Genomic DNA, 56,484 nt, shown 5'->3' on the forward strand with positions numbered 1-56,484 from the left:
CGGATCAAGTCCGGGACAGCGCGAAGATTGCAGCTGTTCAACCCTTCGAGCGGCCTTTCGAGCATAGCTCTCAAGGCGTTCCTTCGCTTCCAAAGGTCCACCGGACCTTTGGATCAGGCGTCGCCCGACCGCTCCTCACTCTCAGGGTGTTCGGGCGCTGCCAAGGCTCCACCGGAGCCTTGGCTTGGGCTTTGCCCAACCGCTTCTCACTCCCTCGCGCCGGCAGGCTGGACCGAGCATGACGAGAGTGGCGAGGCGACGTTCATCTCAATCCACAACCATCTTCCGTAGAGCGGAGTATCGCACCGGCGTCCTCAATCAATCGCTTGATGGAGAAGGTGTGCGGCGGTACAAGGGAACAGAAGCGATTGATTGACGAGGTGGATTGACCGGCTGGGCACCAGATTTCTCAGGGCACAGCCTGGCCAGGGACGGTCCGAGAGAGCGGCAAGCCTGGCGCTTTGCCCGGCCCTCTGCCTGGTCCTTTCCCTCGGTGCTCGGGCCGCCGTCATCGATCGCCATTTGGTTTGGCAAGGGCAGGGCGGATCCAGTCTCCCCGCCGGTCCTTGCACATCGCGCGGATGGACCCGCCGGCAAGAGGTTTGCCGGTCCCCTGCCGGCACCGCCGCGGGCCCATCCGGACCTTGCCAGCCCGATGCCTGGCTGCAACGCTCAACACGCTGGATCACCCATGTCGGATATCGCGGCTCCCGTTGGACCGAAACGCCTTTCGAGCAAAGACCGCCGCAAGGAAATCGCCGAGGCCGCCCGTGCGCTCATCACCGAACACGGTTTTGAAGGGCTCAAGACCCGCGCCATTGCCGAACGCGTCGGGATCAATATCGCCACGCTTCACTATCACGTCTCCACCAAGGCCGAATTGCTGACCCTGGTTGCCCAGTCCCTGCGCGAGGAATTCGTGGCCCAGCGGTTGGCGCGGCCGCGTGATCTCGCCGATCCCGTCGACGCGCTCAGGGCCGAGTTCGAGGATTACCGCGAAAAATACGCGGAACGCCCGCAGACCATGGCGTTGCTCGACCGCATGCACGCCAAGGCCATGCGAGACCCCGCGGTCGATGCGATCATGGCCCCGCTGGTCGAGAACTGGTACGGCGCGGTGCGCGAAGTATTGGAAAAGGGCGTCGAGACCGGCGCCTTCCGTGCCGATCTGGATATTGAGGCCGCTGCCCGCATGATCGTTGGTGCGCTGCTGGGCTTTCGCCGCCTGCCGGGCGCCAATCCCGACATGCTCGATCGCGTGGAGGCTGAGATATGGCGCTCCATCCGGCCCGTTTCCGCCGACTGATCATTTGCTTGAAGAATTGCCGAATACGGATTTGAGATGACCGATACCGCCGCAAAACCGATCACCCCGCGCGGCAATCGCTGGGTCGCGCTGGCGATCCTGCTGATCGCCTCCTTCATGAACCTCATCGATGTCACCATCGTCAACGTCGCCCTGCCCGCCATGCAGGAGGGGTTCGATGCGACAAGCGCCGCGATCCAGTGGGTTGTCGCCGGCTATATTTTTGCCTTTGCCCTGGGCCTCTTGCCCTTCGGCCGGCTGGGCGACCGCTTCGGGCGGCGCAAATTTTTCGTGTTCGGCATTGCCGGCTTCACCTTTGCCTCGGCGCTGTGCGGTGTCGCTCCGAATATGGAAGTGCTGATCGGCGCCCGGCTGACGCAGGGGCTGTTCGCCGCCATGATGATGCCCCAGGTGATGGCCCTGATGCAGGTCATGTATGCCCCCCATGAGCGCGGCATGGCCTTTGGCATGTTCGGGACGGTGGTGGGGCTGGCCGCGGTCACGGGACCCGTGATCGGTGGCATCCTGGTCAGCGCCGATCTGTTCGGCCTGTCCTGGCGGCCCGTCTTCCTGATCAACATTCCGATCGGTATCACCGGCGCGATCCTGGGCTGGAAGATCCTGGCGAGCACCGGCGGCAACCCGGCGATGAAGGTCGATATCGCCGGGATCGCCCTTTCCATGCTGGCGCTGTTCCTGATCATCTTTCCGCTGATCGAGGGCAGGGAGATGGGCTGGCCGCTCTGGTCCTTCGTGATGCTCGGGCTCTCACCCTTAGGCTTTGCGGCGCTGCTTTACTGGACCCATCTGCGCCACAAGGCGGGGCGCTCTCAGCTCTTGCCGCATATCCTGGTTTCGAGCCGGGGGTTCCAGGTCGGCACCATCTTGTCGCTGGTCTTCTTCTCGATCATCCCGGGCTTTTTCATGATCATGGCCCTGTTCCTGCAATCGGGCTTCGGGCTCTCCCCGCTCGCCTCGGGGCTGACCAATATCCCGTTTCCCATCGGATTGATGATCGCCTCGACACTTCAGGGGCAGCTCGGCGACCGCTGGCTGCGTCAACGCCTGGTCGTCGGCATCGGCGTGATGTTCGTGGGCGTGATCCTTTTGCAAATGAGCATTGCCGGCATCGGGGACACCATCCCCGAACATGCGATCCTCGTGCCGCTGCTGATCATGGGTCTCGGATCGGGCACCTCGATCGGGGTGATGTTCCAGACCATCCTGACCACGGTGCCGGCAGAAGATGCCGGGGCCGCCTCCGGCACGCTGCAGGCCATGCAGCAGGTCGGCGGGGCGCTTGGTGTCGCCATGCTGGGGCAGATCTTCTTCTCGATCCTCGGGGATGCCGGCCCGGGCGAACACGCCATCTATGTCGAGGCGGCAACCGCTTCGATTACCTATCAGCTGGTGGCGCTGGTGGTCGTGGCGCTCCTGGTGCTGGCGCTGCCCCGCGCCCGGCGAAACCATGCCGCAAAGGGAGCGGCGGCCCGGGCGGAGGCCGCCGGCTAACCTAGTCTTTAACCTGGGGGCAGCATCCAGACCCGGGCGGCGTCAGACGGAAATGCCGAACGGATCCTGGCTCTGGTTCTATCGCGTTTCCGAGCGGTGAACCGGCATCCGTCTCAGCTGGCAGCGCGTTAAGCGCTGTCGTGACGGATCAGCGTGCCCGCGCCATGCTCGGTGAACAATTCGATCAACACCGAATGGGCGACCTTGCCATTGAGGATGACGACGGCCTGCACGCCACGCTTGAGGGCGGCGATGCAGGTCTCGACCTTGGGGATCATGCCGCCTGAAACGGTGCCGTCCCTGATCAGTGCCTCGGCCTCCGAAATCGTGAGCTCGGGAATGAGATTGCCCGATTTGTCGAGTACCCCCGGCACATCGGTCAGGAACAGCAGCCGCCGCGCGCTGAGCGAACCCGCGATGGCCCCGGCAAAGGTGTCGGCATTGATATTGTAGGTGTGTCCGTCGCGCCCCGGCGCCACCGGCGCGATCACCGGGATCATTTCGGACTTGGCCAGCAGGTCGAGGAGAGTGCGGTCGATCTCGACCGGCTCGCCGACATAGCCGAGATCGAGAATGCGCTCGATATTGCTGTCGGGATCCATGACGGTTTTGCGGGCCTTTTCCGCAAACACCATGTTCCCGTCCTTGCCGCACAAGCCGATGGCCCATTCGCCCTCGGCATTGATCATCGCCACGATTTCCTTGTTGATCGAGCCGGCCAGCACCATTTCGACGATCTCGACGGTCTTGGCATCGGTCACCCGGAGCCCGCCCTCGAACTTGGATTCGATCCCCATCTTTTCGAGCATCTGCCCGATCTGCGGCCCGCCGCCATGCACGACCACCGGGTTGACTCCCGACTGCTTCAAAAGCGCGACGTCCTGGGCAAAGGCGCGGCCGAGCTCGGGATCGCCCATGGCATGTCCGCCATACTTGATCACGATGGTCTTGTGCTCATAGCGCTGCATATAAGGCAGGGCCTGGGCGAGGATCGCGGCCTGGTTGGACTTGTCGTCATTATCGAGATTGGAGGGGTCAGACATGGCGGGCTCCGGCATTATTCATTGGAACTGATAGCGAAATCGGGCACCAAAGTCTCGCCTTGCAATGATTGCGCAAATCCGTTTTCCCCGCTCGCCCGTAAAATCCCGTTGAAGGGGTAGTTTGGACAGACGCAGCACATGGCCGATCGCCATGCGGTTGTGCTGTCGCTGCCTCCATGTCAGCATGACCACGGCAAGAGGGGCGCGGCAGAATATGTCCACCGAAGAGATTTCCGACCTCATTAAACGGGTGTCGCTGCGCGACCGCCGCGCCTTTTCCGCGCTTTATGACCGCACGAGCGCGAAACTCTTTGGCGTCTGTCTCCGTATTTTACGCAGTAGAGCCGAGGCGGAAGAAGCCATGCAGGAAGTTTACATCAAGATCTGGCAGCGCGCCGACCGCTATGTCCCCGGCCGCAACAGCCCGATCTCCTGGCTGGCCGCCATCGCCCGCAACCACGCGATCGACGTGGTGAGGGCCAGAAAGCCGGTCGCCGACGGCATCGATGCCGCGGTGGACCTGCCCGACGACGGTCCCGGCCCCGAACAGGCCGCGATCATGAGCGGCGAGGCCGGCAGACTGGGCGATTGCCTTGGCAAGCTCGATCAAAACAAGGCGGAGGCGGTCGTCTCTGCCTATATGGAAGGATATAGTTATCAGGAACTGGCGGACCGCCATGCCATCCCGCTCAACACCATGCGGACCTGGCTGCGGCGCTCCCTGATCCAGCTACGGGAATGTCTCGAACGATGAACGGCGACGAAAACACCAAGGCGGGCAAAGGCGAAGACGACAACTTCGCGGCGGCCGAGCATGTGCTCGGTCTGGCCGATGCCGAGACCCGTGCGGCGTTTGCCCGCCGGCTCGAGACCGACCGGGCGCTTGCCGAGGAAGTGGCCGGCTGGGAAACCCGGCTTTCGCCGCTCGACGGCGGCTATGAACCGGTGACCCCGCCCCCCGCGCTCAAGGCCGCGATCGAGGAGCGCCTGTTCGGTGCCGCCCCGGAAGAGACGACCGGCCTGGCGCGGCTGTGGAACTCTCTCGCCATCTGGCGTGGGCTGGCCGCCGCTACCTCCGCCGCGGCGCTGGTTGCGGTTTATCTGGCCGTCTTCCCCGCCACCACCCCGGCGCCGACCACGGTGCAGCTCGTCGCCTCCCTTGAGGCCGAGGGCGCCGCCACCCAGTTGCTCGCCCTGTTTGACCCGGGCACGGGCCAGTTGAGGGTCACACCCTTGAGCGTGCAGCCGGTCGAGGACCGTGATTTCGAAGTGTGGTTCATCGAGGCGGATTCAGCGCCGATCTCCGTCGGCGTGATCTCCCAGCACGAACACAACACGGTCGATATCTCCGAGGCGCTGCAGCGTGCCATCCATGAAGGCACCACGATTGCCATCTCGCTCGAACCGCTGGGCGGTTCGCCCACCGGGCAGCCGACCGGGCCTGTGGTGGCCGCGGGTCAGGCTAACCTGATCTGATCGAGCTCATCTTTTTTGCATCGTTGCGGGCGGTTTCGGAAAAAATCTGAAACCGCCCGAAACTTTTCTGAACCCGGCTCCGTAGCTCCAGCTGCATACCCGGAAACAGACCGGGAAAGCATTCAGAGACGCAAACAGAGACAAAGAACCAAGGAGCCCCCATCATGTTCATTCGTACTCTTGCGATCGCCTCCACCCTGGCCGTTGGCGCCACTGCCGGTGCCGCCTATGCCCAGGACAATCCCATGGTCGGCGGCGCGCCGATGTATGCGGACAAGAACATCATCGAAAACGCCGTGAACTCGGCCGACCACACCACCCTGGTTGCCGCCGTCAAGGCTGCCGGCCTGGTCGAGACCCTTTCCGGCGAAGGCCCCTTCACCGTTTTCGCGCCGACCAATGCGGCCTTCGAAAAGCTGCCGGAAGGCACTGTCGAGAGCCTGCTGCAGCCTGAAAACAAGGATCAGCTGGTCAAGATCCTGACCTGCCACGTGGTTGCTGCCGACGCCATGTCGGATGCCATTCGCGGCATGATTGACGATGATGGCGGCGCCCATCCGGTCCCCACCGTCGGTGGTTGTGAACTGACCGCCACCTATTCGGGTGACGACATCATGATCGAAGACGAGCAGGGCAATGTCGCCAATGTCACCATTGCCGACGTCGACCAGTCCAACGGCGTGATCCACGTGATCGACACCGTGCTGCTGCCGGCTGCCGACGACGCGATGTAATCGGGTCGAATTCGAACCGACCGGCCGGGCGGTAACGCCCGGCCAACGCGACGGTGGGCCCGAGTACCCGCTTGTCGGACCCGCCGCAAAGGTCCCGTGTGCCCGCATTTCAACTGCCCCTCTGCCTGAAGACGGGGACACGGGGCCGCCCCTCAACACCAGATTCGATCACGAAACCGCTCGCGCCCTCGTGTTTTTCTGTTCATCGCCGTCTTTGCTAGAGCATTGAACGAGCAATCCTACGGGAGACAGTTATGAAACGCCGAAATCTACTCCTCGCTGGCAGCGCGTTCGCGACCCTGGGCATTGCCGGGCTTGGCCTGCGCATCGGGTCCTCCGGCGAAGCGCTTGCCGAGGAATTCGAGATCACCAAGACCCCCGAGGAATGGCGCGCCATCCTCACCGACTTCGAATATCGCGTGCTGCGCGAAGAGGCCACCGAGCGCCCCTACACCTCGGACCTGTTGAAGGAAAAGCGTGAAGGCACCTTCACCTGCGCCGGCTGCGACCTGCCGCTTTATGCCTCGAGCACCAAATATGACAGCGGCACCGGCTGGCCGAGCTTCTGGGAAGCACTCCCCAATGCCGTCGGCACCAAGGTCGACAACAAGCTCTTCATGACCCGCACCGAGGTGCATTGCCGCCGCTGCGGCGGACACCTGGGCCACATCTTCGACGATGGTCCCGAGCCGACCGGCAAACGCCACTGCATCAACGGCGTGTCGCTCGACTTCGTGGCGGCCTGATCCGGATCAACCCTCCTCCTCCCTGACCCTCCACGACGTCGAAAGCGGGTGGCATCGCGCCACCCGCTTGGTTACATAGCGCTCTGGCACTCTCAGCCACAGGGCAGACATGAAACTCACAATTCTTGAAACCGGCCATGTGCCCGAACCGCTCTTTTCCCGGTTCGGCGCCTATCCGAAAATGTTCGAAACCATGTTCGAACGGGCCGGCCAATCCTTCGATATCGAGACTGTGCGCGTGATCGACGGCGCGCCGTTCCCCGAGCCCGATGAGGCCGGCGCCGTGATGCTGACCGGTTCGCCCGCCGGGGTCTATGAAGATCACCCCTGGCTGCCGCCATTGCGAGAATTCATCCGCAAGGCCTATGCCGGACGGACCCCCATGGTCGGCATTTGTTTCGGCCACCAGATCATCGCCGATGCGCTGGGCGGGGATGTCCGCAAGTCGAAAAAGGGCTGGGGCATGGGCCGCCATGTCTATCGGCGGCGCGCCAGTCCCACCGCGCTGGGTGAACTGCCGGAAACGCTCGCCATCGCCGCCAGCCATCAGGACCAGGTTCTGACCCCGCCCGCGGAAGCGACCGTGATTTATGGATCCGACTTCGCGCCCAATGCCTGCCTTTTCTATGCCAATGGCCAGGTCCTGAGCCTGCAGCCGCACCCCGAATTCACCCCTGAATTCGCCATCGGCCTCGCCGAATTCCGGCGTGGCACGGTGGTGTCCGAGGAAATTGCCGACAAGGCCATCGCCTCATTCAGCGAGCCTCTCGACAATTCATGGGCAGCGAAGTGGATCGGCCGCTTCCTGAGCGAACGCGCCTGACGTCAGGCTAGCCCATCTCGGCGATGGTGGCGCGCAGCTCTTCGAGCCCGTCGCCTTTCTCCGCGGAGGTGACAATCAGGCCGGGAAAGGCCGCAGGACGCTTTGACAGCGTCGCATCGGTCCGGGCGATGACGGTCTCGAGTTCGCCGGTCTTGAGCTTGTCGGCCTTGGTGAGAACGCCCTGATAGCTGACGGCGGCGCTGTCGAGCTCGTTCATGACGGTCGCGTCATTGGCCTTGATGCCATGGCGCGCATCGATCAGCACGAACACCCGGCGCAGCGAGGGGCGGCCCTTGAGGTAGGCGTGGATCAGCTTGTTCCACGCCGTAACTGCAGGCTGTGGCGCCTTGGCAAAGCCGTAACCGGGCATGTCGACGATCCGGAACGGTCCGCCTTCGGCCTCAAAGATATTGAGTTCCTGGGTGCGCCCCGGCGTATTCGATGTCCGCGCCAGGCCGGACTGGCCTGTCAGCGCGTTGATCAGCGAGGATTTGCCGACATTCGAACGCCCGGCAAAGGCCACTTCCACCCGGTCGGCGGGCGGCAGGTCCTTGACCGACACGCAGCCCTTCACGAACACCCAGGGCCGGGCGAACAGCAATCGCCCGGTCTCAACCGTTTCAGGATCTTTCGGGGTGTCGTTCATGCGAACCGGCCTTGGAGAGAGGGCGCTCAGACCCTCAGCTCTTGGCACCACCCTCGTCAGGCTTCTTGCGCTTGAACGCGGAGGCGATGTTCCCCAGAAGGTTCACCTCGACACCGTGCCGGCGCATGATCACATATTGCTGGATCACCGACAGGAAGTTGTTCCACGCCCAATAGATGACCAGACCCGCGGGGAAGCCGGCCAGCATGAAGGTGAACACCACCGGCATCCAGGTGAAGATCAGCTGCTGGGTTTCGGCATTCGGGCCACTCGGCGGCGGGTTAAGCCGCATCTGCACGAACATGGTGATACCCATGATCAGCGGCCATACGCCCAGCGACAGGAAGCCGCCAATGACCGGCACAACGCTCGGATCATAGGGCAGCAGCCCGGCCAGGTTGAAGATCGAAGTCGGATCGGGCGCCGCCAGATCCTGAATCCAGCCGAAGAACGGAGCGTGCCTCATCTCGATGGTGATGAACAGGGTCTTGTAAAGTGCAAAGAACACCGGAATCTGGATGAGGATCGGCCAGCAGCCGGCCAGCGGGTTGATCTTCTCCCGCTTGTAGAGCTCCATCATCGCCTTTTGCTGCTCGGCCCGGTCGTCCTTGAAGCGCTCCTGGATCGACTTCATCTCCGGCTGCACCTTCTTCATCGACGCCATCGAGGCGTAGGACTTGTTGGCGAACCAGAAGAACAGGATCTTGATGATGACGGTCACGGCCAGGATCGACAGGCCGAAATTGCCAAGCACGCCGTAGAGCGCCTTGATCAGGTAGAACATCGGCTTGGTGATGAAGTGCAGCCAGCCCCAGTCGATCAGCAGTTCGAGCCGGTCGACACCGATCTCCTGCTGGTACTGGTCGAGAATTTCCTCGACCTTCGCCCCGGCGAACACGTAGCCAACCGATTTGGCTTCGCCGCCACCCGGCACAACCACAGGCGAACGACCGACATAGCTGGTCTGGTAATTGTCGCGCGCCCCGGTACCCGAATAGGAAAAACGTGCATTGATCGCGGATTCGGGGTCGGGAAACACGGCGGTCGCCCAGTATTTATCGGTAATCCCGAGCCAGCCGCCCGTGGCCTCGACATCGATCTGGCTGTCATCCTTGACGTTGCCATAGGTCAACTCCATCAGGTTCTTGTCGCCAAGAACGCCGATGGGGCCTTCATGCAGGATGAAGAAGCCGGAGGTGCGCGGCGTTTCCTGCCGCATGACCAGCGAATAAGGGAACAGGGCGACATCGCCCCCGGTCGAATTCGCGACCGATTGCTCGATGGTGAACAGATAGTCCTCATCGACAGAAATCGTGCGCGAAAAGGTCAGCCCCTCGCCATTGTCCCAGGTCAGGGTCACCGGCGAAGAAGTGGTCAGCGTATCATTGCCCGAAACCGACCAGACCGTATCCGCGCCGGGCAGGCCGTCGCGCTTGCCGCCCGCACCGATCCAGCCCTGTTCGGCATAATAGCCATGCGGGGACCCGGCCGGCGACAGCAGCGTCACGGTCGGGCTGTCGTCCTCGATGGTCTGGCGGTACTTCTTGAGTTCGAGGTCGTCGATCCGTCCGCCGGTCAGATTGATCGAGCCGGACAGCGACGGCGTGTCGATCTTTACCCGGTCGCTCGCCGCGATCAATTCTTCGCGCGTGCCGGCGACAGCACTGACCGCACCCGGCTGGGCCGTGGTGGTGGCGTTGGACTGAGTGGACCCGTCAGGCGTCGGTAGAACAGATTCCCCGTTTGCCGCCGCTTCAGCCTCCGCCTGCGCCTGTTGCTGCTCGGCCTGCTGTTGCGCGCGCTCGAGCTGCGGGCCCGAAATGAAGAACTGCCATCCCAGAAGGACCGCCAGAGACAGGGCGAAGGCGAGGATGTAGTTGCGGGTTTCGTTCATGATCTGCCTGTCGGTTTACCGGATTTCCGGTTGGCGCGCGGCGCCGTGATCTCTGTGAGAGCGCCTGCAAGACCGTCAACCAGCCGCTCGAAGGGTTCATGTAGCGTTTCCCGCCGGCCGATCAACACGAACTCGAAACCCTTGGGAAAATGGAGCGCATTGGCCGCAGCCGCTGCGCGAAGGCGCCTTTTGACCCGATTGCGTTGCGGCGCGTTGCCGACCCGCTTGGAAGCGGTGAAGCCGAGCCCGGGCTCGATTTCGGCGCTCTCTGCTGCCGGCAATCTGACCGCCTGCAAGACAAAGCCGCGCCGGACGATTTTCCGTCCACGCGCGGCTCGAAGAAATTGTGCTCTGGCGGTCAGGCGGCGCATCGGCGTGTCTCCTCTGAGGAGCACCGGCCCGCTCGCTGCCAGGCCTTAAGCGGAGAGCCGCTTGCGGCCGCGCCGGCGGCGGGCATTGAGGACCTTGCGGCCATTCTTGGTGGCCATGCGGGCCCGGAAACCGTGACGCCGGCTGCGCACCAGGCGGCTGGGCTGGAACGTACGCTTCATCGTAAACCTTTCGCCGCCTCGATTGCGGCGCCTCTTAGAAATCTCAAAGGCGGTGGAGCCCGGCGACGGCACAATTCATGCACGCCTGGTGACCGGAGCCGTGCCAAGTTGGGCGGCTTATAGGCAATCGCGCATTTCAAGTCAACGCGTCCGGCGCCTCCGATCGCGGAATTTGCATCGGATTTCACGCCGCGTCACAACTGGGCGAGAGGGATATCGGATGCGCGGTCAGCCGACTATCGTTCTGCCGCAACATATTAACCGCGATCCGGACCTTTCATGATCGAGAACGAAACCGTCAGCCAGCCCGATACCGGCACGCAAAAAGCCGGCCGGACGCCGCTTTGGAAGCGGCTTTTGCCTCTTGGCGTGCTGGTTGCCATTGTCGCTGTGGCGTTCTCGCTGGGCCTGCATCGCTACCTCTCGGTCGATGCACTGATCTCGAACTATCTCGATATCCGTGCCTTCGTCGCCGAACAGGGATTTGTCGCGCTCTTGATCTTCGGTGCCGTCTACGCCGTGGCCACGGCGTTGAGCTTCCCCGCCGGCTGGCTGCTCACGGTGATGGCGGGGCTGTTGTTTGGTTGGGTCGCCGGTACGCTGACGGTGATGGTGGGGGCGACGATCGGCGCCTGCGCCATCTATTGGGTGGCGCGCACCGCGCTGTCGGACTTCTTTCGCGCCCGGGCGGGCAAGACCCTCAACCGCCTGCGCGAAGGCTTCAAGGCGGACGAAGTCAGCTATATGCTGTTCTTGCGCCTTGTCGCTGCCTTTCCTTTTTCGGTCGTCAATTTCGCGCCGGGCGTGCTGGGTGTCAGTTTCTCGACCTATGCCTGGACGACATTTGTCGGCATCGCGCCGGGCACTGCCGCCTATGCCTTTGCCGGCGAAGGCCTGGCAAGCGTCATCGAGGCCCAGGCGCGCGCCAATGAAGGGTGTTTCGACCTCGGGCAATCGAGCTGCGATTTCTCGCTCGATCCCTCGAGCATCGTCACCCCGCAAATCCTGATTGCCTTCGCCGCGCTCGGGGTGGTGGCGCTGATCCCGGTTGCCATCAAGCGCCTGCGTGGGGCAGGAAAATAACCGGGATCGAAACCGACCGTTTCAACCAACCGCGACCAAAATGGAGCCTGCCGGCATGGCCGACCCCCTGACACCTGATATCTGCGTCATCGGCGGCGGGTCCGCCGGGTTGACCGTGGCGGCTGCGGCAAGCCAGCTCGGCGCCGATGTGGTGCTCGTTGAAAAGGCCAAGATGGGCGGCGATTGCCTCAATTATGGCTGCGTCCCCTCCAAGGCGCTGATCGCAGCGGCCAAGCATGCCCATACCTTCACGGCTTCCGAGGCCTTCGGCATCAAGTCCATGACCCCCGAAATCGATTTCGAGGCGGTCAATGCTCATATCAAGGGCGTCATCGGCCACATCGCGCCGCACGATTCCGTCGAGCGTTTCGAGGGGCTGGGCGTGACGGTCATCGAGGACGAAGCGGTTTTCACAGGCAAGACGACATTGATGGCCGGGGAGACCGAGATTCATGCCCGCCGCTATGTGATCGCGACGGGGTCGCGTCCGGTCGTGCCGCCCATCGAGGGGCTGGGTGATGCGCCCTATCTCACCAACGAGACAATCTTCGATCTGACCGAAAAGCCCGAACACCTGGTGATCATCGGGGGCGGGCCGATCGGCATGGAAATGGCCCAGGCCTATCGCCGGCTCGGCTCGAAAGTAACGGTGCTCGAGGCCGAGAAGGCGCTCAGTCGGGAAGATCCTGAATTGCGCTCGATCGCCATCGACCGGGTGCTGGCCGAAGACATCGATCTGCGCGAGGGCGTCAAGGCGACCCGCGTTGCCCGCAAGGATGGCGGCATTGCCGTCACCATTGCCGGGCTGGATACCGAGGAAACGGTGACCGGCAGCCATTTGCTGGTCGCGGTGGGCCGCGCGCCCAATGTCGAGGGGCTGGGACTCGAGGCGGCAAAGGTGAAGACCACCAAGGCCGGCATCAAGGTGAGCAGCGGTCTCAAGACCTCCAACCGCCGCATTTATGCGGTCGGCGACGTCAATGGCGGTCCGCAATTCACCCATTCGGCGGGCTATGAAGGCGGGCTCGTGGTGCGCAACGCGCTCTATCGCCTGCCGATCAGGCGCAATCCCGTGATCATTCCGCGCGCGACCTACACCGACCCCGAAATTGCCTGGGTCGGGCTCGACGAGGCCGCAGCCCGCCGCAAATACAACAATCGCTTCAAGGTGCTGCGCTGGGACTATGGCGACAATGACCGCGCCGCTGCCGAACGGCGAACGGACGGACTTTTGAAGGTGTTGACCGACAGGGGTGGCACCATCATCGGCGCCGGAGCTGTGGGCCCGCTGGCCGGGGAGATGATTGCGCTCTATGCGCTGGCCGTGGCCAACCGCCTCAAGGTCGGGGCCTTTACCAGGATGGTCGCGCCCTATCCCACGATCACCGAGGCGGCCAAGCGCATTGCGGTCGAATTCTACCGGGACAAGCTCGACAATCCCTGGCTGCTGCGGCTTCTCAAGCTTAACCGTTTGTTGGGCTGAGCATTTCCGGCTAACACTAGCCCCATGGATGAGAGAGCCGCGGTCACCGAGACTTTGCCGGCCGACGCGCCTGTGGCGCGGCGTGGCTTTGGCCTGTCCGTCAAGCTGATCGCCATGATCATCGTCACCATCCTGGCGGTGGAAGTGCTCATCTATCTGCCGTCGGCCGCCAATTTCCGCGCCAACTGGCTCGATGACAAGATCCGCGTGGCCGGGGTCGCCGCCCGCGTGCTCGACATCGTGCCCGACGCCATGGACGTGCCCGAGGAACTGGCCGACGGGCTGCTGGCTTCCGCCGGGGCGGCGGCGTTGATCGTCAGGCGCGACGGACAGAGCCAGCTTGTCGAAAAGACCGACATGCCCATGCCCAAGACAGCGGTCGAGGCGGATATGCGCGATGCCGGGCCGATGAACCTGATCGGCGGCGCGCTGGACACGCTTTTCCGCGGCGGCGACCGCACCTTGCGCATCATCGGCACCCCGCCCGAAGACGCCGACGCCATTGTCGAGATCCTGGTGCCCGAAGCGCCGCTGCGCGCCGAACTGCTCGACTATTCGCGCAACATCTTTCTTTTGTCGCTGATCGTCGCCGCCTTTACCGCGATCGCGATCTTCCTGTTCCTCAACCGGCTGCTCGTGCGCCCGATCGGGCGCATGACCCAGAACATGGTCGCCTTCCGCCGCACCCCGGAAAATGCGACCCGCATCATCACGCCGTCATCCCGCAAGGACGAGATCGGCATTGCCGAACGCGAGTTGGCGGCCCTCGAGACCGATCTGTTCGAGATGCTGCACCAGCGCAAGCATCTGGCGGATCTGGGCCTGGCGGTGGCCAAGATCAATCACGATCTCAGGAACACGCTGACCTCGGCCCAGCTCCTCTCCGACCAGGTGGCAACGCTCGACGATCCCAAGGTGCAGCGGCTTGCACCGCGGCTGGTGCAGACCCTCGACAAGGCGATCAACTTCGCCCAGTCGGTGCTCGATTATGGCCGCACCGCCACCGCCGCGCCCAAGCCCCAACCGGTCGATATGCGGGCGCTGATCATCGAGGCCGCTGCGGAGGCGGGCCTGTTCGGCCATCCCGAGATCACCTTCGAGAACACGGTGCCCGACGATCTGATTCTCAGCCTCGACCCGGATCAGACGGCCCGCATCTTCGTCAACCTGATCAAGAACGCCCGCGAAGCGCTCGAAACCCGTCATGGCGAGGAGCCGGCCCGGATTGCCATCCGCCATCACGAGGCAGGGGATTGGGTCACGATCGAGATTGCGGACAATGGTCCCGGCCTGCCGCCGCGCGCCCGCGACAATCTGTTCCGCGCCTTTGAAGGCTCGGGCCGGGCAGGGGGCACGGGGCTAGGGCTCGTCATCGCCCGCGAACTGACAGAGGCGCATGGCGGGCGCCTGCGGCTTGTGGATACCGAAAAGGGCACGTGTTTCGCCATCGACCTGCCCGCTGACCGGCTGGTCTGAGGCCTCGTCCGGCCCTGGGCAAAAATCCTTCAGCCTCGCCCCTTGCATTCACCGCGCTGCCGGTATAAGCCTCATCGCCGCGAACCGGACCCGCACCCTTTCGGGCGTCAAACGGTCCATCGCACTGCGCGCTCGTAGCTCAGCTGGATAGAGCACCAGACTACGAATCTGGGGGTCGGGAGTTCGAATCTTCCCGAGCGCGCCAATACTTACCCGCTTCTGGCGTGTCGTGATTTGCAGCCCGTTTTGCAAAATCCGTTTCCAATACGTTCTCGTATTTGGCCATGGCGCTATCCGCCATCGTGCTGGTCCGCGCCAGATACTTGTCGAGGATTTCCTGCGCGCGGCGCAGGGAGTGGCCGGTCACAGCGACGATCTCGCCAAGGTTGCAACCCGCCTGAAAGAGCATCGTGACCGCGGTTCCGCGAAGATCATGAAAATTGAGACCGTCAATCCCGGCTGCCTTGCATGTCTCTTTCCACTGGCGGGCGAAATAACGTTTCTTGAAGGCGAGGCCCGTCTTGGTTGACAAGATGAGCGTCGACCGACGTTCCGCCTTATCAAGGGCAGACTTCAGGGCGTTAGTGCACTTGATGCGGACCTCCCGGCCGGGTTTGCCGTTGCGGGCCGTCTTCCCTTGCCGGAGTGTGATATGCGTGCCGCTGTAATTGCTCCAAGCCAACCGAAGCAGGTCGCCCTGGCGCTGGCCGGTGTGAAGAGCCAGCATCATCGCGAGCTGCATTTCTGGTGATGCGACAGACGTGAATGCATCGACATGCTCGGGCAGCCAGATCTTGTCCGACCGGTCACCAGAATAAGCGCGATCAAAACTCTCAAGAACGTTTTTGCGAAGCGGTCCGTCCTTGGCGCCCCACGAAAGGACCCGGGCAAGGATGGTGAGGCGGTTGTCGGCCTCGCGCGGCTTGTCCTCCGAAAAGCTGTCATGCCAATTGAGAACATCGCGCCGGAACTCTTTCTCCTCGAGCGCCGGATAGGGAACGGATCCGTATTTGCCATCCCAAAAAGTCAGGACGCGCCGGTATTCCTTTTTTGTGCTGGTAGCGAGTTTCCGCCATTTGTTGGTCTTCTCAAACTCACGGATCAAGCCCGCGAGTGTGCCTGCCAAACGATCGCGGTTCTTGGATTCAGCTGCTGCGATGCAGGTCAGGAACTCCGCGGAGCCGGGCTCGCCGTGCAGCCGCGTTCCGGTCGCGCGATGATAGTAGTAGGTTACGCTGCGACCGTCGGCGAGTTTGCGCGTTGTCCGGTTGATGCCCTTAAGCCTTGCCCGCATGTTCCGCCTTCCACTTCTCGAAATTGGAAATACCACTTTGATTGTTGTGAGCCGCAGTGCGGCTCGACAATCCACTGGACTGGTTGAGAGACTGGTCAATGGCGTGCTTGTCCCACCGACGAACCCGGCCATAATCATCAATGGGCGACGGGAGCTTTCCCCGGTTGACCAACTGGCTGAAGTGGCCTGGGCTCACACCAACATAGCTGGCTGCTTCTTTGCGGTTCAGCACGCGGCGTAGCTCCGGGGGGAGCGCGTGAATGACCTTGGCGGTGATGAGCATGGGGCGGGTATCCTTCGCAATTCGACGTTCAATTGCGTTATAGCGTTCGCGCCACGGCATGCGCCGAAAAATGAAAAATATTTTTCTACGACGGCAATTCATCGACCAAGATGCGACGGACTTCGTGCCGGGTCACAAGCAATTCTATGAGGTCATCAAGCAGCTCTACTCGGCTGGACGCAAAGCAACTTCCTGCTATGGTCCTCAAATCGCAGTCGATTGTGCCTGACCATGCAAACGCCGGAACAAAAAGCGCGAGAGACAATAAACCAGGCGCTCGAGGCTGCCGGCAGGGTGGTCCGGTCGCCGCGCAGACCTGAATGCAGCTCAGTAGTTTGCGGCGCCTCTAGATGCACCGGGGAGGCTACTGTTCAGCATGGATAAGCGAAGCCTCTCTGAACGCGATATCTGCACGAAGTTCATTACTCCGGCCCTTCGCAAGGCGGGCTGGGATGAGATGCTGCAGATCCGGGAGGAGGTGAGCTTCACCAAGGGCCGCCTCACAGTGCGCGGCAAGATGGTTTCCCGTGGCAAGGGAAAGCGTGCCGACTACATCCTATACTACAAGCCCAACATCCCGATCGCGCTGATCGAGGCGAAGGACAACACCCACAGTGTGGGCGATGGCATCCAGCAAGCGCTTGACTATGCAGAGACGCTGGATATCCCGTTCGTATTCTCCTCGAACGGCGATGGTTTCGTCTTCCACGACAGGACAGGTGCCAGCGATCCACGCGAAACCACATTTTCGCTCGATGGCTTTCCCGCGCCAACGGACCTCTGGGCACGGTTCAGCAATTGGAAAGGCCTGGATAGCGAAGCCGAGGAAACCGTGCTTCAGGATTACTACGACGACGGTAGCGGCAAGGCGCCTCGCTATTACCAGGTTAATGCGATCAACAGGACGATTGAGGCCATCGCAAAAGGGCAGGACCGTGTGCTGCTCGTCATGGCGACAGGCACGGGCAAGACCTATACGGCATTTCAGATCATCTGGCGCCTTTGGAAAGCGGGCCGGAAGAAACGCATCCTGTTTCTCGCCGATCGCAACGTTCTGATCGACCAGACCATGGTCAACGACTTCCGTCCTTTTGGCGGAACGATGGCCAAGCTGTCGACCAGTGCAAAGACCATCGAACGGCAGGACGGCAGCACCGAAGATGTGACCCTGGCTCTCGACAAGAAGCGGCGCATCGACACCGCCTACGAGGTCTATCTCGGACTCTATCAGGCCATTACCGGGCCGGAGGAGCGTCAGAAGCTTTTCCGCGAATTCTCGCCCGGTTTCTTCGATCTTATCGTGATTGACGAATGTCACCGCGGCAGCGCAGCAGAGGACTCTGCCTGGCGCGAGATTCTCGGATACTTCTCCTCGGCGACCCAAATCGGCCTGACGGCGACGCCGAAGGAAACAAAATACGCATCCAACATCGCCTATTTTGGTGATCCGGTGTTCTCCTACTCCCTCAAGGAGGGAATCCAGGATGGCTTCCTAGCACCTTACAAGGTGGTCAAGGTGCATATCGACCGGGATGTAGAAGGCTATCGTCCGGAGAAGGGCCAACTCGACCGCGACGGCTTGGAAGTTGAGGATCGCATCTACAACACCAGGGACTTCGATCGGACTCTCGTCATCGACGATCGAACAAGGCTTGTTGCCGAAAAGGTCACTCAGTTCCTCAAGGAGAGTGGCGACCGCTACCAGAAAACGATCGTGTTTTGTGTCGATCAGGAACACGCCGCTCGAATGCGACAGGCACTGATCAACGAAAATGCGGACCTGGTCGCCGAGAATCCGCGCTACATCATGCGCATCACCGGAAGTGATGCTGAAGGCCAGGCGCAATTGGGAAACTTCATCGACCCAGAATCCAGATGGCCGGTGATCGTCACCACGTCCCGGCTATTGTCGACGGGCGTGGATGCCCAGACTTGCCGTCTGATTGTGCTGGATCGAGAAGTCGGCTCAATGACAGAGTTCAAGCAGATTGTCGGCCGCGGCACGCGCGTGCATGAAGATACCCGGAAGTTCTATTTCACCCTTATCGACTTTCGAGGTGCGACCACACATTTCGCGGATCCGGATTTTGACGGCGATCCGGTCCAGATCTACGAACCCAAACAAGGAGACCCGATCGACCCGCCGGATGACGGTTTGGACGGCTTCGGTGAAGGCGACCAAGAGCCGTTTGAACCTGACGGCGATGAGGTCATCCTCGATCAGCCGGGCCTGCCACTTCCACCTACGGGCGGGCCGCAGAAGAAAGTCTATGTTGATGGGGTTGGCGCGACGATCGTTGCCGAGCGCGTGGAATATCTCGATGGAAACGGCAAGCTCGTCACGGAGTCACTCCGGGACTTCACCAAGCGCGCCATCCGCAAGCACTTCGCCAGCCTCGACGACTTCCTGAGACGTTGGAACAGTGCCGAGCGCAAACAGGCCGTTCTGGAAGAACTCGAAGCCGAGGGCCTGCCGCTCGATCCTATCGTCGAGGAACTCGGCCGCGACCTCGACCCCTTCGACCTGATCTGTCACGTTGCCTTTGATGCCAAGCCATTGACCCGGCGCGAGCGTGCGGAGAACGTCAAGAAGCGGGATGTGTTCGCCAAACATGGCGATCAGGCCCGTGCCGTTCTCGACGCACTCCTGGCCAAATATGCTGACGAGGGCGTGTTGAACCTCGATGACACGAACGTCCTGCGCATCGCGCCCTTCTCCGCCATCGGCACACCGATCGAACTGGTCAAGGCATTCGGCGGGCGACCCGGCTTCGAGCAGGCCGTTCGTGAGATGCAATCGGAAATCTATCGGAGCACCGCAAGTTGACGTCAAGCTTGACCATGCCCGAAGCGCTATCGGCACTCGTCATGGATGATGAGGACCTGAGCGAACTCGAGGCGCTGGTTGCGAAGTTCAACATGTTCCGGGTCCTGAAAGCTGGGCAGAACGAGCTGCGTCACTCGAACATGCTGGTCTGGCTGTTTAAGCCGACCGAAAGCCACGGTCTGGACGAACAGTTTCTAAGGCGTTGGCTGATGGAGGTCATGCATTCTGCCAATCAGAACAACGACGCAGTTCCTAAGTCACGATCTCCGGTTTGGATTGACGCGGCCACCATCTCAAATGTTGAGGTTCATAGAGAGTGGCACAACATTGATATCATTTTGGAATTCTCTCTTTCGGTTCTGGGTAAGCAGACAGATTGGGTCATCGCCATCGAAAACAAGGTCAACGCAAAGCAGGGCAAATCCCAGCTGCAGGGCTACCGAAGGAGGATTGATGAACACTTTCAGGGAGCAGACGAGCGCAGCTTCGTCTTCCTCACCAAGAATGAGGAGCCGCCGGCGGATCCGGCCTGGCTCACATCGACCTATTCGGATGTCCTTCGTGCCCTGGAGCGAAGCGTCGCCGCGCAAAGGGACACGATCGGACGTGAGCCTCTATTTCTGATCGAGCAATATATGGAACTTTTGAGGGAGGAATTCTTGGAAGACACCGAGGCCGTCGAACTTGCGCGTGCCATCTACAAGCGGCATGCCGCAGCAATCGACTTCATTTTTGAATGCAAGGTTGACCCCATTTTCGAACTCTCCAATCGCTTGGAGGACCGGCTCAGAAACAATGAGGAACAGTTGGGCATCGCCATGTCCAAATCGGGTAAGGGCCGTGTTCGCCTCATTCCCAAGGCATGGGACACCATGGCAAACGCTGCAGGGCGGGCCTGGGGCGAAAACGGTCACTTTGTTGTCCTCGAGCTTGATTTCTACCCAAAGGTCGTTGAACTGAACATTGTCGCGGGGGACGGCCCAGAAGACTGGAGGGACAAGCTTTGGGAGCGTTGCGGCGAACCGCCGCTGCAGAGATCGCAAAGGACGATACCCCGTCGTTTTCTGAAGGCATATCGCGGAAAGTCAAACATTCGCGTCAATGGCGTCGCCGACCTCGATCTGGATCTCGAATCCATTGAGGACGAGATATTCGAGTGGGTGAAGGCACATCTGAAGTCGCACAAATTTCAGGAAGCGCAGAATGTAATCACGGGTTTCATCAAGGAACTACCATAGCCTATGTCGGTCCGCACTCTCGTCAAATCCATCCAGGACATCATGCGCCAGGACACCGGCGTGGATGGCGACGCCCAGCGCATCAGCCAGCTGTGCTGGATGTTCTTCCTCAAGATCATGGACGACCAGGATCAGGAACTCGAACTCCTGAAGGACGACTACCGCTCGCCCATCCCCGACCGTCTACAGTGGCGGTCCTGGGCGGCAGACCCGGAGGGCATCACTGGCGATGAGCTGCTGGATTTCATCAATGGCGATCTCTTTCCGACCCTCAAGGAATTGCCGATCGCGAGACCTCGCGCGCGCACCGTCCGCGACGTATTCGAGGACGCATACAACTACATGAAATCCGGGCAGCTGATGCGCCAGGTGGTCAACAAGATCAACGGTATCGACTTTAACAACCTGACCGAGCGTCAGCATTTCGGCGACATATACGAGCAGATCCTCAACGACCTGCAATCGGCCGGCAACGCCGGCGAATACTACACCCCGCGTGCAGTGACTTCATTCATGGTCCAGATGACCGACCCGAAACCCGGTGAGACCTTGTTCGATCCGGCCTGCGGCACCGGCGGGTTCCTCACCTGCGCCATCCGCCACATGCGCGAGGCATATGTCAAACGGCCGGAAGATGAGGCGGCGATGCAGGCGAGCCTCCGGGCCGTAGAAAAGAAACAGCTCCCGCACATGCTGGCAGTCACCAACATGTTGTTGCACGGGGTCGAGGACCCTTCTTTCCTGCGCCACGACAATACGCTCGCCCGGCCCTTCATCTCCTGGAGCGCGGACGAGCGAGTCGACGTCATCCTCACCAATCCGCCTTTCGGTGGGCGTGAGGAGGACGGGATCGAAAGCAACTTCCCGCCGCACTTCCGCACCCGCGAGACGGCGGATCTTTTCCTCGCACTGATCATCCGTCTGCTTAAAGCCGACGGTCGTGCGGCGGTGGTCCTGCCCGACGGCTCGCTTTTCGGCGAGGGCGTCAAGACCCGGCTCAAGGAGCACCTGATGGAGGAATGCAACCTCCACACCATCGTGCGCCTGCCGAACTCGGTGTTTCGGCCCTATGCCTCGATCGGAACGAACCTGTTGTTCTTCGAAAAGGGCGCGCCCACACAGGACATCTGGTTCTGGGAGCACCAGGTGCCGGAGGGACAGAAAGCCTACTCCATGACCCGGCCCATCCGGCTGGAGCACCTCGCCGACTGCGTCGCCTGGTGGGGAGGTGCCAAGCGGGAAGGGCGGCAGGAGACCGAGCGCGCCTGGAAGGTGAGCGCCGAGGAGGTGAAGGCCCGCGGCTACAACCTCGACATCAAGAACCCGCACAAGGTCGAGGAGGATCACGGCGACCCCGAGACACTGTTGAAAGACCTGACCAGCGCCGAGGCCGAGGTGGCGGCGCTCCGCGACCAGGTGAAGGCGATCCTGTCCGAGGCGCTCGCAAGATGAATGCGGAAAGGCTGCTTGCCCTCTACGAGAAGGTGGCCGAGGCGCCCGACGTGGTTCCCCGCCTGCGCCGCTTCGTGCTGGACCTCGCCGTGCGGGGGAAACTGGTGCCGCAGGAGCCGGGAGACGAACCGGCATCTGAGTTGCTCAAGCGGATCGCGGCGGAAAAGGCGCGGTTGGTCAAGGCGGGGGAGATCAGGAAGCCAAAGGCGCTTCCCACGGTTGACGATCAGCCCTTCGCCCTGCCGCCGAATTGGCAGTGGGTCCGAATCCGTGAAGTCACCAGCGACCGAGGGCAGCGCGTTCCGGACGGGGACTTCACCTACATCGATGTGACCGCCATCAACAAGGAAGCTGGCGTCGTCGCAGAACCAAACGTGCTGACCAAGGATGAGGCACCGAGCCGGGCGCGCAAGGTCGCTGCAAGAGGGGATGTGCTCTATTCCTGTGTTCGCCCTTACCTGCTGAACGTCGCGGTGCTGGATCAGGAATTCGATCCTGCTCCGATCGCTAGCACCGCATTTGCCGTTCTTAACGGTCACGACTTGGTGTTGCCGTGGTATCTCTGGATCGCCCTACGCAGCCCTTTCATGATCGAATGCGTGGAGGAAAACCAGCGCGGCCAAGCCTATCCGGCGATCAATGACAAGGATTTCGCGCTGCTGCCGTTCCCTCTCCCACCCCTCGCCGAGCAGCGGCGGATCGTGGCGAAGGTGGACGAACTGATGGCGCTGCTGGACCGGCTGGAGGCGGCCCGCACCGCGCGCGAAGTCACCCGCGACCGGCTCACCGTCGCCAGCCTTGCCCGCCTGACCGAACCCGAGGTGGGTGCGGCCGATTTCCCGGCCAACGCCCGCTTCGCCCTCGCCACGCTCCCCGCCCACACCACCCGCCCCGACCAGATCAAACCCCTCCGCCAGACCATCCTCAACCTCGCCGTCCGCGGCAAACTGGTGAAGCAGGACCCGACCGACGAACCGGCGTCAGAGTTGTTGGAGCGGATCGCGCCGCAAATTGAGGGTCAAAAAGGTGGTCGCGGACGCAGAGCTAAACCGCTTCCCGCTCTCGATCTTGCCGATGCTCCGTTCGAACTGCCGGACGGGTGGGTCTGGGCGCGCTTCCCCGAACTCGGCAAGTTCGGCAGAGGAAAGTCCAAGCACCGCCCGCGCAACGATCCCGCGCTATACACGGACGGAACCCATCTGATGATCCAAACCGGCGATGTGGCTCGATCAGGCGGCAGGATCACGACCTACACGAACAAATACAACGATGTCGGTTTGGCGCAGAGCATGCTCTGGCCCAAAGGGACGCTCTGCGTCACCATTGCCGCCAATATTGCAGACAGTGGCATCCTCAGTTTTGATGCTTGTTTCCCCGACAGCGTCGTTGGTTTTGTGCCGGCTTCGGTATTCGAGAACGCACGATATTTCGAATACTTCGTGCGCACCGCGAAAGCGAACCTCTTGGAGTTCGCGCCATCGACGGCACAAAAGAACATCAATCTCGAAATCCTTACATCAGTCCTGATCCCCATCCCACCCCTCGCCGAACAACACCGCATCGTGACCAAGGTCGATGCCCTCATGGCCCTCTGCGACCGGCTTGAGACTGCCCTCACCACCGCCGACACCACACGCGCCCACCTCCTCGAAGCCCTCCTTCACGAGGCGTTGGAACCCGCCGCATCACAACGCGAGGCAGCGGAATGAGTTCGACGACCGAGCGATTTCTCCGTTTGTTTGAGGAGATGGTAGGCGAGGTGAATACGCGTGCCGGGGACGAAGAGTCTCATTCGTTTCTGATCGAGCGCGCAGCCAGCCGCGATGGGGCAGTCAAGAAACACCAGGGCCTTCTCAAATACATCCGAGACGTCCGCAACGCTCTGCAACATCCCAAGCACCGGTCGGAGGGGCACGCGGTCCTGATCACCGAGCCATTTCTGGAAGAGGTCGCGTCCCTTCTGAACCACCTCCAAAATCCCGTCCGCTCCCGTTCTCTGGGGGTGCCGCGCAAGCAGATAAAGACCGCCCAACTGTCGGACTGCCTTGGCGACCTGGCCGACGACATGAAGACGCGAGGCTTCAGCCATGTGCCAATTCTGGACGATAGCGATGTGCTAATCGGCGTTTTCAATGAGGCCGCGGTGTTTGCGTATCTTTGGTCTGATGACGCGGTGATCATCGAGCGCAGCATGCGCATTGAGGAAATCCTTCCGCATTGTCGCCTCGATGCGCAACATACAGAAACGTTCCAGTTCGTCGGGCCCAACCGGCAGCTTGAAGACGTGATCGACATGTTCCTCGCGCTGAAATCCCCAACGACGCGAATAGGCGCGGTGTTCGTGACCGCATCCGGAAAGAGCACTGACAAACTGCAGGGTATGATCACCCCCTGGGATGTTCTTCATGGGGCCACATCGTGAGCGACAACGTGGATTGGGAACAGGTCGCTCGCTACCTCGATGACCTATACATTGCCACCGACGGACTAGAGCGGATGTTCCCCGGCCGCAGATTCACGCTGGATGGCCATCTTGTCGGCAGCATTAGGGAGGTGGTCGCGGCCTATGTGTTCGACCTCGAACTTTGCCCTGCCTCCTCTCGCGGTCATGACGCCAGGTCGCGCGATGGCAGGATGGTCGAGATCAAGTTGACTCAAGGGAAGGCAATAGCAATGCGGCACGAACCGGAGCACTTGATCGTCCTTCACCGTTCAAAGGGCGGACCAATACGGATCGTGTTCAATGGACCGGGCGCACTTCCGTGGGCCAAGGCCGGAAACATGCAGTCGAATGGCCAGCGGCGGATTTTGCTGTCGCGCCTGACCGATATGGCAACAAAGGTTTCGGCCAGTCAGCAATTGCTTGAGATACGAAGACCTCCTGTGTGATCAGGTCGCGCCTCTAAGAACCCAACCCGCCTGGCAGTCCCGAACATGGAGGTCAGCAAATGAGTAAATCCGGAAAAGACTCCCCCGAAGTCGTGGAGTTCATGGCTCTGTTCGCGCGCTTGAAGCTCTACTCCGACGACATGCCTGACGACCTTGCTGAACAGGCTGCCTCTGACACAAGTGTGAGAGAATTGTGCATACAGCTTTCGATGGCGGCACGTTCTCTCAAGATGAACGAGCGCAGGGCGCGCGTGCTGTTCGCCGCACCGGTCGATCCGGCATTCCTGGCCGCATGGCGCGACTATGAAGAACGCTAAGAAAGTATCCTGTCAGGCATTTGGCTGTCCGACCTGCTTCCTGAACTTGGCAGGTCCGAGCCTTCCCGCGTTCCGAAGGCGGATCTTCAATGGGAGAACGCCGATGAGGAAGCGGAAGAGCAGGCGAGAGGCATTGAGGAGTCGATCAACTTCGCGCAGTTCAACATCGATCAGGAAGAGCGATGGGTTGATCAACCGGAATTCAGCGAACGGATTCAGGAGGGGATCTCCGCCTGGGAGAGATTGAGTCAGGATACGGAGTTTGATCTTCGGAGCGTTTTTCGAAGGCGGGCCCTTGTTCCCTTCGTGCTCGTCCCTCGGCACGTCGCAGCCAAGACCGGAAGCGCGGATAAGCTGTCGATGCTGACGAACCTGCAACAGGCACACGACGCTTTCGTTTTCGGTGCGCCCCACGCCGCCATTGCTCTCATGCGGTCCATCTTGGAGGCCGTGCTGCGTGATCACTACGCAGCAAAGGGGAAGGATCTGGAGGAACGCATCCGAAATGCGCGTAGACGACTTCCTCCCGGCGCGAACGAGGGTGCTCTGCATCGACTGCGAAAGCTCGCAAACGTGATCCTGCACCTTGATCGCCAGAAGGATGAGGGTCTGATCAAGATGGACGAGGTGCGGCTGGAAAAGGAGGTCGTATCACTGCTCTTCGTGCTGCGCGCCCTCATCGAAGGGGTAAAGTGATCGTTGACCCGGTGGAACCGTGGGATGTTTGAGAAACGCTTGGAAGTCCGAACCAAGTCGTCCCTTCAGGTTCCTGCCATTTGACAATAGCGTTTCGACAGGAGGCGTGGCCCACCTCAAAGGTAAACAAGAGATGGCAGATGAACTCAAACACTCCCGGGCAGTGACAGCAGAACTGGAGAGCGAATGAAACGTCCGAATTCGGTGAAGGCGCTGGAGGACCTGGGGCGGGTCCGGCTGTCGAAATCCTTCTTCATGCGCGACATGCTCTATTCCGAGGTGGGCAACTTCTTCGGCGTTCCCAACATCCCGGACGATCCGGACTTGGCGATTGAGGCTGCATCCAGGCTGTGCACGGAGCTGCTGGAGCCACTTCAGGATCGCTTCGGACGTATTTCCATCCGTTCTGCCTTCAGATCCTGCGAGGTCAACCAGCTCTGCAACGAAAAGCAGCTGGGCTGCTCGCGGAACGAAGCCAACTACGCGGCCCATATCTATGACCGCCGGGACGCGGATGGCTTCATGGGGGCCACAGCATCAATCGTCGTCAACGGCTTCATCGACTACTATGAACGCACCGGACACTGGCAGGCCCTGGCGTGGTGGATCCATGATCACCTTCCACCCTGCAATACCTATTTCTTCCCCAAGCTTGCGGCCTTCAACATCCGTTGGCATGAAAGGCCAGGCCGCACGATCAAGAGCTATGTGCCACCCAAGGGTGTCCTCACCCAACCGGGAATGGACAACTTCGATGGTTCTCACGCCAGTGAGTATGCAGACTTCATTGCGGAGTTTGAGAAGGGTTCGAGTTCTATCTAGCTAGAAGCCTGCCGGCATCAGTAGTGAACACTCGCTTCGCTCGTCTGCGCGGCCTTCGGCCTTGCGGGGCGCCTGCGGCGCCCGCCGACTTGGTTGCTATTTCGAATATGTCTGCAGCCATATCTTTCAACTGCCGCCTGAAACAGGCAGCATTGAAACGACTCAAATCCACCCATAGGTTACTAGCCGCCCCCGCTTGGCGGGCGACAGCATCGCGGTCCCTAGGACTATCCCCGAACAAAGGCATCCGGAAGAATATAGTTCTCGAAGTTTAGCTTAACGCCAAGTGATTTTGCAAGGTAACCTATTGCATCTTCTTGATTGATTATGGGCCTGACATCGACATTGCCGCTCGGCACCAGCGTTTGCCAATTTGTGTTAGCGAGTGTATCGAACAGTCTGGCTTGTCGTTCCAGCTCATCGCCTTCCGCCTGATAGAATCGAATGAGTCCATGCCAATGTGGATTGGTTGACGCCTTTTCCAAGGTGTAGACGTAGAATAGCCGGCGATGGTGAAGATTTGCCCACTCCCTGCCAAAAATCCGGCGGTTCATACGAGCGTCCCATTTCCGGAGCTCACGTTTTTGCCGACTGATCTCGTTGTCGGAGTAGTGGCCGGTTGATTGTCCATCGCCAGGTTGGTTGAAAGCTAGCGTAACGGAACGGTCCCATTTCCATTGGCCGATGAATTCCTTCCAGGCGTCAATGGTATCGTCGGATGGTGCCGTGCTGGGCGTATGTGTGTTTGCCATGCGCTCTACATACGGCGATAGGCCGGCATTTCAAGAAATTTGTTTAATTTTCACAAGAGGTTGGTCAGGGCCGTGGGTAAGCCGAAGCAGGAGGTGGCTTGCGGGATGTGTAGGGTCGGTGAACCTTCGGATATGGCTCCGGGACCGGATCATGAGATCCGTTCCTAGTATCTTCCCGTTCCGTCTCTCTACCTTATTTGTATATTTTCTTAAGAGTAGTAATAAAGGTAACGAGACGGAACGGATGAGAGGTCGGACGCTCCGGATTCGATTTCCATCTCCCGGGACCAGATCTAAGCATACCGGTTCAAACCGGCTTACCCCAAAGAGTCGTGATTGGCGGAGGCCGGGCGATAGGTTCCGGTCAGATCGTTTGCTCGGTTGTCCGCCGATGATTTCCCGAAACGCAGATTGTGCAACATAGGAGGCCGCCGGGCGGGGGATTTGAACCGTTGTGATCCATGGCGCGCCCCATCCAATCGACCAGCCCTTCTAACCCTCTATCCTTTCACTCACCAACTCACACACTCACCTGTCTACGCTCTCTATGCCTGGCACATGATAATGCGTCTCTCACCAGTTTTCAGTATCCATACCCATTATGAGTTAGATGCTCATTCCCGGGTCTATGCGAATATCTATCGGTGTAGCTGTGGCCTTGCGATTGCGCTCAGATGCTCAGGGGTGCTCGCTGGCGAGAAGGGATAGTGCGTCAAGTCTATCTGCTCTTCGAACGCTGCGGGCGCTCTCTGTGCGCTTCTATGTTGTTTGGGTGTGCCCGAGCCAGGCCTGTCTCGGGACCTTTTGAGTTTGACACTTTCCCGAAAAACGCGAATTCGGGCGCTTTTGTCAACTTAGTGTAAAACTCTGTCAAACTCGGTGCCGGGAATCCGGGCCTTTGTCGCCTTTCTGGTTGGCATCATGTCAAACGAGATAGGCTCAAATTTCGGCTGAGTTTTACACTTTTGGCGTCCGAGTTTGACACAATGTAAAACTCACGTTGACACAATGTAAAACTGATAGGGGAGGATAGGGCGCCGGGTGCCGGCTTACACTCGACTGATCCCCATCAGTGATGAAACCCGCCCTAGGACTTCGCTTCGGCAGGCTGGAGGGCGTATCCTGGTCGCTTTCGATCGCACCCATTGCAGTTTGTGTTGGGTGTGGGGAAACCTGTGGCGGTCAGTATCTCGACCGAGACACGGCATCCGATTCGTGGCGGTCGATCCCTTGGAAGTGAGCCATTCCTAATTGGCGCGGTATCGCGTTCAGTTGCCGTCCTTGTGCCTGAGGTCACTGATCTGGGTGAAGGCATTGAATGCGCTCCTCAGGGTCTTTGGCGTCGCGTTATGGCCATATCCGTGGACGGTGGCTCCATCTTCTTTCAGTCGAAGCACGAGTGGTGTGAAGTCTGCATCGTTGGTCAGGATGGCATAGTTGGGTTGCGGACGCGTCAGGTGAAGCTCCATCGCATCGATGGCGAGACTAATGTCGGCCGCGTTTTTTCCCTGCACCAGTTTGGGCAAATGACGAAAGAAGACGCCGCGCTCCTTCGCAACGTGAGACCAGGAACCAACGGATTTGCCATTCAGGTTCCCGTGCACGCGCACCGCGCAGATCCGATGCGTTGCCTGAATTGACCGCAACACCCGGTCCGCGTGGTTCGGACCGATGCTGTCTCCGTCAACGAAAATCGCGATGTCGGTTGCGGACCTTCTCCCAAGAGCGAGCGAGCCTTGGTTCCATTTCAACCGCGAAGGAATCGACCTGCTCATTGACTTCAGCCCGTGTGTTTTCGGTGCCATGCGCTTCTCACTTTCCAAACAGACCACGGATAAGGGACCTGCCCCTTGTCGTCACGGCCGGATCGGAATGATCCGAGGCATCGCGGATCTCGTGAATCCACATGGCTTCATTGCGTGACACGACAGTGTGGAAGATTTCCCCGAATACGCGCGATGCAGCAGAGCCATCCCATTGTTCGAGGGTGAGCTGGAGCAACCTGGCCGGATCGACATCGAGGGCCTTCGCGAGCGCGGGCACCCGGTCAAGGGGAAGGCGGGTCGCGCCCGACTTGATCATCGAAAGCATGTTCGAATTGATGAAGCCCGCTTGGCCGGCGATCTCCGCCTGACTCTTGGTGTGCCTCAGTTCCAGGATCCGCTTCTCAAGGAAGCGGGTCAATCGGGTGTTCGAGTAGGGCTTTTTGGCCGGCATATTCGGTCTTTCAGTTCGCTCAGTTCAAATGATGACACTTCATTTGTAGCGTTCTGATAGTCGGGATGATCTGGGGAAGCGACACAACCTGTATGACCTCCTCCGGCGGTCGTCGTATGGATCATTTGTCAGTGCCCTACTGCCATACTTAACGGTTTCTCGTGTAGGTTTTCGATTTTATCGCCATATTTGAATCGATTTTCGATGACGATGATGGATTTTCGACATGGGTTCGATTAGGGTGTTTTTCGACTTTGAGCTTCAGATTGCTCTGATCATCGACTCTAATGAAGGGTTTTCGACGTGGAAGACGATGCCAGAGATGCCGCTTATTTCCAGGGGAAGGCATTGTCCGCCGGACACAAACTGGCCGGTTGGGCGGCGTTGGTGCAGAGACTGAACCTGAAGGCTCCGGTGCGCGCACCGAGTTGTATATCCGCAAAACACGTCAGCGGGAGTGTGCGCCAGGATGGAGACTGGCACATCTACGACAAGCGCTATGATGCCGGCGACAACGTCACAGATCACCTGGCTTTTGCATTGCGCCATGAGAGCATCGATCTGCTCGTCCTGAAGCGCGCTCTCGATGCCGTTCCGGGACGGGAAATCGAGCAATACGTTCGCGCAGCGCCCACGGGCAAGACCGCTCGTCGTCTCTGGTTCTTCCATGAGTTGCTGACCGGTCGGGAACTGCAGCTCGAAGATGCACCAAACGTCACCGCCGTCGATGCGTTGGATCCCGATCACTATTTCACTTCCGAACCCAAGCTCTCTCAACGTCACCGGGTCAGGGACAACCTTCTTGGCAATGCCGGTTTCTGCCCTACGGTTCGCAAGAGCGATTCAATTCTCGACTATCTCAAGCTCGATCTCGGGAACAAGGCGCGGGAGACAATCGGCAAAATCGGTGCAAGTCTGACTGCACGGGCGGCCAGTTTCATGCTGTTGGCAGACAGTCGCGCCAGCTTCGAGATCGAAGGCGAGCGACCGCCGCAAAGCCGTATAGAACGTTGGGGAAGGGCCGTGCTGGAAGCCGGGAAGCGCCCGCTCAACCAGACCGAAATCGTTCGGTTGCATCACGTTCTCATTGGCGATGACCGGTTCACCAAAATCGGCTATCGCCAAGACGGCGTATTTCTGGGGGAGCGAGATCACAACAATGATCCGATCCCAGAGTTCATCGGCGCGCGGCCCGGCGACTTGATCGACCTCATGACTGCATTCAATGAATGCAACAACCGCATGCGGTCCGCCGACCTGGATGCAGTCGTTCAGGCAGCGGCAATCGCCTTCGGCTTCGTCTACATTCACCCCCTGGCAGACGGGAACGGACGGCTGCACCGTTGCCTGGTCCACCACGTGCTGGCTGAGCGGGGGTTCACGCCACCAGGAATGGTGTTTCCCGTGTCTTCGGTCATGCTGGAAGAAATCGAGGAATATCGCGATACGTTGCAGACTCAAACCTCACCCCTGATGCCCTTCATCGAGTGGAAAGCCACGAAGGACCACAACGTTGAAGTCACCAACGATACGGCAGATCTCTATCGCTTTTTCGATTGCACTGCCGAGGCGGAGTTCCTTTACGAATGTGTTCGCCGCACCGTCGAGCACGATCTGCCTCGAGAAATAGATTACCTACAGCGTCACGATGCGGCGATGCGCCGGATCATGAACGAGATCGAGATGCCGGATCGATTGGCGCAAAGCCTGATCATGTTCATCCGTCAGAACGACTTCCAACTGGGCCGACGGCGGCGGGAGAATGAGTTCGCGAAACTGACGGACGCTGAAGTGACGATCGTAGAGACGATCGTGGGTGAAGAATTCGAGGGTCTTGAAGGGGCAACGCCGTAGCTACCGCGTTTTTGCCTGAAGCGATCCACAAAGGCCACGTGGGCGATCAAACACCGCCGGGGTTGTATATTCTAGCTGCAAAGCAGCGCAGCATCCTTGCTGACTTCTCTGAATGCCGTCAGTCTTGCACAGGAAATCCTGTGGGAGAGTGGCCATGGAAACCATCCGCGAAGGACAAGTGGGCAAAGCTATTGTTCGGTTGCTGAGAACCAAGGATGGATACGCAACCACCGTATTCGTAAACGGCGAGCGGAAGTTCTTGGAGTTCGGTGCTGACAGCGAAGACATCTGGAGGCGGGGACATGACGCAGCGGCCCGGCTCAATCCGGTTTTCGTCGGCTATGATGGAGCGCGTCGGCGGTTCCTCAGTTTCTTCCCACGTGGCTTTCGGGATGACGACTACATCAAGCAGGAGCGCTCCAAGAAACTGGTCGCCAAGGCGTTCCTGGATTCCGCGGCACCGCTAGATCGAGCACGGCAGCATCCGGGTTGTGCCAAGGCCGCGCTAAAGGCCTACCAAAAAACAGAAATTGTGGCTGCCCAGGACAGAATTAAGCTGACATCAGTGCTTTCGGGCTCCAATGCTGACAATTTCGTTCAAGCCGCTGCCGCCTTTGCTGAGAATGATTGGAAGCCTGCACTTGCGGCGCTGAATGCCATTCTGAAGCCAGAAGGGTGTGCTAGCTGGTCGGTGGTGACCTATCTGCCATTTCTTTGGAAGCCCGAGACGCATGCGTTCTTGAAGCCCAACATGACTTGTGAGTTCGCCGAACGGGTGGGGCATGCATTCGCCGACAGATATGAATCGGCACTCAATTCCGCTGTCTACGATGCTTTTCTGGAGCTTGCGGAAGAGGTGAAGGCGAAAACGCTCGACCTCGGAATCGAGGACATGATTGATGTCCAGAGCTTCATGTATACGGCGGTCAACTACACGGAAGACGATCGTCCCGACCGGTGAATGCCACCGGCCGGATTGGGACTACGCTGCTGTTCGGCGTCCAAAAATCAGTTGGCAATTTGCCTGTAAGTCATTGATTCATAACACCCCATAATGACCGCAGTTTGCAAATTTCTCCTTATATTTCAACGAAAAGCACCAGACTACGAATCTGGGGGTCGGGAGTTCGAATCTTCCCGAGCGCGCCACTTCTTCTCGCTCACGGCAATTTCGCTTCGCTCAATGCCTCCGCGGGGGCGGCCTGACCGGCCGGCTCGCGCTTCGCTCGCTGGCGCGATCAAGTTGCACGCCGTGGCGCGCCATTTTCCCTCATGATGATTTCGATGGGTCCACGGCGCTCGCCGCACCGCCCCTATTCCGTGGTGCGGCCGTCGAAATGCTCATGGGCGGCGTCGGCATCCGCCTTGGTGGCGTGGACCGTACCTTCGATATGCTCGGGCGGGCCATAGATCGTGTAAAGGCGCAGCGGTTCGGATCCGGTATTGATGACATTGTGGTTCGCACCCGCGGGCACGACCACGCCGTCATCGGCCTTGACCGGGTTGACATTCCCGTCGATCAGCACCTCGCCGGTTCCCGTTTCGAAGCGGAAGAACTGGTCGCGGTCGTGATGGACTTCCTCACCAATCTCTTCCCCTGGTTGCAGCGCCATCAGCACCAGTTGGAGGTTGTGGCCGGTATAGAGCACCCGTCGGAAATCATTATTCTGTTCGGTGAGCTTCTCGATATTGTCGGCGAAGCCTTTCATGGCGGCGGTCTCCTGTTTTCTGGTGCGCCCCGCAAGGGATGCGGGTTCACAACAAGCTAACAGTTGACCGCGCCACAGACCTTGATGCCGATCAAGGAGCGCATCGGTGCTAATGGTCGAGCGGCTTGCCCAGGTTCTGCTTGATCTTGAGGAGCCCCTCGAGAAGGCCGACGACTTCGTCGCCCGGCAGATTGCCGAGCAGGTCTGAGAACAGTACCCGGGCCTCGATGGTCATGGCCTCAAAGACCGGTGTGGCCCCTTCGGCGAGATAGATGCGGCGCACGCGATTATCCGCTGCATCGGACCGTCTTTCGATCCAGCCCTTTTGTTCCAGCCGCTCGAGAAGCTTGCCCGCCGGTGCCCGACCCATCTGCATCAGATTCGCGAATTCGCTTTGGGTGGCGCCTTCGTTTTCCCCGATATGCATCATCGCCCACCACTGCACATGGGTAATGCGGTGGCGCACCATCGACTGGTCGAAACGGGTACTGATCAGCCGGGAGACCTCGTGAATCACATAAAGCAGGCTCGATTGCGCATTGAGGGAGGTGTCGTCCCGCACCTGGTCGAATAGCTCCTGAACTCTATCTGATTTCAATGTCGGATCCCCCGGAATGCACGGTCCTATAACGCGTCAACGCCGCAAGGGAAACGGTCAGAGCGATGTTCTCCCCTGCACGCGCGGGGTGAAAGGCCGTTTGCATGCGAGATTTATGTATGCATAAATACTATTAGATTGTATGTATAATTACAGTCTCAAATCGGGAGCCGGGAGGAGGAACCCATGGCGAGGAGTTCGTTGGATATCGAGCGGGACACGCCCGCTGAAACCGGGTCGCGCATTTCGCGTCGCGACTTTTTCAAGGCAGCAACCGCAGGCGCCGCCACGGTGACCGTCGGCGTCGCCACGGTCAGCAGTGCCCAGGCACAGGAGTGGGACGAGGAAACCGACATTGTGGTTGTCGGCTCCGGTTGCGCGGCGCTCTCTGCCGCTGCGGCCGCACTGCAGAATGGCGCTAGCGTCAAGATCTTCGAAAAGGGACCGGTTGCCGGCGGCACCACCGGCAAGTCGGGCGGGGCCTTCTGGATCCCCAACAGCCCCTACATGCAGGAACAGGGCATGGACGATCCGCGCGATGATGCGATTCGTTATATGTGCCGGCTGTCCTTCCCCCATCTCTATCGTCCGGACGATGAGCATTTCGGCATGGACCAGCACACCTATGACATGCTGGCTGCCTTTTACGACAATGGCGCCCGGGTAACCAAGACGCTTAACGATACCGGGGCCATGACCTCGCTGATGAGCATGTCCTGGGATGGCGGGCCGACGCCCGACTATTTTGCCCATCTGCCCGAGAACAAGGCCAATCACGGCCGTACCACCAATCCCAAGAATGCCGAGGGCGGCTCCGGCTTCGGCTTCGATATGGTACGCCAGCTCTCCGCCTATACGGAGGCCAATGGCGCACCGGTGACCACCGAAACCCAGGTGACCAAGATCGTCAGAGATGACGAAGGTCGCGTGGTCGGCGTGGAAATCTCCGATCCCGACGGCACCCGGATGGTGCGTGCGAACAAGGGTGTGATCTTCGGCTCGGGCGGCTTCACCCAGAATACCGAGATGCGCAACAACTACCTCCGCGTGCCGGTGCGTGGCGGTTGCGCGGTGCCCACCAACCAGGGTGACCTGGTGAATATGGCCATCGAGATCGGGGCCAAGCTGGGCAATATGAACGAGGCCTGGCACCAGCAGGAAGTGCTCGAGGAAGTGCTCGAATTCTCCAGCGTGCCGTCCGGCACCTGGTTCCTGGGCGGAGACAGCATGGTCGCGGTCAACCGCTATGGACACCGGCTCTATGACGAGAAATTCGTCTACAACGAGCGCACCCGGACCCATCTGACCTGGGATGCCGTGAAGGCCGAGTACCCGAACCTCTACCAGTTCATGATCTTCGACGATCATGCCATCGGCTATGGCGGCATGCTGATGCCGCCAGCAGGTTCGGACATGCCCTCCCACATCATCAAGGGCGACACTTGGGAAGAACTGGCTGCCAATATCGATGCACGTCTGGCTTCGCTGGAAGACAAGATCGGCAAGCACAGCCTCGACAGCACCTTCCTCGAGACGCTGGCGAAAACGATCGAACGGTTCAACTCCTATGCCGAAACCGGCAAGGATCTGGAGTTCAACCGCGGCGAACAGCCCATCGACAAGCATTTCCACAAACCGGGCGACAACAATGACAAGCCCAACCCGTGGATGTATCCGATCTCGGATACCGGTCCCTATTACGCCATCATCCTGTCCGCGGGTACGCTCGACACCAAGGGCGGCCCGGTGACGACCACCCATGGTCAGGTCGTCGATATTTCGGATGAACCGATCGAAGGTCTCTACGCGGCGGGTAACTGCATGGCCTCACCGACGGGACAGGCCTATTTCGGGGCCGGCGGTACGCTGGGACCTGCACTCACCTTCGGCTTCATGGCCGGCGAACACGCCGCAAAGGCCTGAGTTCTGCGGCGGGCGCAGCGCGCCCGCCGTGTCATCCATGAAGGACGACCTATATGAACAGACTGACTGCCGCCGGCTTTGCCGGCCTTCTCGCCCTGTGCGCCCCCGGCATTGCCCTGGCCAGTGAATCCTGCGTCGAAACCTGGGACAGCGACCTGCAGCCACTGGTCAATTCGCGTTGCGTTGCCTGCCACCAGAATGCGTCTCCCGCCGGCAAACTCACCCTTCAGCGTGGTGGGCCACCCGAAAACCTCATCGGTATCCAGGGGGAGCAGACCGACATGGCCTATGTGACCCCGGGGGCCCCCGAAGAAAGCTATCTTTACCGCAAGCTCGAAGGCACCCATGTCGATGCCGGCGGTACCGGCGAGCGCATGCCACTCGGCGGTGCGCTGACGGATGCAGACCTGACCGTGTTCAGGGAATGGATTCTGGGCTGCGAGGATCATCCGGGGGAGAAAGGATGACCGACGCCTATCGCGGGCCGCTGATCACCTGGACCGAAGGGCCGGCGGATACCACGCCGGTCCTGCTGCTGCACGACCGCTACAAGGACCAGGATGAACTGCAGGCCCTCGGCGACACGCTCAAGGCCGCCCGGCGGGTGATCAGGGTTCGCGGCGCACGCACCCAGATGGAAGACACCTATATCAAGGGTTATTACTGGTTTTACGGGCCGATCGAACGGCCAGAGCTCTCGACGCTGGGCGATGCCCTCTATCATCTGCAGAACCTGGTGTTGCACCTCTCCAGCACCGCACCCGAAGGCCGGATTTCCCTGGTCGGAAAGGGCGAGGGAGGGGTGGTTGCGCTGCTGCTGGCGATGGTCTGGCCCGACCGGATCCATCGCCTCGTTTCGATTGACGGTGTTCTGCCGGATAATCGCGACAGTTTCCCCCTCGATATCCGCCAGGCGACGGGCCTGCCGGCCCTGCTCATCGGCGAGCCGGCGCAATTTGCCGACACCACCACTTTTCTTGACGATCACGGCTGGTCCGTCGAGACTGACGAGAAGGTCGATGCTGTCGCGCCCTGGCTGCTTTCGGATCAGCTCTGAACAGGCTGAGTGCGCGTCAAGACATCGCCCCCGGCAGTGGACGTCATGGTCCGCTTCCGTCCCGTTCGATTAGGGCATCGAGAACCGACCGGCATGCATGACGACGAGCGAGCTTCGAGCGGCGATCAGGACGCACACGGCGCCAGCGGCGGGATCGATCCGCTGGCCTGGGAGGAGGCTTCGGCCTTTCGCAATGCCGAACGCGAGCGGCTCTATGCCGAGCGCCGGGCGCTCGATGGCAAGGCGCGCCAGACCATCTCCGCGCAGATTGCCGAAAACCTCGAGAGCCTTCTCAAGCTGCCGGATGCACGGACGATCGCCCTTTACTGGCCCATCCGGGGAGAGCCCAATCTCACCGGCTTCATGCGCAAGGTCCATGAGAGCGGACATCGTGTGGTCCTTCCGGTTGTGTTGGAAAAGCGCAGCCCTCTGGCATTCCATCTCTGGGCGCCCGACGCTGAAATGGAGCGCGGCATCTGGAACATTCCCGTGCCCCGGGACACGGCACGCGCCGTGCCCGATATCGTGATCGCGCCCGTCGTCGGATTTGACGACCACGGCTACAGGCTCGGCAATGGTGGCGGCTATTATGACCGCACCCTTGCCGGAATATCGGCCGACACGCTGGTCATCGGCGTCGGATATGCCTTCTCCCGTCTCCCCACCATCCATCCCATGCCCTGGGATGTGCCGATGGATGTGATGGTGCTCGAAGACAAAATCATCGACCACCGGGTAGACTGACACCTAAAAGGCGGATGGCTTGCGCCACCCGCCTTCGATTGTGGAGGTCTTTTGGCTCGTTACGCAGCCTGGGCGGCAAGGCCAGCAGCCGATGCGGCGCTGTCTCGCGGGCCGCGGATGATCAGCCAGAGCGCGAAGCCGACTTCGGCCAGGGTGACGATCACGAGCAGACCGATCCTTGTGTAGCCGAGCAGGGTGAAATCCGGGGCGGCGAAGGAAAAGATGCTGTCGGCGAGGTAACCGAAGGCGCCGAGCGTCATGGCGTAGCCGAAGAGCTTGGGGAACCGGCCGGAGGCGGCGACAAGCCAACCGAGCAGGGCAAGGTGCAGGAAGAAGAACAACTGCCAGATCCAGACCCCGGCATCGTGCATATGCAGCATCACCCCGGCGAGATCGATGCGCTGTTCGGCAGTGAAGCCGGAAAGGGTAACGCCCGGATCCGCGAGCATCAGCGCTCCGGCATGGAAGAACAGCATCGCCGCCATGATCGCGACCATGGTCAGCCGCGCCAGTGCGGCGGATGCCGACAGGGTGACGTTGACCGGCTTGAACATGAAGAACAGCATCGCGGTGGCGAAAATCTCGGCCAGCATGACAATGGCGTCAGCGCCGATGCCGGCATTGAACAGGCCGCGCCGGGTCAGAATATTATCGAAGGTTGCCGCCATATCCCCGGCGACATGAAGCTGGGACGGCACGAAGCCGATGGCAAAAGCGCCGGCCACGGCGATGGTGAAATAGGCAATGCCGGTCATCCGGGCGTAACCGCGGGATTGGGGATTGTCGAGAAGAGCCATGATGCGTCCTTTCAGGCAATAAGGGGTGGCCCCGCAAAAACACTGCGGGCCGGAAAAGGTGTTGTTTCGGGTTCGGTTGCCGCGTTCCGTGCGGCGCAGGATTGGTTCTACCCCTGGCTCCGTCCAAAGAAAATTGACGAATACCGTTATCGAAATATGCAAATTCGCATGGATTGGTTCGGCGCGGGCCGGTGCGGCGTTGCGGGCCAAGATTTGACGGGCGATAAATACGGGCGGCGACTGGCGCCGTTTGCGGATAACCAGGGAAGGAATATCCACCATGGGACTGTTTGATTTTGTCGGAGACGTCGGCAAGGCCCTGTTCGGCGGCGGTGAGCCGGAGACGCCCGAAGATCACGCCAAGGCGCTCAAGAAGGAACTCGATTCCATGGAGCTGGGCACAGAAGAGGTCGACGTCGAAGTGGAAGGCGACACCGTCGTGCTCAAGGGTAATGTGGCCGACCAGTCAATATTCGAAAAGGCGGTACTGGCGGTCGGCAACACACTCGGGATCTCCCATGTGAAGACCGACGATGTGAAAGTGGCCGCAGCCGATGCCCCCGAAGCGCGCATGCACACGGTCCAGAAGGGCGAGACCCTTTGGGGCATTGCCCAGGAAGCCTATGGCAATGGCGCCAAATACAACGAGATCTTCGAGGCCAACCGCCCCATGCTCAGCCATCCCGACAAAATCTATCCCGGACAGATGCTGAGGCTGCCGCCCCTCGACTGACCGGCTTCACTCCCGAACATGATTTGAGCGCCGGCGTGAAGCAGCGCCGGCGCTGCCCGTTTGGCGCCATTCCGGCCGGATTTGCGCTGCGGCGATGTCTGTGCAACCACCTGTAGGGTGGCCCGTTCTGTCCCCCTGAACGGATCCTTCCCGGCCCGCCAGCCCCGGCGGGCACTCGCATCGCTCAACAGGAGGCCCCCCATGCAACCCCTAATCGACCAGTTCGGCGCCTTTGCGCCGCTGATCGTCAGCGCTGTTCAGGCGCTCATCTTCCTGATCATTGGCTGGATCGTGGCCAATGCCGTTAGCGCCTATGTGAAAGCGCGCGTCACCAAGTCCGAACGCATCGACCAGACCTTGGGGGCCTTTTTCTCCTCCATCGTCAAATGGCTGATTCTCATCGCGGTCTTCATCGCCGTGCTGCAGCTCTTCGGCTTCGAAGCCACGAGCCTTGTCGCCGTGCTCGGCGCCGCCACCCTCGCCATCGGCCTGGCCCTGCAGGGCACGCTGGCGGATCTCGCCGCGGGCGTGATGCTGATCATCTTCCGCCCTTACAAGCTCGGCCAGTATGTCGATATCGGCGGTACCTCCGGCACGGTGAAAGACCTCAACCTGTTCATCACCGAACTGGCGACCCCCGACAATGTGCAGATCGTGGTGCCCAACGGGCAGGCCTGGGGCCAGATCATCACCAATTATTCGACCCACAAGACCCGCCGGTGCGACCTGACCTTCGGGATCGATTATGGCGACAGCGCCGACAAGGCGATCGACATCATCCTCAAGACCGCCAATGCCGACGAGCGCGTGCACAAGGACCCCGAACCCTGGGTCCGGGTCGTCAATCTCGGGGATTCCTCGGTCGATCTCGGTGTCCGGCTGTGGTGCAACGCGGCCGACTACTGGGAGCTGAAATGGCACATGACCAAGACAGTCAAGGAAGCCTTTGACGCCGAAGGCATCTCGATCCCCTATCCGCATTCGGTGGAAATCCAGAAGGCGGGCTGACCGCCAACGCCCCGGGGCGCCAGCCGTTCCGGGGCGTCATCCCCACGCTTTTGCCCTGTCGGGAGAACTGGCCATGGCTTTGTTGGCCCAGTTGGGGCAAGTCATAGCGATGCGGGGAGCAATCAACAAAAACGGCGAAGCACGAAGAATGGGGGCCAGCTGGCTGAAGCCGGCGGTCTTCCTCGTCCTTTTCCTTGTGTCGGCCTGGATGAATTTCAACTTCATCCACCACACCTTCGAGGTGCGGGGCTACCTGCTCGACATCGGGTGGTTTGCCACCCTGTTCGAGCGAACGGGCTTCGATCTGGCCAACCCCCGGGCGATCAATGATCTGAGCTATTTCACGGTTCATCTCTCGCCTTACATGCTGGTCTTTTCCAATCTCCTGCATGGCGGGTTGGGCTTGTCGGGAGTCAGTGTTTTCGCGCTGCACCAGGCGCTGTCGGCCGGGGTCATCTCGGTCTCCTTGCTGGCGCTGGTCGCCAGCGCGCGGCCGGCCGGCAGCCGCCGCGTCTGGCCGCTGGTCCCCGCCGCCATCCTCATCCTGCTCAACAATGTCGTGCTTGCCGCTTTCGGCTATCCGCATTTCGAAGTGGTGCAATATGCCGTGTTGCTGGCTGCTCTGGCCCTTGCGGCCCGCCAGCATTGGCGCTGGGTTGCCATGCTGATGGTGCTCTCCTGGGTCATCCGGGAGGATAGCGGCCTGCTATGCGCAGCCCTCGTCACAGCCCTGGCGCTGGAAGGCTGGCTGCGGCGGGACAAGGCCGTGCCGGCCAAGGGGCTGTTGGCATTGGCGGGACTGTCGCTCATCGTTGCGGCAGCGGCGATCACGATCAAATCGACCTATTTTTCCGAGGTCTCTCCGCTCGCCGATAATTTTCTCGGCCATCCCGCCTTTGCGCATCTCAATGCCGGCTTCGTGGCTGAACGCCTGGCGGGACTGTCCCGCCGGATCGACCTGATGGCGCCGCTGGCGGCCTGCCTCATGGCTGCAATCATCTGGCGGCGCCCGGGCACCCTGCTGGTGCCGCTCGGCCTGTCGCCCCTGATCGCACTCTATCTGATCGCGGTACGGGAAGAATTGGGCGCATTCACGCTCTATTACGCGCTGCCATTTGTCCTGATAACTGCCTGGCCATTCTACATGCTGGCAAAATTGCCGAACCGTCGGTGGCGGTCATTCATCGCCATGACGGTCATGCTGTTCGCGATGACGGCGCCTGTCGTGTCCTTGACCGATGTGCGTGCGACCTATTTCCCGCTGATCGGAATCATTCCGGCCCAGTATGATTCCGCGCAAGCCCGCGCCGCGCTCGAGGAGCGGTTGGACCAGCTGCGAAGCGAGGACCCGGGGGCCGATATTTGTGCCAGCCAGGGTGTTGCCGCCCTGTCACCGGACAGCTTTGCGAACCGGGAAGTGTTGCGGTTCCGCGGTGCAGAGCCGTGTGATTTTGTTCTTTATTTCCAAAGTGAGTGGCTTGGTGCTGACTACCAACTACCTGACGGTGCCGCTCCGCCCGAACAAATCTATGACGGCCGCATTCGGCTCTACCGCCCCTAGAAGCGCGGCTCGATGCGGGCGCCGCCCTTGGTCTGCTTGGGCGCTTTGACCTTTTTCTGCTTCTCCGGCTTTTTGGCCTGCTCGGGAATGGCCCACGCAAACTGCTCGGCCTGACGCTTTGCTTCTGCGATGTCGCCAATATTCACAAACGGCAACAGCCGCCTCAGATAGTCGAGATTGCGTTCGATATAGGCGAAGGGGTCGGTGTCGAAATCGATCTGCGGGGTCTTGTAGCCATGCCGCCCGAGACGCGCCTCGATCGCGGTCATGTTGCGCCTGAGCATCTCCAGTTCCCCTCGCGTCGGCAGCAATTTGCCGGTCTCGATCGCCTCCGACATGAAGGAGAGCTGGTCGGCCATGGCTTGGATGTCTTCGGTCAGCGGAAGCTTGGGGCCATTATCGCGTGCCGGGCGCTGTTTGGGTCGCGTCAGGCGCGCATAGATGATCGCGATCGTGAGGCCGGCAAAAAAGGCGGTGAAGAGCCCGGGGTAATAGTAGCTGTCGACAAGCGTAGCCAGGTCCGCCGGCAGCAGTCCCTGCTCGGCGGGCAGATGTCCGAAACGCGGCGCGAGATAGAACTCGACCGCAACGGAGACCAGCAATGCTCCGATCGCCCTCAACATGTCTTCGATGTGCGTCCTCGAATTTCGTGCCGTTAGACCAGAAAACAGCACTGATTTCCAAGGTTTTCGATCAAAATGGTGGATGCGGATGGCTAACGGCCGTTCGCCGCCAGGACAAATACGGGTCGCCAGTTCAACCGGGAATCAATAGAAATGGCGCAGCGGGCCGGCGTGGGGCTGTTCGCCGTAAATCGAGGAATTCGATGATGACCGACAAACCTGCCGGGCGAATCCGCATTGGCATCGGGGGCTGGAACTTCCCCGAATGGCGCCAGACCTTCTACCCCAAGGGCTTGAGTCAGAAGAAGGAATTGGCCTACGCCTCCGAACGGCTGACCGCAACTGAGGTCAACGCCACCTTCTATCGCGGCCAGAAACCGGCAACGGTCCAGACCTGGCATGACGAAGCCAGCGACGATTTCGTCTTTGCTCTCAAGGGCAACCGGTTCGTCTCGAACCGCAAGGATCTGGCTGATGCAAGCGTGATGACGACGTCAATCGGCAAGTTCTTCGATTGCGAGTTTCAACGGCTTGGCGCCAAGCTTGGTCCGATCAACTGGCAGCTCGCCGGCACCAAGAAATTCGTGCCCGCGGAAATCGACGGCTTTTTCAAATTGCTGCCGCGCGAGGTCGACGGGGTTGCAATGCGCCACGCCATCGAACCGCGTCATGAGAGTTTTTCAGATCCCGAATTCGTCTCCATCTGCCGCGCCCATGGCGTGGCGATCGTATGCGGCGCGGATGCAGCCGAATACCCCCAGGTCTCCGATGTGACGGCGCCTTTCGTTTATTGCCGGATCCAGGGCACGCGGGCGGAGGAACCGCTCGGCTATTCCGAGGCAGAGCTCGACCAGTGGGCCGGCCGGCTGAAGGCCTGGGCAGCGGGCGGCCAGCCTGAGGATTTCGCCCTGACCGATGGTGCGGACCCGGCCCCTCGGGAGCCGCGCGATGTGTTCGCCTTCTTCATCGCCGGGCACAAACGGGTCAACCCGCTCGCCGCCCAGGCGCTGATCGAGCGCCTGAAGGATTGAACGCCATGCATCCGACCCCGTTCAGCGCGTTGGCCGACGGACCGACCCTGGGCGTGTGGCTGGCCGAGGATCAGTCGCGGACCGAAGGGCTCGATCCCAAGACCGGCTGTGCCTTTCTGGCGATCCGACTTGCGGGTGCCGTGGGCGCGGAGATCGGCGCCCTGGCGCTTGCCGGTCGGCCCGTGCCGGCGATCGGACCTGAATCCGTGGCCGTGTCGGGGGACATGCGACGCTGGAGCGCCGGCGGGCAGAACGGTGAGTCGCGCCGCTACCAGCTGCATTGGCTCACGCAGGATCAGCTTGAACGCGAGGAAGAAGGTGTTTTCCCCAATCTCGCCTGCGCGCTTGGGCGGCTCTTTGTTCCGCCCGTCGAGGGATTGGCGCGGCTGGGTCCGTTCTCACCGCGTGGGCTGTGGCGGCTGATCGCCGATGCGTTGGCCGATGCCATGCTGCTGGCCGGGGAGAGCCTTGGTGATGCCCGGGCCGGTATGGCCTTTGCGCAACGCATCCTCACCGATCCGCGCACCCCGCTCGCCAACGGTTTGACCGGGTTTCGGGAGGTTTCGGCGCCGTTGGAAGACGGCACCAGCCGGGCGCGCTGGTTTCGGGTTCGCGCCGCGTGTTGCCGCTACTATCTGCTGCCCGGTGGCACGCTCTGCGACACGTGCGTGCTGCATCCTGAAGAAGAGCAGATTCGCCTTCTGTGCGAGCATCTCAAGGCGAACGAGACACCGGCGGATGCAACCCGGACGGGAATAGCGGGCAACTGACCCGCCCATATTCCTGTTGACAGGGCCACCGGCTGGTTACAGTCTACACCTGCCCAAAAAACGGGGCATCGCCGGCGATAGCGTCGGCAAATGACATGATGGCGAAGAAGCCTCCAAAGGAACTCGGCACAGTGCCGGGCTCTTTTGGAGGCTTCTTCGTTTTTGCGTTGGGGGCTGAAGGCAGCGGGGCGGATCTCGAAACGCGGCGTGAGGCACTGGTCCACAGAACCCTTGTTTTTCAAGGGCTTGGGCTGGGCTGTGTTCAAGGCCACCAACCGGGTTTCAACGGGGAGGTTGGAAATTGTCTGAAGTAGCAAAGAATGTGGAGGCCATCGAAGAGGAGGCCGACCACCTTTTGGGAGCGGAATACGAGCATGAGCCCGTGCCGCTTGCCGCGCGCCGCTCGATGTTCTCGGTGATCACGATCTGGATCGGGTTCCCGATGATCATCACCGGCGCGATGACCGGCTCGATCCTGGTTCTGGGCATGGGCTTCACCAATGCCGTCTGGGCCATGGTGATCGGCAATCTGATCATGTTCGCCTATGTCGGCGCGCTCGGCGTGCTCGGCACCGACAAGGGCATGAACTTCGCCCTGCTCGCGAGCATCGTGTTCGGCCGCAAGGGCTACATGCTGGCCTCCGGTCTGCTCTCGACGCTCTTGTTGGGGTGGTATGCGGTGCAAACCGGGATCACCGGGGCGCTCGTCTCGACGGCCTATGACCTCAACTACGTGGTCATGACGGTGATCGCCGGCGCGCTTTATATCGGCATCACCTTTGTCGGGGTGAGGGGGCTCCATTATATCGGCCTCATCTCGGTGCCCCTGTTCGTCGTTCTCGGCCTCTGGGTCGCATTCGACGCCGCCGGCACCACGTCCTGGGAGGCGATCTGGGCCTATCCCGGCAATAATGGCGTGGCCACCATGTCCATGGGTGTGGGGCTGACGGTCGTCATTGCCCTGTTCATCGATGCGGGCACCGTGTCCGCGGACTTCAACCGCTGGGCGAAAGACCGGACGAGTTCACTGCTGGCGACGGCCAGCGCCTTCCCGCTCGCCAACCTCGTGGCGATGCTGGTCGGCGGCATCATGACGGCCGCACTGGCCGTGCCGGACGCCAACCCGTTCGGGGCCGACAACATGTTCGGCTACATGAACTCCAAGCAGCTCATCTTCCTTTCGATCCTGGCCGCGCTGTTCCTGTACTGCAATCTCGGTTCGGTCTGCGCCCACTGCCTCTATAACGCCGCCACCGGCTGGTCCCGCATTCTGGGCAGCCATATGCGGCTGTTTGCGGTGATCCTGGGTGCTATTGGCATCATCATCGCCGCCACCGAGGTCTGGGGCCTGTTCGTGCAGTGGTTGACCCTGCTGGGCATTCTGGTGCCGCCCATCGGCGCCATCATCCTGGTCGATCAGTACATGTATCGCCGGAATTCGGAGGTCACCTCTGACTGGCGGGCCAATGCCTTTATCGCCTGGGCCATCGGCTCGGCGGTCGCCCTCCTGGTCGAATTCTACGCACCGCAATTCTCAACCGCCATTTCTGCCGGCCTGGCAGGCGGTATTGCCTATGCGGCGATCTCGAGTTTGCGCCAGGAAAGCTGAGCCCAACGTTCCCAGCGGCCGTCTCGCAGCAACGCGCCGCATCTGATGCTCAGCCTTGGGGGGTGAGACCTGACGGTCTCGCCCCCTTTTTCATTTTTCGGAATCTCATCAAAAGCCCGAAAATGAAGGCAGATTCACCCATTGTGGTGATTTCGGCGCGTTTTGTGCAAAAAATCATGTTTGCAATCGATTACAATCGTGATTACGCTCTCTTCAGTTTCTAGGGAGGAAATCATGAAACATCGTCTAACCGCCGTTGCCGCGGCGGCCACCTTCATCGTCGCGGGCGCCACCGGTGCCTTCGCCCAGAGCTACAAGATCGGCCTCTCCAATGGTTGGATCGGCTCCGAATGGCGCACTCAGATGATCGAGGAAGCCGAAGCCGCAGCCGCTGCCTGGAAAGAACGTGGCGTCGACGTCGAAGTCGTCGTTCAGTCGGCCAATGTCGACGTGCCGGGCCAGATCGCCCATGTGCGCAACTTCATGAACCAGGGCGTCGATGCGATCATCATCAACCCCAACAGCCCGACCGCCTTCGACCCGGTGTTCCGCCAGGCCGCGGCGCAGGGCATTCTGGTGATCTCGACAGACGCTGAGGTCTCCTCGTCCGACGCGATCTATGTCGGCATCGACCAGACCGACTGGGCCGCAAAGTCCGCCCAGTGGCTCGCCGACACCCTTGGCGGTGAAGGCAAGGTCGTCGCCATCAATGGCGTCGCCGGCCACCCGGCCAACCAGATGCGCGTCGAAGGCTACACCTCGGTGTTCGACAATTATGACGGCATTGAAGTCCTCAACGAGGTCAACGCCAACTGGGATCAGGCCCAGGGCCAGCAGGCCATGCAGAACCTGCTTGCGACCTATCCCGATATCGACGGCGTCTGGGTTCAGGACGGCATGGCCGCCGGTGCCTGGCGCGCCATCATGGATGCCGACAAGACCGCGGATATCGCGGCCACCGGCGAGATCCGCAAGGACTTCCTCGACATCTGGGCAGAAAACGATCTGACCTCGGGCGCCTCCGTGAACCCCCCGGGTGTCATGGCCTCCGCGCTCAATGTCGCTGTCTTCATGCTCGAAGGCCGTGAACTGAAAGAGCCCGCGGATGCCGGTCAGTATGGCAATGCGCTGTACCTGCCGATCCCGTTCATCGACGGATCGAATTTCGAGGAAGTGCACGAGGCTGTCGAAGGCAAGCCGGGCTACTATTCCTACACCAGCGCCCTTTCGATCGACGACGCCGAAGCGCTGTTCAACTGATCGAGCACGTCCTCCGGGTGTGATGCCCCTCTGAGCACCCGGACTCCCGCGAGCGGGCGGCGCCTCATGCCCGCCGCCCGCTCTCCCGGAGACAGGATCATGACCGCCATGCCCAAGCTACAGCTCAATGGTGTCCGCAAGAGCTACGGCGCCACCAAGGCCCTGCGCCACGGCGACCTCAGCCTCGATGCCGGCGAAGTCCATGTGTTGATCGGCTCGAATGGCTCGGGCAAATCCACTCTTTGCAAGATCGTCGCCGGCTCCGTACGCCCTGATGGCGGCGAGGTCATTCTCGATGGCCAGCCCGTCGAGATCGGTGGCCCGCAAGATGCCAAGGCCAAGAGTATCGGCATCTTCTACCAGGAACTCAGCCTTGCCGCGCATCGCACGGTCGAGGAGAATATCTGCCTGCCGAGCCTGCCGCTTTCCGGACCGTTTGCGGATCGCCGCGCCATCACCGAGCGCGCCAGCCGTTACCTCAAGCTGTTCGAAGGGGTGACCGGCGAAGGCTTTGCGCTCGATACCCCGGTCGGGCATCTGCGCGAGGATCAGCGCCAGCTCGTCGAGATCATGAAGACGCTCGCGACCGAGGCCGCGATCCTGATCTTCGACGAACCCACATCATCCCTCGACCGCTCGCAGGTCGAACGCTTTTTCGCGGTCCTCAAACAACTCAAGACCGAAGGCCGCTCGGTCGTGTTCATTTCCCACCGCATGGACGAGATCTTCGAGATCGGCGACCGCGTCACCGTGATCCGCGACGGTGAGACCGTTGGCACGCTCAAGATCGGCGATACCGACCAGGCAAAAGTCATCGCCCTGATGGTCGGGGAGGGGGCAACCCCCCGCTCCGGGGCCGAGGCCAAGAATCCTGCCACCACGATCCGGTCCGACATCACGCCGCGTCTCTCGGTGTCGGGACTTTCCGGCAAGGGCTTCCGTGATATCGGCTTCGACGTCGCACCCGGCGAGATCGTCGGCTTTGGCGGCCTGCACGGCCAGGGCCAGTCCTCGGTGCTGCGGGCCCTGTTCGGGGCGGCCGAGGTCGCCGCCGGTTCGATCGCCCTCAATGGCAATTCCGTCACGCCCGCCGATCCGCGCGCCGCGATCCGGCTCGGCTTTGCCTATGTTTCGGGCGACCGGGGCCGCGATGGCGTGATCCGCGGGCGCTCGATCCTCGAAAACGTTACCCCCGTGCACCTGCTGCGCGCCGGACAACGCTTGCTCGATCCCGCCGATCTCAAGCAGAAGGCCCGCCCCGCGCTCGAGGCCCTGAAGACGGTTTTTGCCGGCTACGATCAGCCTGTCACCGCGCTGTCCGGTGGCAATCAGCAAAAGATCGTCATTGCCCGCTGGTTAGTCGACGCGCCCCAGGTGTTGCTGCTCGACGACCCCACCAAGGGTATCGATCTCGGTGCCAAGGCGGACCTGTTCGCCCTCATCCGCAAGCTCGCGGAAGACGGGCTGGGGATCGTGCTCTATTCGTCCGAAGACAATGAGCTTTTGCAGAATGCCGATCGCATTCTGGTCTTCAATGGTGGCCGCATCGCGCGCGAGCTCGCCGGCGACGAGCGTACACCCTACAATCTCTATCACGCTGCATATGAGGCTGCCTGAGATGACGGACCAGACCGCCTCCAACTCCCTTTCCGTCGCCGGTCAGCGGCTCATCGCCCGCTTCCCCTTCGTGCCGGCGGCGATCATCCTGGTCGTTCTGCTGGCGCTCAATGGCTGGTTCGAGCCGCGCAGCCTGTCATTCGGCGCACTCAGAGGTCTCGTCAGCACCTATCTGGCGCTGATGCTGCTCGCCATGGCGCAATCCTATGTGGTCTTCGCATCCGACCTCGACCTGTCCGTTGGTGCCATCGTTTCACTGGTCAATGTGGTGATGGTCACCGTGATGCAGAGCCTGGGCGGCGACCCCCTGATGGTGCTCTTCGCCTGTGTTGTCGGCATCGCGGTCGGAGTTGCTTGCGGACTGTTCAACGGTTTCGTGGTCGCCGCGCTGAGGCTGCAGGCGATCGTGGCGACCTTCGCCACCTCGATCTTTTTCACCGGTATCGCGCTTTACGTGCTGCCGGTTGCCGGTGCGCCGGTGCCCGAGGCCTTCTGGCTCACCTATGCCTCGAGTTATTTCGGCATCCCCTTTGTCTTTTATGTGCTGGCGCTTGTGTTGGTGATCCTGACGCTGCTGGCGCGCTCCGGCCTGGTGATACGCATTCTCACCGTTGGTGACGATGCCATGGGCGCCTTCCATTCCGGTCTGCCGGTCACCGCGATCCGCATCAAGGGCTATGCGCTGTGCGGCTTGTTTGCCGCTCTGGCCGCCATGTGCCTGACCGGTGACACGGCCAGCGGCGACCCGCTGGTCGGCGGACAGATGACCCTCAATTCGGTCGCGGCCGTCGTGCTTGGCGGCACCGCGCTGTCGGGCGGCAAGGGCAGCGTACTCGGCGCCGTCATCGGGGCGCTGATCATCGGCCTGATCAATTCCCTCGTCTTCTTCGTGGGCACCCCGTCCGAATGGCAGAACCTCGTTCAGGGGCTTGCCATCCTCGGTGCGCTGATGATCGGCGTGCTGGTGAGCCGGAGGGCGCAGAAATGAGCGAGGTGACCCGCACCGGCACTGAGACCGGCAACGCCAACCCCACCCTCGGGCGCGCCCTGGCGCTCATCCGCCAGCCGATCGTGGTTGCGCTTGTGCTGATCGTCATCTTGCTGGCGCTGGGTGAGACTCTCTCACCCGGCTTCGCCTCGGGGCAGCAAATCATGCGCCTGCTGATCGTCGCCGCTCTGCTCGGCATTGTCGCCGCGGGGCAAAACCTCGTTATCCTCGGGGGGCGCGAAGGCATCGACCTATCGGTCGGTGGCGTGGTGTCACTGGCCGCGGTGCTCGCCGGCAATGTCATGAACGGCGCCGATATCGGCATCATCCCAGCGCTGTTGGTGGCACTGGCAGTGGGCGGCTTCTTCGGCGCCTGCAACGGCATCGGGGTGACCCTGTTGCGCATCCCGCCGCTGGTCATGACCCTCGGCATGCTCGGGGTCATGCAGGGTCTCCTGGTCGTGATCCGCAATGGCATTCCCTCGGGCAGCGCCGCACCGCTGCTTTCGACCTTTGTCTCCAAACCCTTCCTGTTCGGTATTCCCGGCATTCTCTGGCTCTGGGTTGCGGTCGGGCTGTTGATGGCGTTCATGCTGCGCCGGACCGTCTTCGGTTACCGTGTCTATGCCGTGGGTTCGAACGAACAGGCCGCCTATATGGCCGGTGCGCCGGTCAAGCGCATCCGCGTCGCGCTGTTCACCCTGTCGGGCATGTTCGCCGCGCTTACCGGGGTCTGCCTGCTGGGTTATTCCGGCACCAGCTTCTCCGGGGTGGGCGAGCAATATATGCTGCCCTCGATTATCGCGGTGGTTCTGGGGGGAACACCATTGTCAGGGGGCAAGGGCGGCTATACCGGCACCATGGCGGGCGCGGTGCTGCTCGTGATCCTGCAATCCATCCTCGTGACCATCAATATCGACGAATCCGGTCGCCAGATGGTGTTCGGGGCGACCCTGCTCGTCCTGATGCTGTTCTATGGCCGCGGCCGGACCATGCGGGGATAGGCCAATGGCATCGCGGGCGCGCATCAGGGACATAGCGGAGCGGGCGGGGGTTTCGACCGCCACGGTCTCGCGTGCACTGTCAGATTCTTCGCTGGTTGCTAAAGCCACCCGCGACATGATCAAGAAAACCGCCGAGGCGCTCGACTACCGCCCGAATGTGACGGCGCGCAATCTCCGGATCCAACGTTCCATGTCGGTGCTTCTGGTTGTGCGCGACATGTCCAACCCCTTCTATCTCGAAGTCTTCAAGGGCGTGGAAGCCACGGCCCGCGCCGCCGGCTATTCGGTCTTGATGGGCAATACCGAGAACGACGCCGAGCGCGAACGCGACTATTTCAACATGCTGCAGGACGGTCACGCCGACGGCATGATCCTGATGACCGGCAAGCTCCCCGCCGACAACGAACCCTGGGAAGCGGGCAGCCCGCATCCGCCCATCGTCGTGGCGCTCGAAATGATCGAAGGCGCCGGCCTGCCCCATGTGCAGATCGACAATGTCTCGGCCTCGCGCCGCGCCACCGAGCATCTGATCGAGCTCGGGCATACGCGCATCGCGCATATCGCCGGGCCGATCCCCGAACAGATGAGTGTTCGCCGCCGCAAGGGCTATCGCGAGGCGATGAAGGCGGCGGGGCTTGCTATTCCCAAGGGTTTCGAGGTGAAAGGTGACTTCTCCCTCGCCTCAGGCCGCGCGGCCTGCAAGACGCTGTTTTCCGGCGCTGAAACCCCGACCGCGATTTTTTGCGCCAACGATGAGATGGCCTTTGGCGCCATCAACGAACTGCGCCAGATGGGTCGCTCGGTGCCCGAAGACGTATCTGTCGTCGGGTTCGACGACATCATGTTTGCCGAAGCGTTTTATCCGCCGCTGACGACCGTCAGCCAGCCCCGCGCCGAAATCGGGGCGCGGGCCATGGCCGAATTGCTGACGGTGATGAATGGCGAGGCGATGCCCCCCCGCACCATCGAAGTACCGGCGACACTGACAATTCGCGGCTCGACCGCTGCACCTGGCGGCGCCTGAGCCGCGCCCGAAACAAGAGACAAGATTTCAAAGGAGAGGCCCATGCCCGATCTGCCTGTCAAAACCCTGCGTATCGGCTTTGTCGGTTCCGGCTTCATCGCCAAGTTTCACCTGCAATCCCTGATCGGGGTCCGCAATTGCGAGGTCACAGGCGTCTATTCGCGCTCTGCCGATAATCGCCAGAGTTTCGTCGACCTCGCCCATGATCTCGGCTTCGGGCCCTGCGAGAGCTTTGCAAGTCTCGAGGAGATGGTGCGTTCGGACACTGTCGATGCGGTCTGGATCCTGTCGCCGAACCACACCCGTCTCGGCATCATGCAGGTGATCCATGACGAGGTGAAAGAGGGCCGCTCCAAGGTCTTCGCGGTTGCCTGCGAAAAGCCGCTCGCCCGCACGATCGGGGAAGCGCGCAAGATGGTCGAGCTCGCCAAGGATGCCGGGCTCAATCATGGCTATCTCGAAAACCAGGTGTTTGCGACACCGGTTATCCGCGGCAAGGAAATCATCTGGCGGCGCGCGGCCTCGACCACCGGCCGGCCCTATCTGGCCCGCGCCGCGGAGGAGCATTCCGGCCCGCACGAAGCCTGGTTCTGGCAGGGCGACAAGCAGGGCGGCGGTGTTCTGTCGGACATGATGTGCCATTCGGTCGAAGTGGCCCGGCATCTGTTGACGGCACCCGATGCGGATCGGAACTCGCTGACCGTCAAACAGGTCAACGGCACGGTCGCCAATCTCAAATGGACCCAACCGAAATATGCCGACAAGCTGCGCGATACCTATGGGCCCGAAGTCGATTATCGCAATCACCCATCGGAGGATTTCGCCCGCGCCGTGGTCTCGCTCGAAGACGAGAACGGCCAGACCGTGATGATCGAAGCGACGACCTCATGGGCCTATGTCGGGGCGGGGCTGCGCATTCAGCTCGAACTGCTGGGGCCGGAATACGCCATGGAGTTCAATTCGCTCAATACCGGGCTCAAGGTCTTCATGTCCCGCGAGGTGACGGGGTCGGAAGGCGAGGACCTGGTTGAAAAGCAGAACGCCGAACAGGGCCTTATGCCGGTGCTTGAGGATGAGGCCGGTGTCTATGGCTATACCGACGAAAACCGCCACATGGTCGAGTGCTTCCGCAAGGGCGAGACCCCGATCGAGACCTTCGATGATGGCCTTGCCGTCGTCGAGATGCTGATCGGGCTCTACTATTCCGCCGAGACCGGCAAGGTGGTGAACTTCCCCGCGCCGGAACTGGAAGACTACGTCCCATTGGTCGCCCGCCCGCGATAGGGGGCGATGGGCGCTCTTGCCCCCACCATCGTCGCCACCCGGTTTATCCGGGTGGTCCGGACCGGGTCGCCCGACAAGCCGGGTGATGACGAATGAGTGTGGGGCAGGCCCCTTCAATCACTGTCACCCTTCGAACGCCGGTGCAGCGAGGCTGCGGGCATAGTCGCGGATGTCCGCCGGCCAGCCCGCGCTGCGTGCCTCGAAACCTGCCTTGTCCCGCGCATAAAGCGCCCGCGAGGCGTCTTCATAGCCGGGCCGATCGCCGGCCATGAGCTGCATGAAGCGGTCCGCGGCAGCCTGGGCATTGCGGATGCGGTCGACATCGCCTGACTGTTTGCGCGCCGCATCAACCAGCCGCCGCAACGTGCCGGATGCGCCACCGGGCTGGGTCGCCAGCCACTCCCAGTGTCGGGGCAACAGGGTTACCTCCTTGGCGACTACCCCGAGCTTGGGGCGGCCGCGCGACGGCTTGGTGGCAGGGGATGAGGGACGGGCAGGGGCATCGAAATAGCCGCCATCGTCCCGGGTGAGGTCAAGGAGTTGGACCCGACCGTCGCTGTCCTCGAAGATCAGGATTTCGGCATCCGGGTCTTCGGCCTGGGCCGCGCGGACGGCCAGAACCACCTCGGAAATGGCGCCGCGGGCGAGCAAAACCTCGCCGGAAAAGGCCGTAAATCGCGGGTCGGACATTTGTCGCTCCTCAGGGTGAAGAGCGCTATTTATACCCGGGTAAAAACAAAGTCAATATTACCCGGGTAAAAACTAGTGTTCACGCCCCGCGTTAAACGCGGCGATTGCAGCGGTGAAGCGTTCGGCCTCATTGGTACCCGGATCGAACCGGCCCGGCTCGGTTGTCACAAGGGTCAGGCTGCAGGCCAGCGATCCGTCAATCTCGGTGATCGCCCCGCTGATTGCGGCAAGGCCCGGCACCAGCGCGCCTTCGATATGCGCCACCCGTGTTTCGCGGATCGGGGCCAGGATGGCTTCGCGCTCCGAAGCGCTTATCGCCTTGTCGGTCTTCTCCTGCGCGACGAGTTCGGCAGTCGCGCCTTCGGGCATCAGCGCAACGAACACCCGGCCGGTCGCTGAACGCAGAAGCGGCACGCTGGCCCCGATGCCGAGGCTTGAAACCACCGGCGTGCCCCCATGGGCGAGCTTGATGATCACCGGTCCCCTATCGCCCCACACGGCCAGATGCCCGGTGGTCCCGAATTCGGCGGCCAGCTTTTCCAGCAGCACCCCGGCGCGCTCGACCAGCATGTCGCGGGCGATTGCCGCGACCCCCAGCCGGCGGGCCAGGGGGCCGAGATCATAGTGACCGGTCGCGGGGTTCTGGGACGCCAGCCCGATGCGCACAAGGCTCGCCATATAGCGATGCACCTTGGCCGCGGGCATGCCCGCCTCGGCAGCGATATCCTTGAGCGGTGCGGCACGGCCGAGCGTGCACAGCGCCTCGAGAATGACCCCGCTCATATCGACTGATTGCACGCCCTTGGCGCGGGCGGGGGTGTCGTTGGCGGGGTCGGTCATCACATTTCCCAAAATTATGTATTGCATGATGCATATCATATAACGTAACACGGGGCCACAGGAGGAGCCGATGACAACCGAGGATTTCAACAACTCGCTCGCCGCCGCGGATGTGTCGCCGCTGTGGAACGTGATGGCGAATCTGGTCACCGAGACCCCGCGGCCCGCGGCCCGGCCCCATCTCTGGCGCTATGCGGATATGCGGCCATTACTGGTGGCGGCAGGGGAGGCGATCACCGCTGAACAGGCCGAGCGCCGCGTGCTGATCCTCGAAAATCCCGGCATTCCCGGCGGCCACCGCACCACCGATTCGCTTTATGCCGGTTTGCAGCTCGTCCTGCCCGGCGAAGTCGCACCCGCCCATCGCCACACCCAGTCCGCCATGCGCTTCGTGTTCGAAAGCGAGGGGGCCTGGACCGCGGTCGATGGCGACAAGGTCGTGATGCACCCCTTCGATCTGGTGCTGACCCCCAATTGGCGCTGGCACGAGCATGGCGGGGAAGGGGCGCCGGCCATCTGGCTCGACGGGCTCGACATTCCGATCATCTCCCATTTCAGCGCCGGCTTCGCCGAGCGCGAGGGCAATGCGCCGGCGCCGGATAGTGTGCCGCCTGGCATCTCGGCCGCACGTTGGGGATCGAACCTGAAACCGATCCACCCGGTCGGCGTCAAATCCGACCACCCGCTCTTTCATTATCCCTTTGCGCAATGGCGCCAGGCGCTGACGGCTCATGCCGGGGCATCAGACCCGGATACTCATTGCGGCCACGTCATGGAGTTCGTCAATCCGGTGACCGGCGGCGCGGTCATGTCGACCCTTTCGGCTTTCGCCCATCACTTGCCCGCCGGCATGAAGACGCGGCCCTATCGGCAAAGCGCCGGGGCGGTGTTCACCCTTGTCGAAGGCAGTGCGACGCTCACCATCGATGGCACCGCCTATGCTCTCGAACCGCGCGATGTCATCGCCGTGCCGTCCTGGGCAGCGCTTGAAATCCATGCCGGAAGCGAACCGGCCGTCCTGTTTTCCTATTCCGACCGAACCTGCCACGAAAAGCTCGGCCTCTGGCGCGAGCAAAGAGACTGATGATGCCCATCTTCCCCGTCACCGCCCCGACCTTTCTCAAAACCACGACCGGAGAAGATTTCCCGGTCGCCCGGGTCTTCTGCGTCGGGCGCAATTATGCCGCCCATGCCCGCGAAATGGGTCACGATCCCGACCGCGAGCCACCCTTCTTCTTCACCAAGTGGGCGGAGACGGTGATCAATGCCGATCCTTCGGATGAGGCGGTGATCGCCTATCCGTCCGAGACTGGGAACTATCATCACGAGGCCGAATTGGTCGTTGCCATCGGCAAGCCGGGCTTCCGCATCCCGGTCGATGAGGCGGCGGGGTATGTCTATGGGCTTGCGACGGGACTCGATATGACCCGGCGGGACCTGCAGGCTCAGGCCCGCGAAAAGGGCCGGCCCTGGGATACCGGCAAGAATGTCGAACAGTCCTGCCCCACCGGCCGGCTGATGCCGATTGGCGAGAACGGGCTGATCGAAAGCGGTGAAATCAAGCTGACCGTCAATGGCGAAACGCGCCAGCAGGCCGATCTTGATGAGCTCATCTGGTCTGTGCCCGAGGTGATCGCCGATCTCTCCCGCTTCTATCATCTGCGGCCCGGCGATCTCATCTATACCGGCACGCCCGCCGGCGTGGGACCCGTTCAGCCCGGAGACACCGTTTTTGTAACAATTGCAGGCCTGCCTTCGCTTGCGGTAGCCATTGGTGACCACACCCGATAATCGCGAAGGGCAGAAACCGTGCTGAGCCTGAAAGACGCCGTCTTTTACAACTATTTCCGCTCATCCGCCGCCTACCGGATGCGCATCGTCATGGCGCTCAAGGGGCTGACCCCCCGTGAGACGGTCGATGTCGATCTGCGCAACGGGGCGCAACGCGGCGAGGACTATCTCAAGATCGCGCCGTCGGGTCTCGTGCCGTCCCTCGATTTCGGCGATCACCCGCATGGCCAGTCGCTGGCCCTGATCGAATGGATCGACGCCACCTATCCCGAGCCCCGCATCATCCCGGCCGATCCCCATGACGCGCTGGCGGCCCGCGAGATCGCCTTCTCGATCGCCTGCGACATTCATCCTGTCGACAATCTGAGGGTCCTCAACCGGCTCACCGAACAGTTCGGGGCCGACAACG

At 61.3% G+C, this 56,484-nt stretch carries 56 protein-coding genes and 1 tRNA gene (1 of these 57 only partly in view); 41 read left to right on the forward strand and 16 right to left on the reverse strand.

Features of this window, described 5'->3' with window-relative positions:
- Window positions 1-691: 691 nt before the first annotated feature.
- Both G489_RS22595 and G489_RS20190 read left to right on the forward strand, forming a co-directional pair.
- Window positions 692-1,306 (forward strand): TetR/AcrR family transcriptional regulator, encoded by a 615-nt coding sequence (locus G489_RS22595; RefSeq protein ID WP_051332548.1) that lies wholly within the window; start codon window positions 692-694, stop codon window positions 1,304-1,306.
- Window positions 1,307-1,342: 36 nt separating this feature from the next.
- On the forward strand, window positions 1,343-2,818 hold the full coding sequence (locus G489_RS20190) for an MFS transporter (RefSeq protein ID WP_081691533.1): 1,476 nt from the start codon (window positions 1,343-1,345) through the stop codon (window positions 2,816-2,818).
- A gap of 128 nt (window positions 2,819-2,946) precedes the next feature.
- On the opposite strand, the gene argB is transcribed toward G489_RS20190, so the two are convergent.
- Window positions 2,947-3,861: an acetylglutamate kinase gene (argB, locus tag G489_RS0110890; RefSeq protein ID WP_029041555.1), complete on the reverse strand. Its 915-nt coding sequence runs from the start codon at window positions 3,859-3,861 to the stop codon at window positions 2,947-2,949.
- Window positions 3,862-4,075: 214 nt separating this feature from the next.
- Between argB and G489_RS0110895 the strand changes: the two genes are divergently transcribed.
- From G489_RS0110895 to G489_RS0110915, 5 genes are all read left to right on the forward strand, one after another.
- On the forward strand, window positions 4,076-4,615 hold the full coding sequence (locus G489_RS0110895; RefSeq protein ID WP_029041556.1) for a sigma-70 family RNA polymerase sigma factor: 540 nt from the start codon (window positions 4,076-4,078) through the stop codon (window positions 4,613-4,615).
- Window positions 4,612-5,337, forward strand: coding sequence for an anti-sigma factor (locus tag G489_RS0110900; RefSeq protein WP_051332549.1), 726 nt, complete (start codon window positions 4,612-4,614; stop codon window positions 5,335-5,337). The genes G489_RS0110895 and G489_RS0110900 overlap by 4 nt, the downstream gene beginning before the upstream one ends.
- A gap of 164 nt (window positions 5,338-5,501) precedes the next feature.
- Entirely contained in the window at window positions 5,502-6,071 is a 570-nt protein-coding gene (locus G489_RS0110905) for a fasciclin domain-containing protein (RefSeq protein ID WP_029041558.1), read from the forward strand.
- A 254-nt stretch (window positions 6,072-6,325) separates the two neighbouring features.
- Entirely contained in the window at window positions 6,326-6,817 is a 492-nt protein-coding gene (msrB, locus tag G489_RS0110910) for a peptide-methionine (R)-S-oxide reductase MsrB (protein WP_029041559.1), read from the forward strand.
- Between the two features lie 109 nt (window positions 6,818-6,926).
- Window positions 6,927-7,640 (forward strand): type 1 glutamine amidotransferase, encoded by a 714-nt coding sequence (locus G489_RS0110915; protein WP_029041560.1) that lies wholly within the window; start codon window positions 6,927-6,929, stop codon window positions 7,638-7,640.
- A 7-nt stretch (window positions 7,641-7,647) separates the two neighbouring features.
- Here the strand turns inward: G489_RS0110915 and yihA are convergent, their stop codons facing one another.
- From yihA to rpmH, 4 genes are read right to left on the reverse strand one after another with little or no spacing between them, the layout of a single operon-like run.
- Window positions 7,648-8,286, reverse strand: a complete 639-nt coding sequence (gene yihA, locus G489_RS0110920; protein ID WP_029041561.1) for a ribosome biogenesis GTP-binding protein YihA/YsxC — start codon at window positions 8,284-8,286, stop codon at window positions 7,648-7,650.
- 34 nt (window positions 8,287-8,320) lie between these two features.
- Window positions 8,321-10,180 carry a membrane protein insertase YidC gene (gene yidC, locus G489_RS0110925; RefSeq protein ID WP_029041562.1) on the reverse strand — a complete coding sequence of 620 codons (1,860 nt, stop codon included), beginning with the start codon at window positions 10,178-10,180 and terminating at the stop codon, window positions 8,321-8,323.
- Window positions 10,177-10,551, reverse strand: coding sequence for a ribonuclease P protein component (locus G489_RS20195; RefSeq protein ID WP_035872499.1), 375 nt, complete (start codon window positions 10,549-10,551; stop codon window positions 10,177-10,179). Before G489_RS20195 ends, yidC begins: the two co-directional genes overlap by 4 nt.
- A 45-nt stretch (window positions 10,552-10,596) precedes the next feature.
- A complete protein-coding gene (gene rpmH, locus G489_RS0110935; protein WP_029041563.1) occupies window positions 10,597-10,731 on the reverse strand; it encodes a 50S ribosomal protein L34 in 135 nt (44 codons plus the stop codon).
- Between the two features lie 279 nt (window positions 10,732-11,010).
- On the opposite strand from rpmH, the gene G489_RS0110940 reads away from it, so the two are divergent.
- The 4 genes from G489_RS0110940 to G489_RS0110955 all read left to right on the forward strand — a co-directional run bounded on the left by G489_RS0110940 (window position 11,011) and on the right by G489_RS0110955 (window position 14,978).
- Window positions 11,011-11,814 (forward strand): TVP38/TMEM64 family protein, encoded by an 804-nt coding sequence (locus tag G489_RS0110940; RefSeq protein ID WP_029041564.1) that lies wholly within the window; start codon window positions 11,011-11,013, stop codon window positions 11,812-11,814.
- Window positions 11,815-11,869: 55 nt separating this feature from the next.
- On the forward strand, window positions 11,870-13,297 hold the full coding sequence (locus G489_RS0110945) for a dihydrolipoyl dehydrogenase family protein (protein WP_155889372.1): 1,428 nt from the start codon (window positions 11,870-11,872) through the stop codon (window positions 13,295-13,297).
- A gap of 24 nt (window positions 13,298-13,321) precedes the next feature.
- Window positions 13,322-14,773 carry a sensor histidine kinase gene (locus G489_RS0110950; protein ID WP_051332550.1) on the forward strand — a complete coding sequence of 484 codons (1,452 nt, stop codon included), beginning with the start codon at window positions 13,322-13,324 and terminating at the stop codon, window positions 14,771-14,773.
- A gap of 128 nt (window positions 14,774-14,901) precedes the next feature.
- Window positions 14,902-14,978, forward strand: a tRNA-Arg gene (locus G489_RS0110955).
- On the opposite strand, the gene G489_RS22765 is transcribed toward G489_RS0110955, so the two are convergent.
- Entirely contained in the window at window positions 14,934-15,464 is a 531-nt protein-coding gene (locus G489_RS22765; RefSeq protein WP_245578908.1) for a tyrosine-type recombinase/integrase, read from the reverse strand. The two genes, G489_RS0110955 and G489_RS22765, sit on opposite strands and share 45 nt — an antisense overlap.
- Before the next feature lie 586 nt (window positions 15,465-16,050).
- Window positions 16,051-16,350 (reverse strand): helix-turn-helix transcriptional regulator, encoded by a 300-nt coding sequence (locus G489_RS0110965; RefSeq protein ID WP_051332551.1) that lies wholly within the window; start codon window positions 16,348-16,350, stop codon window positions 16,051-16,053.
- 376 nt (window positions 16,351-16,726) lie between these two features.
- On the opposite strand from G489_RS0110965, the gene hsdR reads away from it, so the two are divergent.
- The 9 genes from hsdR to G489_RS20205 all read left to right on the forward strand — a co-directional run bounded on the left by hsdR (window position 16,727) and on the right by G489_RS20205 (window position 26,591).
- Window positions 16,727-19,177 (forward strand): EcoAI/FtnUII family type I restriction enzme subunit R, encoded by a 2,451-nt coding sequence (gene hsdR / locus G489_RS0110975; RefSeq protein ID WP_029041568.1) that lies wholly within the window; start codon window positions 16,727-16,729, stop codon window positions 19,175-19,177.
- A 14-nt stretch (window positions 19,178-19,191) separates the two neighbouring features.
- The gene (locus G489_RS0110980; RefSeq protein ID WP_029041569.1) at window positions 19,192-20,415 is read left to right on the forward strand and encodes a PDDEXK-like family protein; all 1,224 of its coding nucleotides are present in this window, start codon (window positions 19,192-19,194) and stop codon (window positions 20,413-20,415) included.
- A 3-nt stretch (window positions 20,416-20,418) separates the two neighbouring features.
- A complete protein-coding gene (locus G489_RS0110985; protein WP_029041570.1) occupies window positions 20,419-21,867 on the forward strand; it encodes a type I restriction-modification system subunit M in 1,449 nt (482 codons plus the stop codon).
- Window positions 21,864-23,576 (forward strand): restriction endonuclease subunit S, encoded by a 1,713-nt coding sequence (locus G489_RS20200; protein WP_051332552.1) that lies wholly within the window; start codon window positions 21,864-21,866, stop codon window positions 23,574-23,576. Before G489_RS0110985 ends, G489_RS20200 begins: the two co-directional genes overlap by 4 nt.
- Window positions 23,573-24,289 (forward strand): CBS domain-containing protein, encoded by a 717-nt coding sequence (locus G489_RS0110995; RefSeq protein ID WP_029041571.1) that lies wholly within the window; start codon window positions 23,573-23,575, stop codon window positions 24,287-24,289. The genes G489_RS20200 and G489_RS0110995 overlap by 4 nt, the downstream gene beginning before the upstream one ends.
- The gene (locus tag G489_RS0111000; protein ID WP_081691534.1) at window positions 24,286-24,756 is read left to right on the forward strand and encodes a DUF6998 domain-containing protein; all 471 of its coding nucleotides are present in this window, start codon (window positions 24,286-24,288) and stop codon (window positions 24,754-24,756) included. The genes G489_RS0110995 and G489_RS0111000 overlap by 4 nt, the downstream gene beginning before the upstream one ends.
- A gap of 59 nt (window positions 24,757-24,815) precedes the next feature.
- Entirely contained in the window at window positions 24,816-25,073 is a 258-nt protein-coding gene (locus G489_RS0111005; RefSeq protein WP_035872500.1) for a hypothetical protein, read from the forward strand.
- 360 nt (window positions 25,074-25,433) lie between these two features.
- The gene (locus tag G489_RS22275; protein WP_155889374.1) at window positions 25,434-25,769 is read left to right on the forward strand and encodes a DUF4145 domain-containing protein; all 336 of its coding nucleotides are present in this window, start codon (window positions 25,434-25,436) and stop codon (window positions 25,767-25,769) included.
- Window positions 25,770-25,955: 186 nt separating this feature from the next.
- Entirely contained in the window at window positions 25,956-26,591 is a 636-nt protein-coding gene (locus G489_RS20205) for a hypothetical protein (protein WP_035872502.1), read from the forward strand.
- A 227-nt stretch (window positions 26,592-26,818) separates the two neighbouring features.
- Here G489_RS20205 and G489_RS0111025 read toward each other — a convergent pair whose 3' ends face one another.
- The 3 genes from G489_RS0111025 to G489_RS0111035 form a co-directional block, all read right to left on the reverse strand.
- On the reverse strand, window positions 26,819-27,343 hold the full coding sequence (locus tag G489_RS0111025; protein WP_029041575.1) for a hypothetical protein: 525 nt from the start codon (window positions 27,341-27,343) through the stop codon (window positions 26,819-26,821).
- Window positions 27,344-28,611: 1,268 nt separating this feature from the next.
- Window positions 28,612-29,148: an NYN domain-containing protein gene (locus G489_RS0111030; RefSeq protein WP_029041576.1), complete on the reverse strand. Its 537-nt coding sequence runs from the start codon at window positions 29,146-29,148 to the stop codon at window positions 28,612-28,614.
- A gap of 7 nt (window positions 29,149-29,155) precedes the next feature.
- A complete protein-coding gene (locus G489_RS0111035; protein WP_029041577.1) occupies window positions 29,156-29,560 on the reverse strand; it encodes a helix-turn-helix domain-containing protein in 405 nt (134 codons plus the stop codon).
- A gap of 303 nt (window positions 29,561-29,863) precedes the next feature.
- On the opposite strand from G489_RS0111035, the gene G489_RS0111040 reads away from it, so the two are divergent.
- Together G489_RS0111040 and G489_RS0111045 are read left to right on the forward strand one after the other, a co-directional pair.
- The gene (locus tag G489_RS0111040; protein ID WP_029041578.1) at window positions 29,864-31,414 is read left to right on the forward strand and encodes a Fic family protein; all 1,551 of its coding nucleotides are present in this window, start codon (window positions 29,864-29,866) and stop codon (window positions 31,412-31,414) included.
- A 154-nt stretch (window positions 31,415-31,568) separates the two neighbouring features.
- Window positions 31,569-32,375: a hypothetical protein gene (locus tag G489_RS0111045; RefSeq protein WP_029041579.1), complete on the forward strand. Its 807-nt coding sequence runs from the start codon at window positions 31,569-31,571 to the stop codon at window positions 32,373-32,375.
- Between the two features lie 352 nt (window positions 32,376-32,727).
- On the opposite strand, the gene G489_RS0111050 is transcribed toward G489_RS0111045, so the two are convergent.
- Window positions 32,728-33,123 carry a cupin domain-containing protein gene (locus G489_RS0111050; RefSeq protein ID WP_029041580.1) on the reverse strand — a complete coding sequence of 132 codons (396 nt, stop codon included), beginning with the start codon at window positions 33,121-33,123 and terminating at the stop codon, window positions 32,728-32,730.
- 109 nt (window positions 33,124-33,232) lie between these two features.
- On the reverse strand, window positions 33,233-33,721 hold the full coding sequence (locus G489_RS0111055) for a MarR family winged helix-turn-helix transcriptional regulator (RefSeq protein ID WP_155889375.1): 489 nt from the start codon (window positions 33,719-33,721) through the stop codon (window positions 33,233-33,235).
- 186 nt (window positions 33,722-33,907) lie between these two features.
- Between G489_RS0111055 and G489_RS0111060 the strand changes: the two genes are divergently transcribed.
- The 4 genes from G489_RS0111060 to G489_RS0111075 all read left to right on the forward strand — a co-directional run bounded on the left by G489_RS0111060 (window position 33,908) and on the right by G489_RS0111075 (window position 37,445).
- A complete protein-coding gene (locus G489_RS0111060; RefSeq protein WP_051332553.1) occupies window positions 33,908-35,644 on the forward strand; it encodes an FAD-dependent oxidoreductase in 1,737 nt (578 codons plus the stop codon).
- Window positions 35,645-35,697: 53 nt separating this feature from the next.
- On the forward strand, window positions 35,698-36,111 hold the full coding sequence (locus tag G489_RS0111065) for a hypothetical protein (RefSeq protein WP_029041583.1): 414 nt from the start codon (window positions 35,698-35,700) through the stop codon (window positions 36,109-36,111).
- The gene (locus G489_RS0111070; protein WP_029041584.1) at window positions 36,108-36,701 is read left to right on the forward strand and encodes an alpha/beta fold hydrolase; all 594 of its coding nucleotides are present in this window, start codon (window positions 36,108-36,110) and stop codon (window positions 36,699-36,701) included. The genes G489_RS0111065 and G489_RS0111070 overlap by 4 nt, the downstream gene beginning before the upstream one ends.
- 93 nt (window positions 36,702-36,794) lie before the next feature.
- A complete protein-coding gene (locus G489_RS0111075; protein WP_029041585.1) occupies window positions 36,795-37,445 on the forward strand; it encodes a 5-formyltetrahydrofolate cyclo-ligase in 651 nt (216 codons plus the stop codon).
- Window positions 37,446-37,504: 59 nt separating this feature from the next.
- Here G489_RS0111075 and G489_RS0111080 read toward each other — a convergent pair whose 3' ends face one another.
- Window positions 37,505-38,242, reverse strand: coding sequence for a DUF4386 domain-containing protein (locus tag G489_RS0111080; RefSeq protein WP_029041586.1), 738 nt, complete (start codon window positions 38,240-38,242; stop codon window positions 37,505-37,507).
- 280 nt (window positions 38,243-38,522) lie between these two features.
- Between G489_RS0111080 and lysM the strand changes: the two genes are divergently transcribed.
- The 3 genes from lysM (at window position 38,523) to G489_RS0111095 (ending at window position 41,544) form a co-directional block, all read left to right on the forward strand.
- Window positions 38,523-38,975, forward strand: a complete 453-nt coding sequence (gene lysM / locus G489_RS0111085) for a peptidoglycan-binding protein LysM (RefSeq protein WP_029041587.1) — start codon at window positions 38,523-38,525, stop codon at window positions 38,973-38,975.
- 201 nt (window positions 38,976-39,176) lie between these two features.
- Window positions 39,177-39,983 (forward strand): mechanosensitive ion channel family protein, encoded by an 807-nt coding sequence (locus G489_RS0111090; RefSeq protein WP_029041588.1) that lies wholly within the window; start codon window positions 39,177-39,179, stop codon window positions 39,981-39,983.
- Between the two features lie 148 nt (window positions 39,984-40,131).
- Entirely contained in the window at window positions 40,132-41,544 is a 1,413-nt protein-coding gene (locus G489_RS0111095; protein ID WP_029041589.1) for a hypothetical protein, read from the forward strand.
- Here G489_RS0111095 and G489_RS0111100 read toward each other — a convergent pair.
- On the reverse strand, window positions 41,541-42,167 hold the full coding sequence (locus tag G489_RS0111100; RefSeq protein WP_029041590.1) for a hypothetical protein: 627 nt from the start codon (window positions 42,165-42,167) through the stop codon (window positions 41,541-41,543). The genes G489_RS0111095 and G489_RS0111100 overlap by 4 nt on opposite strands.
- Before the next feature lie 206 nt (window positions 42,168-42,373).
- Between G489_RS0111100 and G489_RS0111105 the strand changes: the two genes are divergently transcribed.
- From G489_RS0111105 to G489_RS0111150, 9 genes are all read left to right on the forward strand, one after another.
- The gene (locus G489_RS0111105; protein ID WP_245578888.1) at window positions 42,374-43,198 is read left to right on the forward strand and encodes a DUF72 domain-containing protein; all 825 of its coding nucleotides are present in this window, start codon (window positions 42,374-42,376) and stop codon (window positions 43,196-43,198) included.
- Between the two features lie 5 nt (window positions 43,199-43,203).
- Window positions 43,204-43,968, forward strand: a complete 765-nt coding sequence (locus G489_RS0111110) for a (2Fe-2S)-binding protein (RefSeq protein WP_029041592.1) — start codon at window positions 43,204-43,206, stop codon at window positions 43,966-43,968.
- Between the two features lie 301 nt (window positions 43,969-44,269).
- Window positions 44,270-45,577: a purine-cytosine permease family protein gene (locus G489_RS0111115; protein WP_029041593.1), complete on the forward strand. Its 1,308-nt coding sequence runs from the start codon at window positions 44,270-44,272 to the stop codon at window positions 45,575-45,577.
- Window positions 45,578-45,811: 234 nt separating this feature from the next.
- The gene (locus tag G489_RS0111125; protein WP_029041594.1) at window positions 45,812-46,837 is read left to right on the forward strand and encodes an ABC transporter substrate-binding protein; all 1,026 of its coding nucleotides are present in this window, start codon (window positions 45,812-45,814) and stop codon (window positions 46,835-46,837) included.
- 108 nt (window positions 46,838-46,945) lie between these two features.
- Window positions 46,946-48,454 carry a sugar ABC transporter ATP-binding protein gene (locus G489_RS0111130; RefSeq protein WP_029041595.1) on the forward strand — a complete coding sequence of 503 codons (1,509 nt, stop codon included), beginning with the start codon at window positions 46,946-46,948 and terminating at the stop codon, window positions 48,452-48,454.
- Window position 48,455: 1 nt separating this feature from the next.
- Window positions 48,456-49,442, forward strand: a complete 987-nt coding sequence (locus G489_RS0111135; protein ID WP_035872507.1) for an ABC transporter permease — start codon at window positions 48,456-48,458, stop codon at window positions 49,440-49,442.
- Window positions 49,439-50,446, forward strand: coding sequence for an ABC transporter permease (locus G489_RS0111140; protein WP_051332554.1), 1,008 nt, complete (start codon window positions 49,439-49,441; stop codon window positions 50,444-50,446). The genes G489_RS0111135 and G489_RS0111140 overlap by 4 nt, the downstream gene beginning before the upstream one ends.
- A gap of 4 nt (window positions 50,447-50,450) precedes the next feature.
- Window positions 50,451-51,470 (forward strand): LacI family DNA-binding transcriptional regulator, encoded by a 1,020-nt coding sequence (locus G489_RS0111145; RefSeq protein WP_029041598.1) that lies wholly within the window; start codon window positions 50,451-50,453, stop codon window positions 51,468-51,470.
- Between the two features lie 42 nt (window positions 51,471-51,512).
- A complete protein-coding gene (locus G489_RS0111150) occupies window positions 51,513-52,754 on the forward strand; it encodes a Gfo/Idh/MocA family protein (protein ID WP_029041599.1) in 1,242 nt (413 codons plus the stop codon).
- A gap of 123 nt (window positions 52,755-52,877) precedes the next feature.
- On the opposite strand, the gene G489_RS0111160 is transcribed toward G489_RS0111150, so the two are convergent.
- Together G489_RS0111160 and G489_RS20210 are read right to left on the reverse strand one after the other, a co-directional pair.
- Entirely contained in the window at window positions 52,878-53,444 is a 567-nt protein-coding gene (locus tag G489_RS0111160; RefSeq protein ID WP_029041600.1) for a DUF2239 family protein, read from the reverse strand.
- Window positions 53,445-53,516: 72 nt separating this feature from the next.
- Window positions 53,517-54,284 (reverse strand): IclR family transcriptional regulator, encoded by a 768-nt coding sequence (locus G489_RS20210; RefSeq protein ID WP_051332555.1) that lies wholly within the window; start codon window positions 54,282-54,284, stop codon window positions 53,517-53,519.
- Window positions 54,285-54,354: 70 nt separating this feature from the next.
- Here G489_RS20210 and G489_RS0111170 point away from each other — a divergent pair, with 70 nt between their 5' ends.
- The 3 genes in view from G489_RS0111170 to maiA are tightly spaced (at most 18 nt apart) and all read left to right on the forward strand, a layout consistent with a single transcriptional unit that may run on beyond the window.
- Window positions 54,355-55,368: a cupin domain-containing protein gene (locus G489_RS0111170; protein ID WP_029041601.1), complete on the forward strand. Its 1,014-nt coding sequence runs from the start codon at window positions 54,355-54,357 to the stop codon at window positions 55,366-55,368.
- A gap of 2 nt (window positions 55,369-55,370) precedes the next feature.
- Window positions 55,371-56,075 carry a fumarylacetoacetate hydrolase family protein gene (locus G489_RS0111175; RefSeq protein WP_245578890.1) on the forward strand — a complete coding sequence of 235 codons (705 nt, stop codon included), beginning with the start codon at window positions 55,371-55,373 and terminating at the stop codon, window positions 56,073-56,075.
- 18 nt (window positions 56,076-56,093) lie between these two features.
- Window positions 56,094-56,484, forward strand: the 5' portion of a protein-coding gene (gene maiA, locus G489_RS0111180) for a maleylacetoacetate isomerase (protein WP_029041603.1). Its footprint extends 266 nt past the window's final position; 391 of the gene's 657 nt are visible here — the first part of the coding sequence; it begins with the start codon at window positions 56,094-56,096; its stop codon lies off the right edge, out of view.

This window comes from Cucumibacter marinus DSM 18995 (genome assembly GCF_000429865.1).
GTDB classification, from domain to species: Bacteria; Pseudomonadota; Alphaproteobacteria; order Rhizobiales; family Devosiaceae; genus Cucumibacter; species Cucumibacter marinus.

Coding starts and splice junctions, on each gene's coding strand:
- G489_RS22595 (WP_051332548.1), top strand. CDS start 692: ATGTCGGATATCGCGGCTCCCGTTGGACCGAAACGCCTTTCGAGCAAA.
- G489_RS20190 (WP_081691533.1), top strand. CDS start 1,343: ATGACCGATACCGCCGCAAAACCGATCACCCCGCGCGGCAATCGCTGG.
- argB (WP_029041555.1), bottom strand. CDS start 3,861: ATGTCTGACCCCTCCAATCTCGATAATGACGACAAGTCCAACCAGGCC.
- G489_RS0110895 (WP_029041556.1), top strand. CDS start 4,076: ATGTCCACCGAAGAGATTTCCGACCTCATTAAACGGGTGTCGCTGCGC.
- G489_RS0110900 (WP_051332549.1), top strand. CDS start 4,612: ATGAACGGCGACGAAAACACCAAGGCGGGCAAAGGCGAAGACGACAAC.
- G489_RS0110905 (WP_029041558.1), top strand. CDS start 5,502: ATGTTCATTCGTACTCTTGCGATCGCCTCCACCCTGGCCGTTGGCGCC.
- msrB (WP_029041559.1), top strand. CDS start 6,326: ATGAAACGCCGAAATCTACTCCTCGCTGGCAGCGCGTTCGCGACCCTG.
- G489_RS0110915 (WP_029041560.1), top strand. CDS start 6,927: ATGAAACTCACAATTCTTGAAACCGGCCATGTGCCCGAACCGCTCTTT.
- yihA (WP_029041561.1), bottom strand. CDS start 8,286: ATGAACGACACCCCGAAAGATCCTGAAACGGTTGAGACCGGGCGATTG.
- yidC (WP_029041562.1), bottom strand. CDS start 10,180: ATGAACGAAACCCGCAACTACATCCTCGCCTTCGCCCTGTCTCTGGCG.
- G489_RS20195 (WP_035872499.1), bottom strand. CDS start 10,551: ATGCGCCGCCTGACCGCCAGAGCACAATTTCTTCGAGCCGCGCGTGGA.
- rpmH (WP_029041563.1), bottom strand. CDS start 10,731: ATGAAGCGTACGTTCCAGCCCAGCCGCCTGGTGCGCAGCCGGCGTCAC.
- G489_RS0110940 (WP_029041564.1), top strand. CDS start 11,011: ATGATCGAGAACGAAACCGTCAGCCAGCCCGATACCGGCACGCAAAAA.
- G489_RS0110945 (WP_155889372.1), top strand. CDS start 11,870: ATGGCCGACCCCCTGACACCTGATATCTGCGTCATCGGCGGCGGGTCC.
- G489_RS0110950 (WP_051332550.1), top strand. CDS start 13,322: ATGGATGAGAGAGCCGCGGTCACCGAGACTTTGCCGGCCGACGCGCCT.
- G489_RS0110965 (WP_051332551.1), bottom strand. CDS start 16,350: ATGCTCATCACCGCCAAGGTCATTCACGCGCTCCCCCCGGAGCTACGC.
- hsdR (WP_029041568.1), top strand. CDS start 16,727: ATGGATAAGCGAAGCCTCTCTGAACGCGATATCTGCACGAAGTTCATT.
- G489_RS0110980 (WP_029041569.1), top strand. CDS start 19,192: ATGCCCGAAGCGCTATCGGCACTCGTCATGGATGATGAGGACCTGAGC.
- G489_RS0110985 (WP_029041570.1), top strand. CDS start 20,419: ATGTCGGTCCGCACTCTCGTCAAATCCATCCAGGACATCATGCGCCAG.
- G489_RS20200 (WP_051332552.1), top strand. CDS start 21,864: ATGAATGCGGAAAGGCTGCTTGCCCTCTACGAGAAGGTGGCCGAGGCG.
- G489_RS0110995 (WP_029041571.1), top strand. CDS start 23,573: ATGAGTTCGACGACCGAGCGATTTCTCCGTTTGTTTGAGGAGATGGTA.
- G489_RS0111005 (WP_035872500.1), top strand. CDS start 24,816: ATGAGTAAATCCGGAAAAGACTCCCCCGAAGTCGTGGAGTTCATGGCT.
- G489_RS22275 (WP_155889374.1), top strand. CDS start 25,434: ATGCTGACGAACCTGCAACAGGCACACGACGCTTTCGTTTTCGGTGCG.
- G489_RS20205 (WP_035872502.1), top strand. CDS start 25,956: ATGAAACGTCCGAATTCGGTGAAGGCGCTGGAGGACCTGGGGCGGGTC.
- G489_RS0111025 (WP_029041575.1), bottom strand. CDS start 27,343: ATGGCAAACACACATACGCCCAGCACGGCACCATCCGACGATACCATT.
- G489_RS0111030 (WP_029041576.1), bottom strand. CDS start 29,148: ATGGCACCGAAAACACACGGGCTGAAGTCAATGAGCAGGTCGATTCCT.
- G489_RS0111035 (WP_029041577.1), bottom strand. CDS start 29,560: ATGCCGGCCAAAAAGCCCTACTCGAACACCCGATTGACCCGCTTCCTT.
- G489_RS0111045 (WP_029041579.1), top strand. CDS start 31,569: ATGGAAACCATCCGCGAAGGACAAGTGGGCAAAGCTATTGTTCGGTTG.
- G489_RS0111050 (WP_029041580.1), bottom strand. CDS start 33,123: ATGAAAGGCTTCGCCGACAATATCGAGAAGCTCACCGAACAGAATAAT.
- G489_RS0111060 (WP_051332553.1), top strand. CDS start 33,908: ATGGCGAGGAGTTCGTTGGATATCGAGCGGGACACGCCCGCTGAAACC.
- G489_RS0111065 (WP_029041583.1), top strand. CDS start 35,698: ATGAACAGACTGACTGCCGCCGGCTTTGCCGGCCTTCTCGCCCTGTGC.
- G489_RS0111070 (WP_029041584.1), top strand. CDS start 36,108: ATGACCGACGCCTATCGCGGGCCGCTGATCACCTGGACCGAAGGGCCG.
- G489_RS0111075 (WP_029041585.1), top strand. CDS start 36,795: ATGCATGACGACGAGCGAGCTTCGAGCGGCGATCAGGACGCACACGGC.
- G489_RS0111080 (WP_029041586.1), bottom strand. CDS start 38,242: ATGGCTCTTCTCGACAATCCCCAATCCCGCGGTTACGCCCGGATGACC.
- lysM (WP_029041587.1), top strand. CDS start 38,523: ATGGGACTGTTTGATTTTGTCGGAGACGTCGGCAAGGCCCTGTTCGGC.
- G489_RS0111090 (WP_029041588.1), top strand. CDS start 39,177: ATGCAACCCCTAATCGACCAGTTCGGCGCCTTTGCGCCGCTGATCGTC.
- G489_RS0111095 (WP_029041589.1), top strand. CDS start 40,132: ATGGGGGCCAGCTGGCTGAAGCCGGCGGTCTTCCTCGTCCTTTTCCTT.
- G489_RS0111100 (WP_029041590.1), bottom strand. CDS start 42,167: ATGTTGAGGGCGATCGGAGCATTGCTGGTCTCCGTTGCGGTCGAGTTC.
- G489_RS0111105 (WP_245578888.1), top strand. CDS start 42,374: ATGACCGACAAACCTGCCGGGCGAATCCGCATTGGCATCGGGGGCTGG.
- G489_RS0111110 (WP_029041592.1), top strand. CDS start 43,204: ATGCATCCGACCCCGTTCAGCGCGTTGGCCGACGGACCGACCCTGGGC.
- G489_RS0111125 (WP_029041594.1), top strand. CDS start 45,812: ATGAAACATCGTCTAACCGCCGTTGCCGCGGCGGCCACCTTCATCGTC.
- G489_RS0111130 (WP_029041595.1), top strand. CDS start 46,946: ATGCCCAAGCTACAGCTCAATGGTGTCCGCAAGAGCTACGGCGCCACC.
- G489_RS0111135 (WP_035872507.1), top strand. CDS start 48,456: ATGACGGACCAGACCGCCTCCAACTCCCTTTCCGTCGCCGGTCAGCGG.
- G489_RS0111140 (WP_051332554.1), top strand. CDS start 49,439: ATGAGCGAGGTGACCCGCACCGGCACTGAGACCGGCAACGCCAACCCC.
- G489_RS0111145 (WP_029041598.1), top strand. CDS start 50,451: ATGGCATCGCGGGCGCGCATCAGGGACATAGCGGAGCGGGCGGGGGTT.
- G489_RS0111150 (WP_029041599.1), top strand. CDS start 51,513: ATGCCCGATCTGCCTGTCAAAACCCTGCGTATCGGCTTTGTCGGTTCC.
- G489_RS0111160 (WP_029041600.1), bottom strand. CDS start 53,444: ATGTCCGACCCGCGATTTACGGCCTTTTCCGGCGAGGTTTTGCTCGCC.
- G489_RS20210 (WP_051332555.1), bottom strand. CDS start 54,284: ATGACCGACCCCGCCAACGACACCCCCGCCCGCGCCAAGGGCGTGCAA.
- G489_RS0111170 (WP_029041601.1), top strand. CDS start 54,355: ATGACAACCGAGGATTTCAACAACTCGCTCGCCGCCGCGGATGTGTCG.
- G489_RS0111175 (WP_245578890.1), top strand. CDS start 55,371: ATGCCCATCTTCCCCGTCACCGCCCCGACCTTTCTCAAAACCACGACC.